This is a genomic window from Vibrio sp. 704, from assembly GCF_033339295.1.
Genome location: NZ_JAWOUH010000002.1, coordinates 57210 through 114880 on the forward strand (window position 1 = coordinate 57210; position 57671 = coordinate 114880).

53 protein-coding genes (2 of these 53 cut by a window edge) are annotated in these 57671 nt (G+C 45.0%); 15 read left to right on the plus strand and 38 right to left on the minus strand.

Annotated features, from left to right (window positions below):
- Both R7R24_RS04160 and R7R24_RS04165 read left to right on the plus strand, forming a co-directional pair.
- Window positions 1–1149, plus strand: the 3' portion of a protein-coding gene (locus tag R7R24_RS04160; protein WP_191116098.1) for an ABC transporter ATP-binding protein. 591 nt of this gene lie to the left of the window's left edge; the window shows 1149 of its 1740 coding nt (coding positions 592–1740); the start codon falls outside the window, past its left edge; the stop codon is at window positions 1147–1149.
- Entirely contained in the window at window positions 1146–1985 is an 840-nt protein-coding gene (locus R7R24_RS04165; RefSeq protein ID WP_064369635.1) for an energy-coupling factor transporter transmembrane component T family protein, read from the plus strand. Before R7R24_RS04160 ends, R7R24_RS04165 begins: the two co-directional genes overlap by 4 nt.
- A 122-nt stretch (window positions 1986–2107) precedes the next feature.
- Here the strand turns inward: R7R24_RS04165 and R7R24_RS04170 are convergent, their stop codons facing one another.
- From R7R24_RS04170 to napG, 4 genes are all read right to left on the minus strand, one after another.
- A complete protein-coding gene (locus tag R7R24_RS04170) occupies window positions 2108–2389 on the minus strand; it encodes a YrhK family protein (RefSeq protein ID WP_025768568.1) in 282 nt (93 codons plus the stop codon).
- 206 nt (window positions 2390–2595) lie between these two features.
- Window positions 2596–3777, minus strand: a complete 1182-nt coding sequence (locus R7R24_RS04175) for an MFS transporter (RefSeq protein ID WP_005375129.1) — start codon at window positions 3775–3777, stop codon at window positions 2596–2598.
- Between the two features lie 199 nt (window positions 3778–3976).
- Window positions 3977–4831, minus strand: a complete 855-nt coding sequence (napH, locus tag R7R24_RS04180; protein ID WP_191116099.1) for a quinol dehydrogenase ferredoxin subunit NapH — start codon at window positions 4829–4831, stop codon at window positions 3977–3979.
- Window positions 4831–5601 (minus strand): ferredoxin-type protein NapG, encoded by a 771-nt coding sequence (gene napG, locus R7R24_RS04185; RefSeq protein WP_005383947.1) that lies wholly within the window; start codon window positions 5599–5601, stop codon window positions 4831–4833. The genes napH and napG overlap by 1 nt, the downstream gene beginning before the upstream one ends.
- A gap of 395 nt (window positions 5602–5996) precedes the next feature.
- Between napG and R7R24_RS04190 the strand changes: the two genes are divergently transcribed.
- Window positions 5997–6497 carry a GNAT family N-acetyltransferase gene (locus R7R24_RS04190; RefSeq protein ID WP_017820512.1) on the plus strand — a complete coding sequence of 167 codons (501 nt, stop codon included), beginning with the start codon at window positions 5997–5999 and terminating at the stop codon, window positions 6495–6497.
- A gap of 45 nt (window positions 6498–6542) precedes the next feature.
- Here R7R24_RS04190 and R7R24_RS04195 read toward each other — a convergent pair whose 3' ends face one another.
- Both R7R24_RS04195 and R7R24_RS04200 read right to left on the minus strand, forming a co-directional pair.
- Window positions 6543–7520, minus strand: coding sequence for a phosphotransferase (locus R7R24_RS04195; RefSeq protein WP_191116103.1), 978 nt, complete (start codon window positions 7518–7520; stop codon window positions 6543–6545).
- Window positions 7517–7792: a GNAT family N-acetyltransferase gene (locus R7R24_RS04200; RefSeq protein WP_017635482.1), complete on the minus strand. Its 276-nt coding sequence runs from the start codon at window positions 7790–7792 to the stop codon at window positions 7517–7519. The genes R7R24_RS04195 and R7R24_RS04200 overlap by 4 nt, the downstream gene beginning before the upstream one ends.
- A 127-nt stretch (window positions 7793–7919) precedes the next feature.
- Here R7R24_RS04200 and R7R24_RS04205 point away from each other — a divergent pair, with 127 nt between their 5' ends.
- Complete coding sequence (locus tag R7R24_RS04205; RefSeq protein WP_411978821.1) at window positions 7920–8666, plus strand: flagellar brake protein; 747 nt, start codon at window positions 7920–7922, stop codon at window positions 8664–8666.
- Between the two features lie 123 nt (window positions 8667–8789).
- Here R7R24_RS04205 and R7R24_RS04210 read toward each other — a convergent pair whose 3' ends face one another.
- The 3 genes from R7R24_RS04210 to R7R24_RS04220 form a co-directional block, all read right to left on the minus strand.
- Window positions 8790–9770, minus strand: a complete 981-nt coding sequence (locus R7R24_RS04210; protein ID WP_005375122.1) for a porin — start codon at window positions 9768–9770, stop codon at window positions 8790–8792.
- 396 nt (window positions 9771–10166) lie between these two features.
- The gene (locus R7R24_RS04215; protein WP_005375120.1) at window positions 10167–11795 is read right to left on the minus strand and encodes a methyl-accepting chemotaxis protein; all 1629 of its coding nucleotides are present in this window, start codon (window positions 11793–11795) and stop codon (window positions 10167–10169) included.
- Between the two features lie 293 nt (window positions 11796–12088).
- Entirely contained in the window at window positions 12089–14449 is a 2361-nt protein-coding gene (locus R7R24_RS04220; RefSeq protein WP_054574916.1) for a Lon protease family protein, read from the minus strand.
- Window positions 14450–14636: 187 nt separating this feature from the next.
- Between R7R24_RS04220 and R7R24_RS04225 the strand changes: the two genes are divergently transcribed.
- Together R7R24_RS04225 and R7R24_RS04230 are read left to right on the plus strand one after the other, a co-directional pair.
- Window positions 14637–15134, plus strand: coding sequence for a hypothetical protein (locus R7R24_RS04225; RefSeq protein ID WP_017635485.1), 498 nt, complete (start codon window positions 14637–14639; stop codon window positions 15132–15134).
- An 85-nt stretch (window positions 15135–15219) separates the two neighbouring features.
- Window positions 15220–16851 (plus strand): ABC transporter ATP-binding protein, encoded by a 1632-nt coding sequence (locus tag R7R24_RS04230; RefSeq protein ID WP_017635486.1) that lies wholly within the window; start codon window positions 15220–15222, stop codon window positions 16849–16851.
- Between the two features lie 242 nt (window positions 16852–17093).
- Here R7R24_RS04230 and R7R24_RS04235 read toward each other — a convergent pair whose 3' ends face one another.
- Both R7R24_RS04235 and R7R24_RS04240 read right to left on the minus strand, forming a co-directional pair.
- Entirely contained in the window at window positions 17094–19127 is a 2034-nt protein-coding gene (locus R7R24_RS04235) for a prolyl oligopeptidase family serine peptidase (protein ID WP_017635487.1), read from the minus strand.
- A gap of 120 nt (window positions 19128–19247) precedes the next feature.
- The gene (locus R7R24_RS04240; protein ID WP_005375112.1) at window positions 19248–20147 is read right to left on the minus strand and encodes a LysR family transcriptional regulator; all 900 of its coding nucleotides are present in this window, start codon (window positions 20145–20147) and stop codon (window positions 19248–19250) included.
- 162 nt (window positions 20148–20309) lie between these two features.
- Between R7R24_RS04240 and R7R24_RS04245 the strand changes: the two genes are divergently transcribed.
- Both R7R24_RS04245 and lldD read left to right on the plus strand, forming a co-directional pair.
- Entirely contained in the window at window positions 20310–22001 is a 1692-nt protein-coding gene (locus tag R7R24_RS04245) for an L-lactate permease (RefSeq protein ID WP_005375111.1), read from the plus strand.
- 315 nt (window positions 22002–22316) lie between these two features.
- Entirely contained in the window at window positions 22317–23456 is a 1140-nt protein-coding gene (gene lldD, locus R7R24_RS04250; RefSeq protein ID WP_005383962.1) for an FMN-dependent L-lactate dehydrogenase LldD, read from the plus strand.
- Window positions 23457–23546: 90 nt separating this feature from the next.
- Here lldD and R7R24_RS04255 read toward each other — a convergent pair whose 3' ends face one another.
- Entirely contained in the window at window positions 23547–23894 is a 348-nt protein-coding gene (locus R7R24_RS04255) for a helix-turn-helix domain-containing protein (RefSeq protein ID WP_005375109.1), read from the minus strand.
- 301 nt (window positions 23895–24195) lie between these two features.
- Between R7R24_RS04255 and R7R24_RS04260 the strand changes: the two genes are divergently transcribed.
- Entirely contained in the window at window positions 24196–25299 is a 1104-nt protein-coding gene (locus tag R7R24_RS04260) for a mechanosensitive ion channel family protein (RefSeq protein ID WP_065275477.1), read from the plus strand.
- 72 nt (window positions 25300–25371) lie between these two features.
- Here the strand turns inward: R7R24_RS04260 and R7R24_RS04265 are convergent, their stop codons facing one another.
- From R7R24_RS04265 to R7R24_RS04315, 11 genes are all read right to left on the minus strand, one after another.
- A complete protein-coding gene (locus R7R24_RS04265) occupies window positions 25372–26091 on the minus strand; it encodes a carbonic anhydrase (RefSeq protein ID WP_017635489.1) in 720 nt (239 codons plus the stop codon).
- Window positions 26092–26232: 141 nt separating this feature from the next.
- Entirely contained in the window at window positions 26233–27201 is a 969-nt protein-coding gene (locus R7R24_RS04270) for a spore coat U domain-containing protein (RefSeq protein ID WP_191116102.1), read from the minus strand.
- Complete coding sequence (locus R7R24_RS04275; protein ID WP_372051726.1) at window positions 27198–29624, minus strand: fimbria/pilus outer membrane usher protein; 2427 nt, start codon at window positions 29622–29624, stop codon at window positions 27198–27200. The genes R7R24_RS04270 and R7R24_RS04275 overlap by 4 nt, the downstream gene beginning before the upstream one ends.
- Window positions 29624–30379: a molecular chaperone gene (locus R7R24_RS04280; protein ID WP_025768578.1), complete on the minus strand. Its 756-nt coding sequence runs from the start codon at window positions 30377–30379 to the stop codon at window positions 29624–29626. The genes R7R24_RS04275 and R7R24_RS04280 overlap by 1 nt, the downstream gene beginning before the upstream one ends.
- A 20-nt stretch (window positions 30380–30399) precedes the next feature.
- Window positions 30400–30897 (minus strand): spore coat U domain-containing protein, encoded by a 498-nt coding sequence (locus R7R24_RS04285; RefSeq protein WP_017820521.1) that lies wholly within the window; start codon window positions 30895–30897, stop codon window positions 30400–30402.
- A gap of 39 nt (window positions 30898–30936) precedes the next feature.
- Window positions 30937–31482 carry a spore coat U domain-containing protein gene (locus R7R24_RS04290; protein ID WP_005375099.1) on the minus strand — a complete coding sequence of 182 codons (546 nt, stop codon included), beginning with the start codon at window positions 31480–31482 and terminating at the stop codon, window positions 30937–30939.
- A 390-nt stretch (window positions 31483–31872) separates the two neighbouring features.
- A complete protein-coding gene (tdh, locus tag R7R24_RS04295) occupies window positions 31873–32904 on the minus strand; it encodes an L-threonine 3-dehydrogenase (RefSeq protein ID WP_005383983.1) in 1032 nt (343 codons plus the stop codon).
- A 44-nt stretch (window positions 32905–32948) separates the two neighbouring features.
- Entirely contained in the window at window positions 32949–34142 is a 1194-nt protein-coding gene (locus R7R24_RS04300; RefSeq protein WP_115386805.1) for a glycine C-acetyltransferase, read from the minus strand.
- A gap of 212 nt (window positions 34143–34354) precedes the next feature.
- Window positions 34355–36685: a putative bifunctional diguanylate cyclase/phosphodiesterase gene (locus tag R7R24_RS04305; protein WP_206946667.1), complete on the minus strand. Its 2331-nt coding sequence runs from the start codon at window positions 36683–36685 to the stop codon at window positions 34355–34357.
- Complete coding sequence (locus tag R7R24_RS04310) at window positions 36682–37614, minus strand: transporter substrate-binding domain-containing protein (protein ID WP_042521667.1); 933 nt, start codon at window positions 37612–37614, stop codon at window positions 36682–36684. The genes R7R24_RS04305 and R7R24_RS04310 overlap by 4 nt, the downstream gene beginning before the upstream one ends.
- A gap of 62 nt (window positions 37615–37676) precedes the next feature.
- Window positions 37677–39086, minus strand: a complete 1410-nt coding sequence (locus tag R7R24_RS04315) for an aminotransferase class V-fold PLP-dependent enzyme (RefSeq protein ID WP_005375092.1) — start codon at window positions 39084–39086, stop codon at window positions 37677–37679.
- Between the two features lie 541 nt (window positions 39087–39627).
- On the opposite strand from R7R24_RS04315, the gene R7R24_RS04320 reads away from it, so the two are divergent.
- On the plus strand, window positions 39628–40143 hold the full coding sequence (locus R7R24_RS04320; RefSeq protein ID WP_104976434.1) for a superoxide dismutase family protein: 516 nt from the start codon (window positions 39628–39630) through the stop codon (window positions 40141–40143).
- Between the two features lie 27 nt (window positions 40144–40170).
- Here the strand turns inward: R7R24_RS04320 and R7R24_RS04325 are convergent, their stop codons facing one another.
- The 4 genes from R7R24_RS04325 to R7R24_RS04340 all read right to left on the minus strand — a co-directional run bounded on the left by R7R24_RS04325 (window position 40171) and on the right by R7R24_RS04340 (window position 43927).
- Window positions 40171–41544: a sensor histidine kinase gene (locus tag R7R24_RS04325; protein WP_206946669.1), complete on the minus strand. Its 1374-nt coding sequence runs from the start codon at window positions 41542–41544 to the stop codon at window positions 40171–40173.
- Window positions 41545–41660: 116 nt separating this feature from the next.
- Window positions 41661–42392 (minus strand): response regulator transcription factor, encoded by a 732-nt coding sequence (locus tag R7R24_RS04330; RefSeq protein ID WP_041053947.1) that lies wholly within the window; start codon window positions 42390–42392, stop codon window positions 41661–41663.
- A 146-nt stretch (window positions 42393–42538) separates the two neighbouring features.
- On the minus strand, window positions 42539–43234 hold the full coding sequence (locus R7R24_RS04335; RefSeq protein WP_005383999.1) for a spondin domain-containing protein: 696 nt from the start codon (window positions 43232–43234) through the stop codon (window positions 42539–42541).
- Window positions 43235–43243: 9 nt separating this feature from the next.
- Window positions 43244–43927 (minus strand): spondin domain-containing protein, encoded by a 684-nt coding sequence (locus tag R7R24_RS04340; protein WP_005384002.1) that lies wholly within the window; start codon window positions 43925–43927, stop codon window positions 43244–43246.
- A 288-nt stretch (window positions 43928–44215) separates the two neighbouring features.
- On the opposite strand from R7R24_RS04340, the gene R7R24_RS04345 reads away from it, so the two are divergent.
- The 3 genes from R7R24_RS04345 (at window position 44216) to R7R24_RS04355 (ending at window position 46110) form a co-directional block, all read left to right on the plus strand.
- Complete coding sequence (locus R7R24_RS04345; protein WP_206946671.1) at window positions 44216–44689, plus strand: hypothetical protein; 474 nt, start codon at window positions 44216–44218, stop codon at window positions 44687–44689.
- A gap of 77 nt (window positions 44690–44766) precedes the next feature.
- On the plus strand, window positions 44767–45696 hold the full coding sequence (locus R7R24_RS04350; protein WP_206946673.1) for a LysR family transcriptional regulator: 930 nt from the start codon (window positions 44767–44769) through the stop codon (window positions 45694–45696).
- 30 nt (window positions 45697–45726) lie between these two features.
- On the plus strand, window positions 45727–46110 hold the full coding sequence (locus R7R24_RS04355; protein ID WP_009704980.1) for a VOC family protein: 384 nt from the start codon (window positions 45727–45729) through the stop codon (window positions 46108–46110).
- Window positions 46111–46161: 51 nt separating this feature from the next.
- Here R7R24_RS04355 and R7R24_RS04360 read toward each other — a convergent pair whose 3' ends face one another.
- The 6 genes from R7R24_RS04360 to R7R24_RS04385 form a co-directional block, all read right to left on the minus strand.
- Entirely contained in the window at window positions 46162–47601 is a 1440-nt protein-coding gene (locus R7R24_RS04360; RefSeq protein ID WP_206946675.1) for a PepSY-associated TM helix domain-containing protein, read from the minus strand.
- 151 nt (window positions 47602–47752) lie between these two features.
- Window positions 47753–48112, minus strand: coding sequence for a hypothetical protein (locus R7R24_RS04365; protein ID WP_206946677.1), 360 nt, complete (start codon window positions 48110–48112; stop codon window positions 47753–47755).
- Between the two features lie 173 nt (window positions 48113–48285).
- Window positions 48286–48675 (minus strand): cytochrome b562, encoded by a 390-nt coding sequence (locus R7R24_RS04370; protein ID WP_005436021.1) that lies wholly within the window; start codon window positions 48673–48675, stop codon window positions 48286–48288.
- A 100-nt stretch (window positions 48676–48775) separates the two neighbouring features.
- Window positions 48776–49528 carry a phosphatase gene (locus tag R7R24_RS04375; protein WP_039987536.1) on the minus strand — a complete coding sequence of 251 codons (753 nt, stop codon included), beginning with the start codon at window positions 49526–49528 and terminating at the stop codon, window positions 48776–48778.
- Between the two features lie 86 nt (window positions 49529–49614).
- The gene (locus R7R24_RS04380; RefSeq protein ID WP_054579357.1) at window positions 49615–50055 is read right to left on the minus strand and encodes an SRPBCC family protein; all 441 of its coding nucleotides are present in this window, start codon (window positions 50053–50055) and stop codon (window positions 49615–49617) included.
- Window positions 50056–50154: 99 nt separating this feature from the next.
- On the minus strand, window positions 50155–51078 hold the full coding sequence (locus R7R24_RS04385) for a DMT family transporter (protein WP_054579358.1): 924 nt from the start codon (window positions 51076–51078) through the stop codon (window positions 50155–50157).
- 128 nt (window positions 51079–51206) lie between these two features.
- Between R7R24_RS04385 and R7R24_RS04390 the strand changes: the two genes are divergently transcribed.
- Window positions 51207–52100, plus strand: coding sequence for a LysR substrate-binding domain-containing protein (locus R7R24_RS04390; RefSeq protein WP_053307935.1), 894 nt, complete (start codon window positions 51207–51209; stop codon window positions 52098–52100).
- Between the two features lie 73 nt (window positions 52101–52173).
- Entirely contained in the window at window positions 52174–53232 is a 1059-nt protein-coding gene (locus R7R24_RS04395) for a S1 family peptidase (protein WP_054579359.1), read from the plus strand.
- A gap of 16 nt (window positions 53233–53248) precedes the next feature.
- Here the strand turns inward: R7R24_RS04395 and fliJ are convergent, their stop codons facing one another.
- The 5 genes in view from fliJ to fliF are tightly spaced (at most 24 nt apart) and all read right to left on the minus strand, a layout consistent with a single transcriptional unit that may run on beyond the window.
- Window positions 53249–53689, minus strand: a complete 441-nt coding sequence (gene fliJ, locus R7R24_RS04400; RefSeq protein ID WP_017820533.1) for a flagellar export protein FliJ — start codon at window positions 53687–53689, stop codon at window positions 53249–53251.
- Between the two features lie 24 nt (window positions 53690–53713).
- Window positions 53714–55060, minus strand: a complete 1347-nt coding sequence (gene fliI / locus R7R24_RS04405) for a flagellar protein export ATPase FliI (RefSeq protein ID WP_005375057.1) — start codon at window positions 55058–55060, stop codon at window positions 53714–53716.
- Complete coding sequence (gene fliH / locus R7R24_RS04410; protein WP_005375050.1) at window positions 55053–55808, minus strand: flagellar assembly protein FliH; 756 nt, start codon at window positions 55806–55808, stop codon at window positions 55053–55055. Before fliH ends, fliI begins: the two co-directional genes overlap by 8 nt.
- Window positions 55809–55812: 4 nt before the next feature.
- The gene (locus R7R24_RS04415; protein ID WP_005375048.1) at window positions 55813–56826 is read right to left on the minus strand and encodes a flagellar motor switch protein FliG; all 1014 of its coding nucleotides are present in this window, start codon (window positions 56824–56826) and stop codon (window positions 55813–55815) included.
- A protein-coding gene (fliF, locus tag R7R24_RS04420) for a flagellar basal-body MS-ring/collar protein FliF (protein WP_005384024.1) crosses the window boundary here: on the minus strand, window positions 56795–57671 show its 3' portion. Its footprint extends 875 nt past the window's final position; only the last 877 of its 1752 coding nucleotides appear in the window; its start codon lies off the right edge, out of view; it ends in the stop codon at window positions 56795–56797. Before fliF ends, R7R24_RS04415 begins: the two co-directional genes overlap by 32 nt.

Below are 57671 nucleotides of genomic sequence, written 5' to 3' on the forward strand. Positions count from 1 at the left end.
ATCATTGAACATCGTCTTGAAGACGTTCTGCATTGCTCAGTTGACCGTATTATCTTGATGGAAAGCGGCAAAATCATTGCCGATACAACGCCAGATGAAATTTTAGCGTCGCCTTTGCTAGAAGATTACGGCATCCGCGAACCGCTTTATATTTCAGCACTGAAAGAAGCAGGCTGCGCGATTGAGGGCGATGCAAAACCTTCTAGCTTAACTACCTTACCGTTGGAGCAATATAAACCGGCAGTACAAGCATGGTTTGATGGTTCAACAGCACAACCGCCCAAAACGCCAGCCGAGACTTTGCTTGAAGTCCGTGGCCTCACCTATTCTTACGACGGTGAGAAAAACGCGTTAGAAGACGTGAGTTTTGACATCAAGCGTGGCGAGTTTGTCTCTGTACTTGGCAAAAATGGCTCGGGTAAATCGACCATCACCAAACTGATTATGGGCGTTATTGAAGCGGATAGCGGCTCAATGAGTATGAATGGTCAAGATCTTAACGAACTGACCATCTTCGAGCGCAGCCAGAAAGTGGGCGTGGTGATGCAAAACCCGAATCACATGATTTCCCATCACATGATTTTCGACGAAGTGGCCTTCGGCCTCCGTAATCGTGGCGTTGAAGAGAAACAAATCGAAGCTAAAGTACTTGAAGTCCTTGAGCTGTGCGGTTTGAGCAAATACCGCCACTGGCCAATCGAAGCATTGAGCTACGGCCAGAAAAAGCGCGTAACCATTGCGTCAATTTTGGTATTGGAACCAGAGCTTCTGATCCTTGATGAACCGACGGCAGGTCAGGACTATCGAAACTACACGTCTATGCTGAGTTTCATCGAAAAGCTCAATCGCGAGTTGGGCGTAACCGTGATGATCATCTCTCATGACATGCATTTAGTGCTGGAATACACCACGCGCTCTATCGTGATTGCAGACAGTAAATTAGTCGCGGATGCACCAATGACGCAGGTATTCAGCAGTCCAGAGCTACTAGACCAAGCAAACCTCACCACAACAAGTCTGTTTGAGTTGGCTACGAAAGTTGGCATCGAAGACACCAATGGCTTTATGCAGCATTTTATCAATGCAGAAAAAGCGCACCGCCAACAAAAAAGCGACGACGTAAACCAACTAGAGAAAGCGGTGGCATGAAAGACAATAAGATGAAGTTTGGTATCAACTACATCGATACCCAATCACCACTTCATAAGTTGAATGGCATTACTAAGTTCTTGCTTTTCATTGCTTGGGTAACGGTGGTATTGACCACATTTGACTTGCGAATCATCGCGCTGTTGATCGTGCTAGGTTTGGGCTTATTGAAAATGACCAAAGTGCCCTTTCATGTCTACAAACCGCTGTTATTCGGTACAGGCACGGTATTACTGATCAATGCCCTGTTTATGTTCGCGTTAGCGCCGCAACAAGGTACTGAGTTCATGGGCTCATCAACGGTTTTACTCTCGTTACCCGGTAATTACTCGCTCACTCAAGAGACATTGTTTTACCTAGTAACAGTGACGTTGAAGTACTTCAGCATGTTCCCAATCGCGTTGGTGTTTGTATTTACCACTCATCCGACAGAGTTTTCAGCCAGCTTGAACCGTTTAGGTGTGCCTTACAAAATCGCCTATGCCGTAAGCTTAACGCTGCGCTACTTGCCGGAAGTGAAAAAGGACTTTGTTAACATCATGCACGCGCAACAAGCACGCGGAGTAGAACTGAGCAAGAAGGCTCCGTTGTTCACTCGTTTGAAGAACGTCGCGAAGATTCTTGGACCTCTGATTTTCTCTAGTTTAGACCGAGCCGATCAAATCTCAAACGCGATGACGCTACGTGGTTTTGGCCGCCACTCCTCTCGCACTTGGTACAGCTTAAAACCACTGACCAAAGCCGATATGATCTGCATGGCTGGGATTGCGGTGATAGTGATTGCGGCGATCAGCAAGCGTGTTATCGACACACAACTGTTCTGGTATCCGTTCTAAATTCTTAAGCTTCAAACTGAACATAACGTGGTTAGTGTTGTGACCACGTTATCTTCCGTCTTTCCCCTCGATAACTTGCCTGCTGGCTTCTTGCTTGCAAGTATTCAAAAGAAGCGGTAATTTCAGCGGCTCGCTGATGTGCCAGAAAGTTGCTTATTCAAACGACCAACATGAACTAAACTCATCAGTTTTATCAGGGGCTTAATGATCAACTGCGCACTGCCCACGATGAAAAGCCAAGTACCACTTTCAATCAACGAATCATTCAAAAAGAAAAAACTACCAATTAAAAACCAAATAGCAATGAGTAGGTCGTTTGCAGCACCTAACGCCTCATAGCGGCGCTGAATAACGATGTGACGGCTTCCTAGATCTAAATCCAACTCTCTGCCATGTATCTGCACTGTATAGCTCCCCTCTTGTTATTTCGCGTCAGTTATGCCCAAGTTATTTCGAAATACTTAGTTCTAAACCCTAACGGACGTAGCATGCATTGACAACCATTGGGGGGATTATCTATTTGCGATCAAAAGAAAAGGGCGCATAAGCACCCTTTTCAGCGAGTCTAATTACAGGTATTCGCTTTAATGATTAGATAGTGAGTGCCAACTTAACTCCACTTCAACAAGCGAGTTTCGTTGCCTTCTTCCGGCTTCGCTGGAATATTGAGTGACAACAGCAAGCTCACTGCTGCCATGCCAGCGCCGATGTAAAATACGCTAGCAGGTGAAACCAGCCAAATCACACCAAACGTAACAGGTATTACAACCGCCGCAATATGGTTAATCGTAAACGCAACGCCCGCGGTCGACGCCATATCGGCTGGGTCGGCAATTTTCTGGAAGTAGGTTTTAATCGCAAGCGCTAACGCGAAAAATAGATGATCGACAACATACAATGCTGCCGCCCACTCAGCCGTTTGCACCAAACCGTACCCGACGAACACGAAGATCAAACCGACGTATTCAAACATCAACGCTTTGCGCTCACCTACAACGCCGATAAAACGGCCTATTCGCTTCGCAAACAAGAAGTTAAAGACATAGTTAATCAGGAACAGCAACGTAATATCTGCGGCGGAGTAACCAAACTTTTCTACCATCAAGAAACCAGCGAACACCGTAAAAATTTGACGGCGTGCTCCACTCATAAACGTAAGCGCATAGTATAACCAGTAACGTTTACGCAGGATGAGCTTCTTGTTCTGAGGCACTTTTGTCTTAAATTGTGGGAAGGCAAATGCCATCACCAAAATGAGCACAAAACCTAAACCACCAGCCATTAAATAGACCGTTTTAAAATCAAGTTTGAGCTGTTCGAGCGAAACCCAAATGGCGCCGTAGGTAAACAGAGAAGCCAAAGCTCCAACAGAAATAAACTTACCCAGCATTTCTGGCGCTTCTTCTTTAGATAGCCATTGTAAAGACAAAGACTGCTTGAGTGTTTCAAAGTAATGGAAGCCGGTGGACATTAACAAGGTTGTAAAAAGTAGACCGTACAAAGTGGGAAAATAACCTGTTAATGCCGTACCAAGCGTAAGCATCGCCAAAGAGACGAGCATAAAGCGTTGCTCTCGGATAAACAGCAATACAAACACGGCGGTAAAGGCCAAAAAACCCGGAATTTCACGCACACTTTGCAATAAGCCTATGTCGGCACCATCAAAGTTTGCTTTCTCGATAACAAAGTTGTTCAACAACGCCATCCAGGTAGAAAAAGCAATGGGCACGATAATGGAAATTAACAGGAGGAAATTTTGCGGCGTTCTCCAGCCGTGCGATGAGGTAGTCATGATGTTTCCTTTAAATATGAAGGCATCATCATAGCTTTAAATGTAACAAATTCGCAATATCATTATTATTTTCAGCCCAGAGCAAGCAGATATGGCTGAGGGATATTGTTATGAAGATAAACATCGCACTTAACTCCTCGGCTAAGCGCGATGTTCAAGTATCAAGAGAAATAAAGCATGAGTAAATGTGCTCAGTGGCTTAATCAATGACTTTTACTGATAGGCGATTTTTAAATTCAAACACATGTTCTGGACACACATCCAAACAACGGCCACAGCTAATGCAGTTTTGATCCATAACTCGACGATCTCCCCCTTTCAAAGGCTGCCGAAGCACTTCTGGTTCTGGGCAAACGTAAAAGCAATCCATGCATTTGGTGCAATCTTCGCGGCGAACAGCAGTAACGCGCAACAGGCTTTTTCGGCCTATCACGCCATAGGTAGCCCCCAGTGGACATAAGTGCCCACACCACCCATGCTCAACCAAGAGTAAATCCAACACGAACACCAGGGCGATCAACACCCAACCTGCGCCCATACCAAACACCAACCCGCGATGCAGTGCCGCCACTGGATCTAACCATGTCCAAAGAATTGCGCCAGACAGCGCACTGCCCAACATCAAAACAGGGATCAGCCAATAACGAATCACGGGAGACCAACGATAGCTCGCTTTAATGTTGAGCTTTCGACGCAACCACGCCGCCAAGTCTGTCACGATGTTCAGCGGGCACACCCAAGCACAAAATGCGCGCGGCGCCAAAATCGCGTAAAACACCACGACAATCACTACGCCTAACAACGCATTAAACTCCGGAACATGCCCTGTCGCCAAAGCTTGAAGCACAATTAACGGGTCACTTAACGGCACGGTATCGAGCAACATACTTGATGACAGATTACCAGTTAGAATTCCCAGCGTCGGCCCAGCCATAAATAGCGCAATGATGGTGAACTGACATAGCCGACGTAAAATCAAAAACCGATGCGCGCGCCACCAACCAAGCTTTTCAAGCGCTTCTTTGCCAGCATTTTGAGCTAAATTCTTTGCCATTACTTACCTCCTTTTAGCGATTCAAGCGCACCTTCCGGCACAGGCGTCTCACTAGGGAGGATATTTTCGAGTGGTTTGTCGATCTCTTTCCAACCAAAATTGTAGTGGCTGCCCACTTTGCCTTTCGCCAAATCCGTCGGGACAACTTTAATAGCAGCGACATCCAACACGCACGCTTGTTCACACTTACCACATCCGGTACACACTTCGGAATTCACTGTAGGGATAAGTTTGGCGTGATAGCCGGTTCGGTCGTTGTGAACCATCTCTAACGTGATGGCTTCATCAATCAGCGGACAAACGCGATAACAAACGTCGCATCGTAACCCTTGCCAGTTAAGGCAAGTTTCATGGTCAATAAGAACCGCTGTACCCATTCGAGCATCATCAATATCGGTTAGTTTCGGATCCAGCGCCCCACTCGGACAAGCGACAACACAAGGAATGTCTTCGCACATTTCGCAGGGAATATCGCGTGCAGTAAAGTAAGGTGAGCCAGTCGCGACGGGTGAAAGTAATGTCGCAAGTTTCAAGGTATCGTAAGGACATGCCTGAACACACAAGCCACATCGAATACAAGCTGATTCGAAATCGCCTTCCGGCAGTGCACCAGGCGGACGAATAGGCACACCTTTGGTTTCTCGAGCTTGGCTTTGTAGCGATTGTAAGCCCAATACACACGCAGCTGCGCCAACACCAGCCGCAGTTCGAGCTGTATCACGCAAAAATCGGCGCCGACTTTGCGATATTTTAGACTGAGAGGATTTCATGCTATTTCCTCAACAAAACTCCTTTATCAAGTTAAGCATAAATAGCCCTAAACGTGTCGTTTCCCTATACCTCATAGGAGGTAACCCCATCCTCTATTGATTCAAGTCAACTGACGCACAGTGCCGTCGTCACAGTTTGACTAAATGCGTTTATTTACTGCGACATGAAATTCACCACGATACTCTGCAGTACGCGCCATTCTCAGTACAATAATTCAACACCTTTGCAATCTACTCGCTCAATTCGATGATAAATCACTACTAAAAATTCAAAAAATGACATCATAACAAGCTAATTTAAAAGGCATTTATCCATTAAACATAAAAAAACACTATCCAAATAAGAAAACTGTGGTTAGATTAAAAATTAAAACTAAAAAGCGAAGGAGAGAGGCATGGAAATTATCGTACGTCCAACGACCGTCGAAGACGCAGCGGCACTCGTAGAAATCTATTCACAACCAAAAGCACAACGTGAAACCCTGCAACTCCCAAAGCCTTCGCTCGCGATGTGGGTGGAAAGATTGTCAAACATACCTGATGGTGTTTATAGCTATGTCGCTGAAATTGATGGTAAAGTCGTCGGAAATATTGGCTTTCACCACTCTCTACGTCCAAGAACGATGCACACGGCATCGTTTGGCATCGGAGTACATGATAGTTTCCATGGACTCGGTATTGGTAGCAAATTGATAGAAACAGTCACTGAACTAGCAGATAACTGGTTAAATGTGAGAAGAATTCAGATAGAGGTCAATGCCGATAACGACGCCGCCATTGGGCTTTATAAAAAGCATGGATTTCAAATTGAAGGTGAAGCGATTGACGGTTCCTTCCGTGATGGTGAATTCATCAATACCTATTACATGGCGCGCATCAGACCAGGCCAAAGATAAAACAAAGCCTCCTACTATTGGAGGCTTTTCTTTTTAAACTTCGACTCACTTTCGTAAGTAAGCCAACGCTCTGCGAGTCAATGCTTCTGTGTAGGGATTGATCTTCCAGTGGTCGGAACTCCAACCTTTCACAAAGCGCTGAAAGTCTGCCCAAGCCACAGCAAACAAAGGACGCCATTCACGCTCGACTTCATTAGGGTCAAGATTCGGTTGATAGACCATTAGCGCGTGTTGCAACTGAGCAAAATACGTATCCAAAACCCAAACTTCCATCTCTGCACAACGTTCTGGCTTAACGGCGCTACTCATAAACAGTGCCACATCTTTCATTGCACACCCACATCCAACGTATTGAAAGTCAACCGCAGCAACGCTTGATTCTTCTTCATCAAAACAGAAGTTCACCAATTTGGCATCACCATGTACTAGTGTTTTAAACTTAGCTTGCGAAAGCGTTTGATCAATCAATTGAGCCGCATTTTGTAGCTCAGTGTCTTGCAATGCTTCAAGCTCGTCGGGTCTGGTTGCTAAGTGCCAGTATGTTCCGGTATGCCACAACTTATCCGAACGAACATCGATGTATCGCGCATGAAAGTTCGCCAACCAAGTGAGGCAGGCTTGTAGATGCTCTAGCTGTGCATCTGTGATGACTTTTGGAAAGCCCACCTCGGCGAGATCTTCCATCACAATGAGCCATTCATTCTCCGATTGGAACGTTTTTAGACCTTGTGGTACTCGGCAGCGAGTATCCACCCCTCCGGAAAAATGCTCATACCAATTCACTTCCACCTGATAAGAGTGCAGCTTTCTTTGATGAGAACGGTCCGTATTCCAGCCTCTAGGATGCTCTGAAGGCTTAGGGAGTTTTACATGCTTAATGATCACCGAACGAGTTGAATAAGTAACTCGGACTAACTCCCCATAGCCTCCCCATAGCGATTGTATGACTTCTACAGAGCGGTAATTACCGAGATTGAGTTCCTGGCCAATATTTTGGTAGCATTGGTGGTTGTTACTCATCATGCGAGCAGATGTGACCACGTTTGGTTCTTCTCCATATAGTGAATAACATATGGGCAAACTGGTTTGATTTGATAACCGAGTGACTCAATTTCTGGCAACACCGCTTCCATCATCACTTTTCCGTACCCCTTACCTCGCAGTGCTTCAGGAACAACCGTTGATGTAATGTGCATGACATTACCCTTAAGCTGATAAATCACCTTGGCTTTATAACCCTGCTCTAAATCAACCCAGAATGTACTATTCGTGGTCTCATGAGTTACTTTATGCATATCTTGCTCTCTAATTTTTGTTACAGATTGATTGAATCAAACTATATCACTGAATAAAATCGATACCATGCGAGAGTGCTGCTTCGCCTCACGCGATTACCTTCTTACATCAGGTACGACAATTATAATGAGAAATATGAGCCCAATTGCCAGAGACGGCAAGCTACCTCTGCAAAGCAAGAAGGCACCAGAACGTCAGGCAAGTACATTAAATAGCACCGATGCAATGGCAATGGTCGAACACGGCAGTGAAGTGAGCTTAAACGTCACCACCCCCGTTGGTACAAAGTTTATTACAACCAGCACATTTGTTGGCTGTCACTCAAATAATACTGCATTGATAGAGGTTCCGAACATCTCTGATGAAGACTTGAAGTTCTATTTTCAGGAAGGCTTTTGGATCAATGTAAAAGCCTACTCTCATCGAGGTGAAGGGGCCGTTATCCCATTTCGGGCCCAATTACAGCATCGACTAGGCGATCCGTACCCAATTTTGGTGCTAGACCTACCCAACACTATGCAGGTCTTTCAGCTTCGCAAAGAAGTGCGTTACGAAGTAAATTTGAGAGCGCGTGTTTTTTTAGAAGCCTATCGAACTGAATGCGAAATAAGAGATTTATCTCGTAGTGGCTGTCGTTTTGTAACATCACCGATGAGCCGACCACTTCAGGTTGGTGACCACGTTTCATTGGATCTAACGATGCCCGGAGAAAGTCGTATGCTAGCGCCGTTGCGAGGTCGTATTTGTAATTTACAAAAATCAACGCACTATGCTCGCTACGGAATGGAGTTTGATGAGGTTGGTAAAAACAACGCTAAAAGCCTCCTCAGTCACCTCAAATTTGATGGGACTAAGCTCACACTAAAAAGATAGATTTGATAACCCCTATCGCTTATCAAGAAGCTTTGAAGTGCTAGAAAACAAGAAACCCCTTACTTTTCAGTAAGGGGTTTTATTTACTAAGAATAAGGCAGTATCTTAGATAAGAGTCATGACTTAGAAGTCGTAACGTAGACCTAGCGCTAGCTCATCTTTTTCAGCCGCGCCTTCGTTATCCATTAGATCGAAGTTGTATGATGCGTAGCCACGGAAGTTAGGCTTGAAGTAGTAAGTTACATCAACAGCTAGGTTTTCTACAGTATCTGCGTCTTCTAGTTCACCTTTGTTGAACGTAGAAGTGAATACAGTTTGACCCATAGTGTAAGCAGCGGCTAGTTCGTAGCCTTTGTAATCAAAAGTCTTACCTGCAACATCCATATCCGCGCCAGTGTAGTTACCAGCGAAGTAGAAGTCACCTACAGAGTATGCAGCTACCAGCATGAACTCATCGCTGTCGTTTTGATCTGCGTAACCAGCACCTAGTTCAAAACCAGTGTTAGCAAACGCGTAAACACCAGATAGAGAGAAGCCATCTTCCTCGTTGTCTGTAAAGCCTTGTGCATCTGTTGTGCGATCAGCAAAACGGTAGCTAGCGCGTACAGCTAGTTGCTCGAATTGGCCTTTGTAAGACAGCATGTTATCTGTACGGTCAGAAACAGGCAGTTTAAGTGCTGCTGTGTTACCGTGGTAAGCCATAATGTCAGTAAAGTCAGTAAGAACCACTAGTGCGCCGTCGTTTTTACCGTAAGTTACTTCACCGTATTTGCCACCCAGCCCCGCATAAGCGTAACGAGTTTCAAGACTGTCTGTCTCACCAACTTTGTTACCTTTAGAATCAAATACATCATAAGTTTCAGTTACAAACTCACCTTCCCAAAAACCAACGCCGTATAGGTTTTCATTGATTTCCTGTTTGCCTAGGAAGTTAAGACGGATGCGAGTACGGTCTTCTGCCTTACCATCCATCATAGAAAGACGCGCTTCAGCGCGGCCGCCCATCTCAAGAGAAGTGCCATCTTGGTTGTATAGTTCTGAAGCGACAACTTGAGATCCTGATGCCATTAGCGCCACTGCTACAGCTAAAGTTTTTAATTTCATTTTTATTTTCCATATCATTGTTTTATATGTGTTTTCTCACCAGAAAAACAGGACTTTTCTGTACCAACGAGAAAACTGGCGGCATAGTAGCAGCTGTTATTTTTCACGCAACGTGTTGAATAAACAGCGCTTATAGAAGAAAACACCACTTAAAATGGCGATATGAATACCTCTCAACCATCAAGTTATCGGTTGAGTTAAAAAAAATGTTCGCGTCAAAAAAAAATTGACGAAAAAAATGTAAAAACAATATCACAAAACGTGACATTGCCCGCAAAAAATCTTGTTAACTAACTGTTTTAGATAGACTTATTGATAATAAATCCGATTATTACAAACAAAAAAATCCCTGAGCATTCACTCAGGGATTTAGAGATTTGATAAGTAGATGATGAATTAAAGCTTAAAGAAACTTAATTGCTCTTTCTGCTTCTCTGCAAGTAATGAAAGCTCAGTACTCGCACTTGCACTCTGGCTGATGCCCGCTACATTTTGGTTTACAAGCTCCGACATGTTAACCACGTTGCGATTGATATCTTGAGTAACTTGAGACTGCTCTTCGGCTGCGGTTGCTACTTGCGTGTTTGAATCGTTGATGTTGGCGACCGACTCGGTAATTCCAACCAACGCTTCATTCGCTTGTTGCGTCAGCTCGTTGTTGCGGCTAAGCATATCAAGGCTGACTTGCATACTGTCATTCGCCAGCCCAGACTGCGCTTGAAGCTCTTCAATGATCGTTTGGATCTCTTGTGTCGAGTCTTGAGTACGCGCTGCTAGCATGCGTACTTCATCAGCTACTACCGCAAAACCACGACCAGACTCACCAGCTCGCGCCGCTTCAATCGCAGCATTCAATGCTAGCAAGTTGGTCTGCTCAGATACGCCGCGAATCACTTCAATAACATCGTTGATCTGTACAGATTGCTCTTTTAGACGCAAAACAACTTGCGCTGCATCGTTCAATGCTTGAGACATTTGCGCACTTGCTTCCGCACTTTCTTGGAAGATAGCCAAACCTGATTGAGCAAGTCCATCAGCTTCACGCGCTGTTGCGTCAGCAGAGGTCGCGTTATCACTCACATTATTCGCAGTACTTGCAAGCTCGTTAACCGCAGATGCAACTTGCTCGATCTCCGCCAACTCTTGTTGAGCGTTCGCTTCCGCTTGCGTCATTACCGCAGCTAATTCGGTCGATGCAGATGCAACTTCCTCACTAATACGGGTTAACTGGTCCACAGTGTTGTATAACTGCTCTGCGGTTTGGTTTACATCTTTGCTCAGCTTAGAGATCTCATTGTCCCCATCGACATCTGCACGTACTGATAGATTACCCATTGCTAACTGACGCATCACTTCTTGCAGCTTTTGGATTGGTGTAACAATCATGCCAGATAGGAACCAAGCGCCTATCAATGAGAAAGCAAATACCGCTAAAACCGTCAACATAGCGTTATTTTGCACACGTTCATTTTGCTGATGACTTCTGATAGTAGATTGTTCAGCTTGCTCGTTTACATGCTTTGATAGCGTGTTAATTTGTTGGACCATTTCTCGGCCAACATTGCGATACTCTTTGACAAATGCACGGTACTCGCTATCCGATTTCAAACCTTGATCGTATTGGTTGAAGAAAGCAACTGAGCGCTCTGAATATCGCACATAGGATTCAATTGCTTGGCGAACTTTAACGGCATCGTCACGGAATAGGTTTCGGGCTTCAATTGCGCTTAAATCGGCATCAACTTGCTTTAAGCCTTCTTTCAATTCGGTTAGAAAATTCTCACGACGAGAAGCATCGTAAATAGCGTAAACCGCGCTTATGCGCAGAGGGTAAATTTGGTCGTCAATACTCGCCAATGTGTCTTTGTGAAAAACCAAAGATTCTTGGTTGGAAGCAATAACATCTTGCTCTGCTTGAAGATTGTTTTTAGTAATCCAAAGAGCAATAAACAAAACAATCGCGGTAAATAATACCGGAACCAAAATTTGCGTTCGTACTGACAAATTTTTCAGTGATAACTGCATGACAGGGCCTCAGTTGTATGCGTGATGTCTATATCCAAACAAACTCGAGCAGTGCCTATAACAACGTTACTTTTCGGCAGTTTGAATATCTATGCTTCCTTGCGACGGGATAAATCCCAGACGAATAAACAAGTGGCGAATATTAGAGGTCGATCACACTTTTGTCTAGTACAAAAACTCTCCATTTTCAATCTGTTATTGACAATATCCCGACAGTGGCGTCGGGATATTGTCGTTATGATAAATTATGATCACTTATGATGAGATACATTCACATTTAGGACGGTTTCAGCCTATTTTCTCAACGAATTGAGCTTAGCTTGAGCAAGGCCAAAAATGGTATCGATTGGATAAGAGCCTTCATCGGTTGGCTCACCAGCAACTTTCCCCGTAAACAATTCGATAGCTTCAGTAACATGGTCAATCGCCCAAATATTAAACTCGCCTTTTTCGACTGCTTTCACGATGTCGGAACGAAGCATTAGATTGTGAACATTAGAGCGCGGAATAATGACCCCCTGCCCGTCATGACGACCTTTAATTACACACACATCATAAAAGCCTTCGATCTTTTCGTTTACGCCACCAATAGGCTGAGCTTGACCAAATTGATTCATCGACCCTGTTATCGCAATGTCTTGTCGGTTTGGTTGCTTTGAAAAAGCAGACACAACCGCACATAACTCAGCCATGCTGGCACTATCACCATCAACACCACCATAAGATTGCTCAAAGGTAATGGTTGTCGTTAATGGCACTCGTGCCGTTTTACCAAATACGGAAGATAAGTAGGCAGACAAAATCATCACACCCTTAGAGTGAATACTGCCCCCCAAATCCACGCTGCGCTCGATATCGATAACCTCCCCATCACCGTAACACGTCGTCGCTGTGATGCGATTCGGTGCACCAAACATGTAGTCACTAGTGCTCAATACCGAAAGTGCGTTCACTTGGCCTACGGCTTCTCCTTCGGTGCGAATCAGCGTTGTGCCGTTAATAAAGGTTTCCATTACGTTATCGCGTAATCGGCTTACTCGCATTTCTTGGTTATTGAGCGCCTCTTCAACATGACCAATACGGATCATGTTGGAGTTGGCTTGACGAGCCACGTAATTCGACTCTCGAAGCAAGTTGGCGATATTAGCCGAATGTAGAGATAGCTTGGATTGGTCGCCAGACAAACGTGAGCTGTATTCGATGATCCGAGCAATGGCTTTGCGATCGCAATGCAGCATATTGTTGTCATGCACCACGCTAGAGATAAAGCGCGCGTAATGCAGCTCAGACTCCGGCGTACGTTTCATTTCGTCTTCGAAATCTGCCGTCACACGGAACAACTCGCTGAACTCTGGATCGTAATGTTGGAGTAATTGGTAAGTTCGGTAATCACCAAATAAGATAATTTTGATATCAAGCGGAATCGGTTCAGGATCGAGTGATACCGCCCCCGTCAATGTGACTTCTTTTTCTAGAGACGTAAAACTCAATTGACGAGCACGCAATGCGCGCTTCAAACCATCCCAAACGTAAGGCTGTTCAAGTACTTTCTGAGCATCCATTAATAGAACGCCGCCATTCGCCTTATGCAAGCTCCCTGCGCGAATCAGCGAGAAGTCGGTAAACACCGTTCCCTTGAAAGTGGCAGTCTCAATCGACCCGAAGAGTGAATGATAGTTGGGATTTTCTTCAACAACGATAGGAAATTCGCTGCTTTTACGGCTTACCAAGACGTTCACTTTATAACGACGTGGCAATTTTTTATCCAAGGATGCCGTCGCAATTTCGCCTTGCTCGCCACTTTGGTCAAGGAAGATATCTGCGTTTTCAACAATATCTTTTTGCAGCTCAGTTAAGTAGGTTTTGATTTCGGAATATTGCGCGTAATCCACTTTGAGTTTTTTGATGAAGTGAGTAATCACATCAAGCGTCACTTCATCATTGAGCTTTTTGATTTTATCGCTGTATGTCTCTTCCCACTCCGTAAGCTCACGAACCATCGAGCGCAATCGCACTTCGAGTTCATCAATAGCATCGCTGAATTGCTCTTGTTCTTTTTTGCTTAGTACATCAAAAGACTCTTCCGTATGAAGCTCATCACCGTTCATGGCGACAAACTGATAATCCCCCTGTGTAGTCAGTGTTAGGCTGATGCCTTTTTCTTTTGCCTCTCGGCTAATACGATCCAGCTCGTTTTGTTGCTTAGCTGCCAATTGATTTTTTAATCGCTCAGCGCGGCTAAAGTACATTTCATTGTCGAATGCTAGGGGTAAAGCATTCAATAATTTGCCCATTAAAGCTTCAATATCAACACGTAGCTTATTTCCGATACCACAAGGCAGCTTTAATACCTTTGGTGTACGGGTATCCTCAAAGTTCGCAACGTAACACCAATCAAACAGGGCTGCTGCATCGTGCTGGTGACGATTCAGATAGCGCAAGATCATGGTGCGTTTACCTAGTCCATTCTGACCAATGGCGTAGATGTTATACCCTTTCTCTTTGATGGACATCGCAAACTCGACCGCTTTTTGCGCGCGCTCTTGGCCCACGATTTCATCAATTGGAGGTAACTCCTTGGTCGACTTACATGGCATATTCTCTAGATCTGCTACAGAATATAGCTGCTTAGCTTCCAATCTTAGTATTGCCATATCCACTTCCTTTTTTCTTATTTTCGTTATTTGAGTGTAGAGATTATTTGCTTAATTTTAAGTGATTTACCTTCCACCCTAGATTGATTGGACATTTTATGAACACATAAGTGATATTAACACGCACTTGCAATTGATAATCAATTTCATTTAATATCTAAACAAATCAAATGTTGTGGAGATGGATATGAATATTGAGCAATGCTGGATGCGCTACTTAAAAGCGGAGCAACTGATGGAACAAGGCCATTGGCCAGAAGCTCATCGTTTATATGACGACGTGCTCAACAATCTACCCAACCACATTCATTTAGCGCTAGAAAATGCACAAACTAAACCTTGCCAATTTGTATGTCTCATTACGGGACTTAGAGATGCTAGCGTGACGCAATCAGAGATTCTCAACAAACTCGGCTTACAGCATGATGCGTTCTCAATACTCAATCAAACTTACGCGCTATTTCAATTTTTGCAGCTAGAGAGCCATGAACTGATTGAGCGCGTAGGTCACCTACTTGGTCAACAGAGCGAAGACTTGTTAGCTCACATGGCGGCATTTTGCTCTGCCCAACGTAATGCTCAATGGATGATAGAACTCGAGCACGTAACGCGCGCGCATGAGCAGTTCTTACATTTGCAAGCAATGAGTTCGGCAAAAGCTTCGCCTTCTCACCTGTATAATTAATCTAAAGCTCAAGCATTGAGGCCAGCTAGGTTTGTACTGTCCATTGCTTGAGTATCATTTGCTTTATCAACCACAAGGATCTGTGATGTCTTCTAAAACCATTCTTTCGGTGAACAACCTATCAGTCAGCTTTACGACAAACGATGGGATCGTCGATGCAGTAAAGAATGTTAGCTTCGATTTAAAAGCAGGCGAGACGCTGTCCATCGTTGGCGAATCTGGCTCTGGCAAGTCAGTATCAACCAATGCACTGATGAAACTACTGCCAGACAACGCTATTTTGCATGAAAGCTCATCCATCATGTTTGAGGGTAGCTCCATCTTGGATAAAACAGAGCGTGAAATGCAAAGTATTCGCGGTGATCGCATTGGCATGATTTTTCAAGAGCCGATGACCTCACTAAACCCGTACATGCGGGTGGGTATCCAAGTCGCTGAGGCCATCATGTGTCACCGCCCGGTCGACAGACGAACAGCAAAAGCAAAGGTGTTAGAGCTGTTTGAATTGGTTCATATGCCAAACCCAGAAAAAGCGTACAACAAGTACCCACACGAATTTTCTGGTGGTCAATTGCAACGCATCATGATTGCGATGGCACTGATTAACGAGCCCGATATTTTGATCGCCGACGAACCTACAACAGCGTTGGATGTCACGGTTCAAGCAGAAGTGTTGCACCTGATTAAAGAAATTCAGGCTCAGATGGGCATGGCAATCCTATTTATTACTCATGACTTAGGCGTCGTAAAACACTTTGCAGATCGTGTCATTGTGATGTGTAAAGGAGAAGTCGTCGAGGAAGGCGAAACGCAAACACTCTTCGAGGACCCAAAGCACGAATACACACGTATGCTAATCAACTCGATTCCTAAAGGCAGTAAGGAGCCTATTAGCGAAAGTGCTACACAGCTTTTAAAGGCCGACGATATACGAGTCAAATTCTTGGTAAAGTCGCATTTTATTGCGAGCAAGAATGAGTACTTCGAAGCGGTAAAAGGCATTTCTCTTGAGCTTAAACAAGGAGAGACCCTCGGGATCGTTGGGGAGTCCGGTTCAGGTAAGTCTACACTCGGCCGAGCTTTGATAGGTCTTCTGCCCTCAACTGGCAAAATAGAATATAAAGGCCAAGATATGGCCTTGCTGACAAACAAAGAACGTTTTGAGCTGAAAAAAGACGTTCAGATGGTATTCCAAGACCCTTATGGTTCGCTTTCTCCTCGTATGACTATCGGCGAGATCATCACAGAAGGATTAACTGTCCACCAACCAATGTTGAGTAAAAAAGAACGTATGCAGAAAGCGCGCGACGTGCTCCGTGAGGTCCGCTTAGATCCCGCGTCCATCAACCGTTATCCGCACGAGTTTTCAGGAGGCCAGCGTCAGCGTATTGCTATCGCGCGAGCACTGATCCTTGAACCTTCGTTTATTCTGCTTGATGAGCCAACCTCTGCATTAGACCGCTCGGTGCAACTGACAGTGATTGACCTTCTGAAAGATTTGCAGAAAAAACACAATATTGGCTACTTGTTTATTAGCCACGATCTATCAGTAGTTAAAGCACTCTCTGATCGTGTTCTAGTCATGCAAAAGGGCGAGGTCATGGAACAAGGTACGGCCGAAAAGATTTTCCAAAACCCTAAAAATGACTACACGAAAAAACTGATAGATGCCTCATTTGATCTTGAAAACAGTGAAAATCAGCACAATGCGGCTTAGGTTCATCACAGTTTCATATTCATAAACTAGGATTAAGAAAAGGTGATAAATTCATCTTGTCTTAAGAATGGCGTAGCTGCCTTTCGGTTTGGCCGCCGAGACTGGTTGGTTCAAGAGTCAGACTTAGTCAACCTGGCTCAAATACTGGCAAACAGTATGAATTGAGTTCCCCCAACCATGAAAAATGCCGCGACACTGTCGCGGCATTTTTTTATTCTCAGAAGCTTCGAACAACTAGGGCATTAAATCGACTCAATACCCATATTATGTAACGTAAATGCATACATGTCTGTGGTGAGGTCAATTTGCTTACTCAGCGGCATTCCTGCACCATGACCTGCATTGACATCAATGCGTATTAATACTGGATTAGCGCCTTGCTGTTTGTCTTGCAGCTCCGCAATAAATTTGTACGAATGTGCTGGCACAACTCGGTCGTCGTGATCAGCAGTTGTCACCAAGGTAGCAGGATATTGCACGCCTTCTTTTACATTGTGAACAGGAGAGTAACCAAGCAAGTATTGGAACATCGCTTCACTTTGCTCCGACGTGCCATAGTCATACTTCCAGCCTTCTCCAGAAGTAAACGTGTGATAACGCAGCATATCAAGCACGCCAACCGCAGGCAGCGCGACTTTGAATAGTTCAGGGCGTTGCGTCATACACGCTCCAACTAACAAACCACCATTAGAACCACCGCGAATCGCTAGGCGATCCGAGCTAGTGTAGTCGTTTTCAATCAGGTATTCCGCCGCCGCAATAAAGTCATCAAACACGTTTTGCTTTTGCTGCTGAGTGCCTGCGTTGTGCCAGGCTTTACCGTATTCACCGCCGCCTCGCATGTTGGCGACAGCGTATATACCACCCAACTCTAGCCAGTTGGCTACATTGCCAGAAAACATTGGAGTAAGGCTGATGTTAAAACCGCCGTAACCATACAACATGGTTGGTGATCTACCATCAAGTGCAACGCCCTTCTTGTATGAAATGATCATCGGAACTTGCGTGCCGTCTTTTGAGGTGTAAAACACCTGTTTTGATTCATACTCATTACGATCGAACGGTGCCTTTGATTCCTGAAACAGTGTGGATTCACCAGATTCGACATCAAATGAGAAGATCGTCGGAGGCGTCACGTAGTTAGTGAATGTGTAATAAAGTGTGGTTTCTTCTTTTTTACCCGCCAGACCATAAGCCGTGCCTTCTCCCGGCAATTGTACATCTCGAATCCACTCACCTTGGTAGTTAAACTGCTGCACTTTAGAAAGCACATCTACCATATAAGTCGCAAACAGATAACCGCCACCTTTGCTGATTTCTAACGGCTGTTCTTGTTCAGCAATCACGTCAGCCCATTGTTCTGTCTGAGTGTTGTAGCTGACAACTTTGCCATTCGGCGCGTCTAGGTTGGTGTAAAGCAGCAAGGTTGCGTCTTGGCTATCAATTAAGTAGGTGTCGCCTTGCGTTGTATCGCGCAGCGTCACAATTGCTTGGGAGTCAGACTGTAAATCGATATAAAACAGACGATTACCCGATGTAGATTCTGCGCCAGAAATAATGAGGAAGCGATCATCTGTCGTCGTCGTACCAGACACATAACGATGAACTTGCGTATCCAACTCACCAAAAATCACTTTATCTTCAGATTGAGGGGTACCAAGTTCATGATAATAAAGCTTGTGATGCTCAGTTCGAGCAGACAACTCACTGCCTTGCGGCTTATCGTAGCTTGAGTAATAGAAGCCTTTGCTGCCCAGCCAAGAAATCGACGTAAACTTCGCATCAACAATCTCAGGCTCTAACTGTTCTTTGGTTTCCGTATCAATGACAAAGATCTTACGCCAATCACTGCCCCCTTCCGAGATGGAATACGCGACCAAACGGTAGTCTTTAGAGAAGCTGACTTCGCCAAGAGAGGTCGTGCCCTCTTCGGAGAAAGTATTTGGATCAAGGAAAACCTCGGCTTCTCCCTCGCCTTTACGTCGATACAATACGCTTTGATTTTGCAAACCGTCGTTTTTGTAGAAGTAGGTGTAGTCACCACGTACAAATGGCTGGGAATATTTTTCGTAGTTTTGACTGTTCGCCACTAAGTCACGGATTTGTTGGCGGTACGGTATCTGACCAAGGAAATCGAAGGTGACCGAATTTTGACCCGAAACCCATTGTGCGGTTTCTTCACTGCGATCATCTTCTAACCAGCGATAAGGGTCGGCAATGTCGTGACCAAAATAAGTGTCCACGACAGAATCTTTACGTGTTTTTGGGTAATGCATAACGTCCGTGTTACTCCGTTGTTTTTATTAAGTTGTTTATCTTCAATCGTTTTATTGCGGTGATTACCTTAGAGCACCCAATTTTGATTTCAACGACATTGTTTTAAATCTATGAAGAACCTAGAAATAATGAGATATCGTTAAGTACCGGTCACGAATGTGCTCAATAAGCAGCTTCACTTTGTTCGGTGGTTGACGAGTAAACGGATACACCGCGTAGATACCCAACTTTTTACCTACTAATTCAGGAAAAATATCCACCAGTTGACCATTACGAATATCGTGATACACCAAGCAGCGCGGGACGTAAGCAATACCATGGCCGCCCAGAGCGGCTTTACGTAATGCGGTCGCGTTATCAGTAGAAAAGCAGCCCGATACTTTGACGATGTAATTGCCATCTTCTCCTTTAAACTCCCAATCCGTTGCACCTGTGGTTTGGTAAGCGTATTGCAGACAATTGTGCGTGGTGAGATCAATCGGCTCGATCGGTTTCCCATTTTTCGCAATATAAGAAGGTGACGCGCATACCACCCATTGGGAATCGAGAATATGTCGTGCGATCAAACTAGAGTCGGCTAGGTAGCCAGTTCGAATGACTAAATCGTAACCATCAGCCACTAAATCGACAAAGCGATTATCCAATGACATGTCCACGGTCAGACCCGGATGAAGGTTACAAAACTCGGCAACAGCATCAGCAAGTATCAAATCTCCAGAGATACACGGCACGGACATTTTTATATGACCGCTCACATTCTCTCCAAAGCCTGCAACAGCATCCATAGCCTCCTGAGTGGCCTGCTTCACATTTTTAGCACTGTGGAGTAACACCTTACCTGCCTCGGTCAAGGTTAATTTGCGCGTTGTTCGATATAATAGCTGAGCCCCTATTTCTTCCTCCAACCTCGCCATTCTTTTGCTAACTACCGAATTTGTAAGGTTATTTGCCTCTGCAACCTTACTAAAGCTGCCAAGTTCGATTACTTGAGAAAATAGGATTAAGTCGTCTGCTCTCATACCATTATGTCACTTTTGGAATTAATTATTTTCATTATTTCCCTATATCAACAAAAAATAAAGGAGTAAATTCACGCCAAATTAACAAAACCATTACAACAAAAAGTCACCTCTACAGCGGATTGACACCGTTCGAGAAGTCAGCGTACGAAGGATGTACAAATGAGTGAAACCCTACTTGCCCTAGTGGCATTTTCGCCAATTGTTGTTGCCGCCATCTTATTGGTTGGTCTCAACTGGCCTGCTAAAAAAGCCATGCCTGTTGCGTTCGGTCTAACCGTCGCTATCGCACTAATGTTTTGGGATATGTCAGCCAATCGCGTACTGGCCTCCGTATTCCAAGGACTGGGCATTACTGTCTCTGTTCTATGGATCGTGTTTGGTGCCATCTTCTTGCTCAACACTTTAAAACACACTGGAGCGATCACCACAATCCGTAATGGATTTACCGATATTTCGGCTGACCGCCGTGTACAAGCCATCATCATTGCTTGGTGTTTTGGCTCGTTCATTGAAGGCGCCTCTGGGTTCGGTACCCCGGCAGCAATCGCTGCACCACTACTGGTTGCAATCGGCTTTCCTGCGCTAGCCGCTGTCCTAATGGGCATGATGATTCAGTCTACGCCTGTTTCATTCGGCGCGGTAGGCACGCCTATCATCGTAGGTGTAAACAAAGGTTTAGACACCCATAACATCAGTGAGTCGTTGGCCGCACAAGGTGCAACGTGGGAAATGTACCTGCAAGATATCACAGCGCACGTTGCTGTCATTCACGCAGTCGTAGGTACGATGATCCCAGTATTAATGGCTATGATGTTAACACGTTTCTTCGGCAAGAACAGAAGCTGGAGTGAAGGCCTGGATATTCTACCATTTGCGTTATTCGCTGGTGTCTCTTTCACCGTTCCATACGCGTTAACCGGCGTATTCTTGGGCGCAGAGTTCCCTTCACTTATCGGTGGTTTGGTTGGTCTGTCTATCGTTGTTACCGCAGCGAAAAAAGGCTTCTTAGTACCAAAGACTAAGTGGGATTTCGAAAGCGAAGACAAATGGCCTGCAGAGTGGTTAGGTTCGCTAAAAGTCGATCTAAACGACAATCCGGGCAAGCCAATGAGCATCGTAAAAGCTTGGGTTCCATATGTAATGCTGGCAGTTATTCTCGTCGCAAGCCGCGTAAGCCCTGAGCTGAAAGGCTTTGTACAAAGCGTAAGTTTGTCGTTCAGCAACATTCTTGGTGAGACTGGCGTTAGCGCTGCGATTCAGCCGTTATACCTTCCTGGTGGCATTCTGGTGTTTGTCGCACTACTTGCTGCAATGTTACAAAGCGGCAGCGTAAAGCCATTGCGTGAAGCATTTGGCGAGTCAAGCAAAACACTGATTGGGGCGGGTTTTGTCTTGGTATTTACCATTCCGATGGTTCGTATCTTTATCAACTCAGGCATCAACGGTGCTGACCTAGCAAGTATGCCCGTCACAACCGCAAACTTCGCCTCTGACCTTGTTGGTTCTGCGTTCCCAGCGCTGAGTGCCACCGTTGGTGCGCTGGGTGCGTTCATCGCTGGCTCAAACACGGTATCAAATATGATGTTCAGCCAGTTCCAATTCGAAGTGGCACAAACGTTGTCTATTTCGAGTGTGATTGTTGTATCACTCCAGGCCGTCGGTGCTGCCGCAGGTAACATGATTGCGATTCACAACGTTGTTGCCGCATCAGCCACGGTAGGTTTGCTTGGTCGTGAAGGCGCAACATTGCGTAAGACGATTATCCCTACGTTCTACTACATTGTAATGACGGGCATTATTGGATTGGTGCTGATTTATGGCTTCCAAATGACAGATGTCTTAATGAAGTAACGCGAAATGCAGGGTTTACAGCCCTGCCTAATTTGACACAGCTGTCTGCACTACTACCCCGACATGTTGATTTAGCTTGCTACATCAATTCCCCCGACAGCTGTTTCACCCTTTCCAGTTTGCATAACTGATTGAGTGATTTAACAAAATTTTTCAACCAATTATGTAAATGGGTTACCAACATCACCGATTCAAACGTAAGTGAACCATAGGTAACTATACTCATTTTGATGTCTTCACTGCTTTGCGATGAAGGCTCAACGAAAGAGCAAATTGCTCCACAACTTTGCTTAGAATAACCGCTAGGACACCATTATGATTATCTCAGCTTCTACTGACTACCGCGCTGCCGCGAAAGCCAAGCTTCCCCCGTTTCTATTCCATTATATTGATGGCGGCTCTTACGACGAACGCACGCTGAAGCGTAATACTGACGATTTAGGTGATGTCGCTCTTCGCCAACGCGTCCTACGCGATATGACAGATTTGAGCCTCGAAACCGAGATCTTCGGTGAGAAACTGGCAATGCCAATCGCGCTAGCTCCTGTTGGTCTAACTGGTATGTACGCGCGCCGAGGCGAAGTGCAAGCAGCAAAAGCAGCCGAGAAAAAAGGCATCCCGTTTACTATGTCGACTGTTTCGGTTTGTCCGATTGAAGAAGTCGCACCTGCAATTGAACGTCCAATGTGGTTCCAGCTTTACGTACTTAAAGACCGTGGCTTTATGAAGAACGTACTTGAGCGTGCAAAAGCAGCAGGCGTAACAACGCTGGTGTTTACCGTTGATATGCCAGTTCCTGGCGCACGTTACCGTGACATGCATTCAGGTATGAGTGGCCCTAACGCGGCCATGCGTCGTGTATTCCAGGCGATGCGCCACCCAAGCTGGGCGCTGGATGTGGGTCTACTTGGTAAACCGCACGACTTAGGTAACATCTCAACTTATCGTGGCGAACCAACAAAGCTAGAAGATTACATCGGCTGGTTAGGCGCAAACTTCGACCCTTCTATCTCCTGGAAAGATCTTGAGTGGATTCGTGATTTTTGGGATGGTCCAATGGTTATCAAAGGCATTCTAGATGAAGAAGACGCGAAAGATGCGGTACGTTTCGGCGCGGACGGCATTGTGGTATCTAACCATGGTGGCCGTCAGTTAGATGGCGTACTTTCAAGCGCTAAAGCACTACCAAGCATTGCGGATGCGGTAAAAGGTGATCTTAAGATCTTCGTAGACTCTGGTATTCGTACTGGTCTTGATGTCGTTCGTATGCTCGCACTTGGTGCAGACTGTACGCTTCTTGGCCGTTCATTTGTGTACGCATTGGCAGCACAAGGCGGAGCAGGCGTTGAAAATCTACTGGATCTGTACGATAAAGAAATGCGTGTAGCAATGACGCTGACTGGCGCTAAGTCTATCGCGGATCTTTCACGCGATTCGCTAGTGAAAATCCCATAATCTTTGCAATCGAGCAAAACAGAAACGAAAAAACGAGCCAACAGTGGCTCGTTTTTTATTGCTCTTCAACCCGATAATTTGACGAGCAAGCTAGCTAACTTGGTGAACGTACTCGATCACGACTTGGTTTCCGTCGATAAACACGTTACTGATATCGCCATCCACCGTCACACGATTTTGTAAATAAACGGTACCAGATGCAGATAGGTCACGCTCCGTCAAAGACGGAATCACCTGACCAGGACGTACATGTAGCTGCTCGCATAGCTGTTTTACAAAACCTAGCGTCAGTGGAGAATTACCACGTAACAAGCCAGAAAACTCGTGTAGACTCAAACCAAGGCGCTTCGCCATTTCCATTTGAGTGATGTGCATTTTGGCTTTTTGTGACATCCAGATGTCGTAGAGCGCGTTTCGATCCAGCTCTGTAAATTCCATATCTGCCTCCGCTAATTCAAGAGCCAATACACTCTCACACTTACTTAAGATAAATGTTAGCGATAAGTCAGAGAAGTTATAATTGATCGTCCAAATATCAACCCTCAATCATTGGTAGCGTACCTCTGAACATGCATGAGGCGGTCGCTCAACAGAACATTGAGGTGACTCTCTTGTCATCGGAAGGAAAAGTCCATCTCGGACGGTTTAGACATAAGTAAATGATTTAAAGGAAATCACTGGGGTGAAGGAGTAATATCTGCTACCTTTCCTTCCATGGTTCACTAGAAATAAGTTACATATGCCACAGTGGTTTACCGAATTACAAAGCTACATTGAAACATCTCATCAAAATTGGAGTGGGAGCGTCCTTTTCATTACGCTCGCTAGCTTTATAGCTTGGATAGCTTGGCGGCTGATCCGCTCTCGCCTCGCTGCGCTCGTAGAGAAAACGCCCTTCCACTGGGATGATATGTTGCTTGATGCGCTAAAAGCGCCAGTCAGTACACTCATTTGGTGTTGGCCAGCAACCGTCTCTATCGGCATCATATTGGAGAGCGAGCTCAACGATAAAATAAACTGGTTAAGTACGCTGAAACTGATTTTAATCATCAGCATCTTCGTATGGACCGTTATGCGGCTCATTACCAATGTTGAAGAGCATGTTCTCGAACAAAAGAACCGAGATGAAACAACAGTACAAGCGATAGCTAAGGTCGCGCGCCTGTTCTTTATTACCGTCGGAATTCTAACCGTAATGCAGGCATTTGGTCTGTCACTATCGGGCCTCCTTACCTTCGGTGGTGTTGGTGGTTTGATCGTCGGTTTAGCGGCGAAGGATTTGCTGTCTAACTTTTTTGGAGGTCTTATGATCTACTTCGATCGTCCATTTAAAGTTGGCGATTGGATCCGTTCTCCAGACCGACAAATAGAGGGGACAGTAGAACGCATTGGCTGGCGCATGACCATTATCCGAACTTTCGATAAGCGTCCACTGTATGTACCAAACTCAGTGTTTAGCAGCATTGTCGTAGAAAACCCATCTCGCATGCTGAACCGACGTATCTACGAAAAAATTGGACTTCGTTACGACGATGCAGAAAAAATGCCGCAAATTATCACCGCGGTAAAAGAAATGCTGAAAAATCACAAAGACATTGATGCACGCCAAACACTTATCGTCAACTTCGATACATTCGGTCCATCATCATTGCACTTCTTTATCTATACCTTTACTAAAACCGTGAATTGGGTGAGATACCATGAGGTTAAGCAGGACATACTGCTTAAGGTAATCAACATCATTAAAGAACACGATGCAGATATCGCGTTCCCTACTCAGACGCTTAAGCTCGACCCTATACAAATGGTAAAATCGGAAGAGCAAGAAGATCACGGCTTCTAGTTTTCACCAATACCCAAATAATCAAGCCCGCTATGTTTAAGCGGGCTTTTTATTTTTCTTCGCATGAAGTGGTTATTGTTGCGTTAACACCATACGTGCATTCAGCGGTTGGATTGGGCGATTGTTTTTCCCCATTACTTCCGAAAAAGATTTTATCTGCTCAGGAGAAATAGTTTGTGCTTCTTTCATCACCAACCAACGCACACCTTCAGAGCATGGTGGTGTCGTTAGTGAGCCGTTAAAGCGGTAGTAGTCTTTATCACTTGGGATAAGGGCATCCGCATCAAATGGAACCTTGATGGTAACATCTTGATCTTTAGTTGGAATGTTAGCTAGCATCTTAGCTAAATCTGGGTTCGTGTCACCCAGTTTAAAGAACACCGCGACAACAGCTAGATGACCTACTTTGTCGGCATGCACAAAGTGTACTTCTAGTGGGTATTCTTTACCATCCACATGGTTTTCAGATGGCGTATGGAAGTGGAACTGTTTCAACGTAAACTCTTTACCATCAATGGTGAGTGTGTTTTTACCTTCTAAACCAGTCTGTAAAGTGTGACCGTTGTTCAGCAGTGAAATTGCCTTACCTTCGTAGTCGAAATTCAATTTTTCTAGCTTCGCTTCGGTCGCCGATTCAATGTTGATTGGGCTCTGATTTTGACCTTTTGCGCACTCAGATGCAAACTCACCCCAATGAGCAGGTCCATGGTTTCCCTCGTAGCCCCAGCTTGCTGCATAAGCTGTTCCTGTAAATACCAGTGCCAAACCTAATGTTGTTAGTGACTTCTTCATCATTTTCCTTATTTCTGAAAGTTAAATTCCGTGAGAATAAAGCCATACTAATCTCACAAAATTAAGCAGTGACAGAGTGAAAACTATGATTACAAAAGATTTTTGGAATAGAAGCCTCTAATGATGTAATTGACATGATGCTCAAAATTGAACGTCAACGATTATTGAATCGGTGTAAGTACCTGCAGGAGGGGTCGTTTGGCTGGTTAGTATCTGCGCGCGATAATTATAATTCTGTGGAGTGACACCATCCGGAATGGAGCCGCCAGTATCGACGTCACTGTGTTCACGACGTTCAGAACTGGTGCCTCCCCAGCGCTCCATCGTTGATGACTTATAGATTTCATACTCCAAATAGTGACCACTAGAAATCATTCGCCGCTGACCGCCGGACGCATTTAGGCCGTCATTCAAGCCAATGGAGAAGGAACTATTCTTGGTACAAGTTAACGATATAACCTGACTGACCGGTTCAAAACCAGCCACTAATGGGGACGAACCAAAATCAATATCTGGCGCTGTGATCATACAATCAGGGGTCACTTCTAACTCAACCGTAATCACGCTTTGAGCGCTGCCATTGGTGCGGCCAATGCATACCCCTAGAACCCCGATACCCTTACAGTAATCCCAAATCCAGGATACGGTGATTTGGTCTTTATAAGTCCCAGCGGAAAGATTACTACCCACTCCCGTCCGAGCATAGAGCGGAAACTCGGCTTGAGTGCCAAACAACCCGAGTAAATCGAGTAACCCGATTTCAAAAAAATTGTAAGTTTGGCCGAATACATACTCTTGTGAAAGACCTGGATCGCCAAAAATCTGATAGCTGAGCTCCGAACTCGGATCATCCTCATTTAATAGCAAACCATTATTTATACTGTTAAACCTTGCTGATACGTAGTCGCCACTTAACAAAGACACAAGTGTAGAAAAGTCACACGTAATCCCCGCATGAGGCTGAGCTGAGCTTTGCTGCTGAGAGCTTGAAACAGTAAACGAAGAAACATTGCCAAACAAGATTAAAGGTGCTGCCGCCGTGAGCTGACAAGCCATTGTCGAGCACGAGAAAAAGAGAAGTAGGCTAGCAAACCAGCTGCGCAAAATCATAGTGCGGTCTCTTCTTCGGCTTTGATACAAACCTGCTCAGGCAATGTTTGTATTTTTTGACTGTCACGCTGATACAACCCCTCAATAAACACTTTACATGGCGACTGTCCTTGAGGATAAAACTGAATATAGCGGCCTGGGTCAACGCCTTCAAAGTACGTAAAACCATCCCAACCAATTTGGCTTGTTAAGCCCGTTTCTGAGCGGCCATATGTACCAATCGGAAGGAACAAATGATTTTCGTCTACCACCGTCATGCTCAGTGCAATTTGTAGCTCTATTGGGAACTCTAACAGGTAGCCGTAGCCCGAATGTATCGAAGCAAACTGCTCTGTTGCAGAAAACGCAGCATTGGCAGGTAAATTAAGTGGATCGATTTCATATTTGGCGGTGTAATACGCCGTAGCCCAAGGAACAAGTAAGTAACCTTCATCATCTGTCACTCCGACAATTTGATTTTCATATTTAACCGGAATACCTTCAAAACCACTGGTGCTCACCACAGCGAAGCTGTCATACACTTCATTCGCTGGGAATATTTCTCCATCCAACGTAGAGACCGAACCTGCCATTTCCGCAAAATAATCATAGTCGCCACTGGTGCCATTTAACCCCGCTCTGAACTGCGCCCATGACGCACGGTAGGTCAAATCAGCCTGTTTACGGTTTTCTGGGTGTTCGTTAATATCATGCGCTAAATTGACGCCCCATCCACCTCGTATTGGCGCAAGGCGGCTGTAACCCACTCGCCCTCGCACATCGCCATCATCCTCTCTTTTCAGCGTTAGCCCCGAACTTCCCCCCAAAGAACTGAAAGGTAGAGAGAATTGCGCCAACGTAACACTCTGACCACCAATACTATGGTTGTAAGACAGGGACATATTGATATTAAAAGGCAGAGCGTAGCTATAAGTAAGATTTAGGGTACGTGAATCTGAGTCGGATTGTTGAATATCAAAGTACCCACCAGAAAGTGAGCCCCAATCTCCCAAACGGACTCCCATATTGATTTGTGATAGATGGCGCGACGCGAGTGAAGCGTCCTTGCCGTCATCGAGCATTTCGTAATTTGGTAAATGAGATAAGGTATAAAAGTCGGCTTGTTCTACTTGAGTTCGAGCAGCGAAGCTAAACCGCCGAGACTGATAACTATAACCTAGCGCATATGAGGTAGATTGATCCTGAAAATTACTCACACGAAACGAGGCATCCACCGTACCTAAATTGACAGCATTGGTGACAAAGCCCAGCCCCGCAACGATCAGGTCATCTTTTGCTTCGGCTTGAGCTTCTAATGTTAACCAATCAGTCATGCCATGACGCAGAGCGGTAACCACGCCACCGTCTCCATAGTCGTTAGATGCATTACCGAAATTTTCTCTGATCGCACCAATACTCGCACTGTAAGATGTAAATCCGGTCTTGAGTAGATCGGAAGAGAGAAAAAATGGGCTGGTCATGACCGTTTGCTTACCTTGAGCATCCGTTGCAATTACCGTTGCTTCCCCAGCACCAGAGAGCATTGGAATATCGTTAATAATGAAAGGACCGGGCCCAACATTCATTGAGTCAGTTTTAAAGCCATTGATAAACAAATCTAACGTAGTGGGCGCTGTGACCTCACCGTAAAATGCAGGTAACGGCGTCGTCACGACATCCGGACGCATAGAGAAATCATGCGACAACTGAATACCCGCCAGTCTTACTGGTTGGCTCCAAGATAAAGGGCGAACAATATAGTCCCCTACCTCTATACGAATTCGCTTCTCTTGATTGACGTACTCGTAACTCGTATCAAAACGAGTGTACTGGCTGCTTTGCTGGGACTGAACATCGCGATGAAAGTTAGATTTAAATATCCCGGTAGTAGAAAAAACGCCAAACTCAGAAAAGGCTCTGACTTCATGATTGATAGAAACCTCCTTTTGTCGGCTTTCGTTCTCGTACACACCAAATACGTTGTAGTTAAGCAGGCCACCACGCCCAAACTGAGCCGGGGAAAATCGCCCCATATCCTGCGCTGATAAGTTCTGCATCGGTAACCAATTAGGCGGTACGTCAATTGCAAGTTGCAATGACGATTGCAAGTAACGCACGTTAACACCTGGGATAGACGTAACCTCAAGTCTCTCTTCGGTTCCAGGCAACGACTTGGCGGTAACCCCAACTGAAATGAGGTCCTCCCGGAGCAAAAAGAACTGATCGCCAACTCGCTCAACTTTCGCAACAAGCCCTGTTGCTCTTTGATTGATCACCAACTCCAGATTGAGGCTGATATTCTCAAACTTTTCTAAAGAGAAATTTTCAGGACTCGGTAGCTCAGAGAAGTGGTTTGCTGAATTTGCACAAAGACCAATACTGCTCCACGTTACGCTAAGTAATACCAACCAAAAGAAAGCATTCATTGTATTAAATCTATTCATTATTGCTTCAATGGTATTTGGTAACGTTTACCTCCAATATTCGCGCTCAAACTCAAGGGTCTGACATTACTATGGGGAATAGACCAAACCTTATACTGTTCAGGAAGAATATAGCCAGCTAGTCCATCGGAAATAACGACAGGATCTTTATTTGGTAGATTCAACTGTAAATTCACTAAGCGAACATGGTGTTTTCCTGAATTTTTAATGTGAACAAAACGCTGATTATTTTTCTTAATAAACTGTGCCTGTAAATCACCCCATAATTCACTGTCACGGTTTGGTTTTTGAGTATCAGTCAGCCCTTTCCCGTAAATAAACAAAGGTATCGAGTAACGCATTCGGACTTTGACAGCGAGTTCATTTTCCGTCAATTCTGTTTGAGGGTTTTGAGTTGGCGGTAATTCATCTATGATCACTCGGTATGCATACTCCTTACCCGCAGAGGCCTCATCTTGGTTGATGATGCGGATTAACTGCTTTTCACCTGGTTCAATTTTGACAAACGGAGGGGTTGCAATTAACTGGCTTTGACTTGAATAACTATCTTCTCCTTCGTTTTGTTCCCACTTAAAAATTCTCACCTGTAAATAAGAATCAACACTGCCTTTATTTACCATCCAAAGTGATGTTGCATTACTCTCCTCTGATATTTTGGGGTAAATCGGCCAAATTAATAATGAGTTAGCATTGGCATTTGAGAAAAAAACAAAAAGGAAGGTTATTAATAATAGTTTTTTGAGTATGAATTCCATTTCACCCCTCCAAAGTTCACTTACCACTCTAATGTCAGCGTAAGCGTATCCATATAAATTCCAGCCATTTCATTCCCATTTATTGTCGCCTTTGCCCAGATAGGAAACTGAATATTATCTGGGTCTTGGTCGGTATCGACGGAATATTGCGTGTCAATATCAAGCACCTGCGTATAATTTAGATCCTGAAACAAAAAGTAATCTACCGTTGTCGCTTCTTCACTGTGCTTTAGCTTACGTACACCGTCCGATGCATTCATCCCGCCATTTACGGAAACATTCATCGTAATACCCGGAGTACAACTTAATGTGAGTGATGAACTGTAAGTGATGCTGCCTTGTACTTCCGTCGCGTAAACTGAAGAATGCTCACCAAAATCTAACGTGCCTATTTGCCCAGCTTGGGTTGCGCTTTCTTCTTGTACTGCGCCGTTAATCAAACAACCTGTATCTACGGTGGCAGACACCTGAAAAGTTTGTGTCGCATCAGCCAGCACAGTTAAAGAGCACAAACTCATCGCGACAAGTGAAAAGCCCCTAACAACCAGCGTCACGTTTTACCAGCTTAGCGTCACACTGATGGTATCGGAGTATGTGCCGGCAATGCTGCTCGTACCGTAAGCTTTCGCAAAAAGCTCAATAGTTTGCGATGTTGCACTAGTAAATTCAGACAGAGCTACCGTCCCGCCTTGTATAATTTGTGTGCTTCGGTCTGAGTCGGTAAACAACGTATAATCAATAAATTGCGCGCCATTTGACATCGCGTAGGTACCAACGGTCGCACTTGCATCATACAATCCGGTGCCCAATGTAAACGTCGGTGTCACACCGTTACTACAAAGCACTTCAATACCCGTCGCACTACCACCATTTACCACACCATCTTGTTCACTGAAGATTGCAGGCACGTCTCCAAAGGCGAGTGAGCCAAAGCCAACGCCAGAAGCTGCATCTACCGCATTATTTCCATTAATCACACAACCTTGTACAAGGTTAATTGAAACATCAATCGTACCGCTCACTGACGCTCCACTCGCTTGCCAACTAAATGAGGTTAAGAGCAGAGGCATCATCAGATAAAATCTTTTCATATAAAGCTCCATTTTTTACATTCCACTGTATATCGGTAACCTTTTTATTAGTTATAGCTCAATTATGACAAACCAAATGCATATAAAATGTAAAACAATAAAAAGAAGCAGGATAAGGATAAAGACGAACAGCAAATAAAAACATTAAACTTAAAAATGACGATTTTTAAGCATATGATGCTAAAAAATAACCACCAAAAACAAATGGTTATTATCTTATTCCAAATACAGAATCGACAATTAGTTAGAAGGTAGGGTGAAGTTGAGTGGAAAAAATCTAAAAAAAGTAGCAGAACGATACGAGAAGTTTAGAAAAGATTGGCGACCATTTCTTCCCGAAACAAAAATCTTCATGAAACAAAAATGCGCCCCAAAAAGGAGCGCATTTCTTACTTGAATAAGTTATTCCCAATCAAGAATAACTTTGCCTGACATACCGCTGCGCATTACGTCGAAGCCTTCTTGGAAATCGTCAATCTTGTAGTGGTGCGTGATGATTGGCGATAGATCCAGACCAGATTGGATCAGTGAAGCCATCTTGTACCAAGTTTCGAACATTTCACGGCCGTAGATACCTTTGATCACCAAGCCTTTGAAGATAACTTGGTTCCAGTCGATACCCATGTCTGATGGTGGAATACCTAGTAGTGCAATACGACCACCGTGGTTCATTGTGGTTAGCATTGAGTTGAATGCTGCTGGGTTACCAGACATTTCTAGACCTACATCGAAGCCTTCTGTCATGCCTAGCTCAGCCATTACGTCTTCTAGCTTCTCTTCTGCAACGTTTACTGCGCGTGTTACGCCCATCTTACGAGCAAGTTCTAGACGGTATTCGTTCACGTCTGTGATCACTACGTGGCGAGCACCAACGTGTTTTGCTACTGCAGCTGCCATGATACCGATTGGGCCAGCACCTGTGATAAGCACGTCTTCGCCTACTAGGTCGAAAGAAAGCGCGGTGTGTACTGCGTTACCAAACGGGTCAAAGATAGACGCTAGATCGTCAGAGATGCCTTCAGGGATCTTGAACGCGTTGAACGCTGGGATCACTAGGTATTCTGCGAATGCACCTTCGCGGTTAACGCCCACACCAATCGTGTTACGACATAGGTGAGTACGGCCGCCACGACAGTTACGACAATGACCACACGTGATGTGACCTTCGCCAGATACGCGGTCACCGATTTCAAAGCCACGGACTTCCTGACCAATCGCAACCACTTCACCCACGTATTCGTGACCGACAACCATAGGCACTGGAATGGTTTTTTGTGACCATTCGTCCCAGTTATAGATGTGTACGTCTGTACCACAGATAGCGGTTTTCTTAATTTTGATCAGAATATCGTTATGGCCGACTTCAGGTTTATCAACCTCAGTCATCCAGATGCCTTCTTCAGGCTTTAGCTTTGATAATGCTTTAATTTTCATAATGTAACCTTAATTAAAGGCCCTATTGTCTAAGGCCTAGAATCTTAAATAAGACCCATGTCCTTACCAACTTGGATGAACGCGTCGATTGCACGGTCTAGTTGCTCGCGAGAGTGCGCCGCAGACATTTGAGTACGGATACGTGCTTGACCTTTTGGTACTACAGGGAATGAGAAGCCGATTACGTAGATGCCTTTCTCCAGCGCACGCTCTGCAAATTCTGCTGCTACTTTTGCGTCGCCAAGCATGATTGGGATGATTGCGTGGTCAGCACCACCCATTGTGAAACCAGCGTCCTCCATACGAGTACGGAAGTGTGCTGCGTTTTCCCATAGACGATCACGTAGGTCACCGCTCTCTTCTAGTAGATCTAGAACGCGGATAGAAGCGCTTACGATTGCTGGTGCAACAGAGTTAGAGAATAGGTATGGACGAGAACGCTGACGTAGCCAGTCAATCACTTCCGCTTTACCAGATGTGTAACCGCCTGAAGCGCCGCCCATTGCTTTGCCTAGCGTACCAGTGATGATGTCGATACGGTCAACCACGTTGTGGTGCTCGTGCGTACCTGCACCTGTTTTGCCCATGAAGCCAACAGCGTGAGAGTCATCAACCATAGTCAATGCGCCGTACTTCTCTGCTAGGTCACAGATAACCGGAAGGTTTGCTACTACGCCGTCCATTGAGAACACACCGTCCGTTACGATAAGAATGTGGCGAGCACCTGCTTCTTTCGCAGCGATCAGTTGTTGCTCTAGCTCTTCCATGTTGTTGTTTGAGTAGCGGAAACGCATCGCTTTACATAGACGAACACCATCGATGATTGACGCGTGGTTTAAAGCGTCAGAGATGATTGCGTCTTCTTTGCCTAGAATAGTTTCAAATAGGCCCGCGTTTGCGTCGAAACATGATGTGTAAAGAATCGTATCTTCTTTACCTAGGAACTTAGAAAGCTTCTGCTCAAGCTCTTTGTGGATGTCTTGCGTACCACAGATAAAACGTACTGAAGCCATACCAAAGCCGTGCTCGTCCATGCCTGCTTTACCCGCTTCGATAAGTGCCGGGTGGTTAGCAAGACCAAGGTAGTTGTTCGCACAGAAGTTTAGTACTTCTTCACCAGTAGAGATTTTAACAGCCGCTTGCTGTTGAGACGTAATGACACGCTCTGATTTGTAAAGGCCTTCCGCCTTTACTTCTTCGATTTGCTGCTGAATCTGTTGGTAGAATGCAGAAGACATTTGAAATTCCTTCCTAGTTATTTTGGCGAGTATTTACTCGTTTAGAATTAGGCTTAGCCTTTATGTGACGGGCGTCACGGGCTATCACTCATCAATTAATTGTAGTGTAATTCAAGGAAGGAGGAAGGATTATACCTTAAGGTGGAAAAGCATTAATGAATCCTAGGCATAAACTCAATTAATGCTTTTCTATGAGGTTGTTATAAAAGGAATTATAGCCAGGTAGGCTTAGCCAAAAGTGCTTCAAAGTCCTTAGCAGGTAATGGTCGGCTATAGTGGAAACCTTGTCCGAACTCACAGTTTAGGTTTTTCAGGTAATCCACATGACGCTGTTCTTCGATGCCTTCTGCGACGATCTTAAGATCCAGCGCTTTCGCCATTGCTATGATTACGTTCACAAGCTCGCGGTCTGAGTCGTTCTCGAACATATTTTGCATAAAGCTACGATCAATCTTTAAGCGGTCGAACGGAAACTTCTGCAAGTAACTCAGCGCAGAATAACCAGTACCAAAATCATCAATAGTAAGTTTGGTGCCTAACGCTCGTAAGTTATTAAGCATGTCTAATAGCTCAGAATCGTGATTGAAGAGGAGACTTTCTGTCACTTCAATATCGAACTTATCTGACGGAAGACCAGACTCCTCAAGGCTGTGTTTAATAAACGTAAGTAAGCGCTCGCAATACCTAAATTGAACACTAGAAAAGTTTACAGAAACAAACAACGGAGTCAGACTTTGCCATTGTGCCGCTTGTCGACACGCTTGTTGAATAGCAAACTCACCAATTTGATGAATTAAACCATTTTTCTCTGCAATAGAGATAAACTCTTCAGGGTTTACGAATCCGTACTTGTCATCATTCCAACGCATTAGCGCTTCTGCCCCTACGATTTTACCACTACTCAGCTCAATAATTGGCTGATAATACAGTTCTAACAACTGATTGGAGATCGCACTTCTCAGACGATTTTCCAGATCCAAATAGCGTTGCAAATCTTGGTTCATATTATGGTTATAAAAACAAAAGCCATCACGCCCATCTTGTTTCGCCCGATACATTGCCATATCTGCACATGCAAGAAGCTGCTCAGCGTTGTCTCCGTCATCCGGGAACACAGACATTCCGACGCTACTACTCAAGAAGAATTCATGGTTGTTCCAAACAAACGGATCGTTAAACGCCGAAAGTACACTTGAAGCAACTCGCTTTGCAGTATCATTATCAGGCAAATCAGGGATGACGAGTAAAAACTCATCCCCACCAATTCTCGCCAATAAGTCTGTTTTTCTCGCGACTTGATACAGTCGCTGAGCACTTAGTTTAAGGATTTCATCCCCAACAAAGTGTCCCATTGAATCGTTAATCTGCTTGAAGTGGTCTAAGTCGATGAACATCACCAAAACTTTAGACCCACTACGCGATGCCCTAATTAACTCCAAAGCCAATCGCTCGGAACCATAACTACGATTAGGCAAATTAGTTAATGTGTCATATTTAGCTTGGAAGGCGAGTTCTTTTTCAGACGCTTTTCGACGTTCAATTTCGTTCGTTAATTTTTTATTCTGTTGAGAAAGAATATCTTTACGCTTTTTTTCTTCCTCAAGCTTAATTTTCAATTCAATCCTATTATTGTTCGTGATGAATGCATAACATAAAGCAATGACGATCATAACGGCCAGAATACTCAAACCAATAATAAAGAGCCGTGATGTAAATATATCTCGTTCACTCAAAGGCTCGAACCACGCCATCAATTTAAAGTGATGTTTATCCACAGGCACTTCAAAGTAAATTTTTCCGTCTACAGCCTCAAAAACGAAATAGTTCTCATCCTTATTGTGAGAAGGTATTTTATTTATGGTATCCCATACAACCATTTCCACGTCTTTTATTTTTAGCACCATTCGGCTATAACTATCTTCGTGTTCTTGGTTAGTAAGTTGGTCAATAACAATATTCTTATTAAGATCGGCAATTAAAAAAGCAACAGGCTTTCCGGAGAACTTAACTTGCTTAATGACTTGAATGCGAACGTCATCATTGTATCGCGTCGCACAAACCTCTTCGGGATGCCCGTGTTGAGTCATTAAGGTTTGTATGTCCATTTTGTGCTCGGCAAGGTTTTCAGATCCAGTGGTGACAATGGTGACTCCATCACTGCCTACCAGCGTGAGCTTTTTATAGATTTGGCTGCTATTAATTAGCTTACTGTCTATCTTCTCATCGAAGCGACGCTTTAAATTAATTAAACTGGCACCTAACCCATACTCCATTGACATTCCAGAAGCTAAATTACCAAAGAATGTTTGTATTGTTTTATCTGTAGCTAGATTATCAACATCTTCACTCGCTATGGTAAATAAATTATCGAGTGTGCTTGCATAACTTTTAACTTTTAAATCTAGTTCTCTGTATTGAGATTCTTTTAATTTATTTTGACCTACGCTAGTCACAGTAATAAGCATAGCTAGGTAAATTGAAACTAATATTGCGCTTATTGTAATAAATCTTTTACTGGAAAATTTTTTAACGGCCTTATTCATCGGACTTTCTTTTTATCTTCTATAAAGTAATCGTTATAAAAGTAGTAAATAGATGGATAGTATTTTTTTACTAATTTTTCGTATGAACCGTCTTTTTTTATCGAGTTTAAATAACGATCAAATGCTTTGCGTAATTCAGGGGAATTTTTACGGAATGCAACAGCCATTTTTTGATTTTCAGATATAGGGCCAATGACTTTTATTTCGCCCGGCCATTTTTCGAGGGCAATTAGCGTATCCGCAACATCTAATAATGTGCTTTCCGCATCATTTTTCATTATCGCTGGAACCATCTCATTAAGGAGACGCGCCCCATCAGGTAATATAACTTTTGCACCTGTGTCATATAAGTCATAAAGGTTAGGATCCAAGCAAGAATGTTCTAAAGCTAACACTTCGCGACCATCGATCAGCTGCTTGACGTTTTTAACATCTTCATTGACCGACCCACTTGGTTTAATCGGGCTCAGACTAGAGTCGGATCTGGAAACCAACCATACACCTGAAGGAAAATAATCTTGTGAAAAATCGACAACCTCAGAGCGCCAATCAAGAATAGTAACGCCATTTGCGATCAAGTCGCCTTCAATTGGAACACTTTCTCCGACAACAGCCTGCTTGTTGTGATATTGCACATTTTGCCCTGTCAACTTACCAACCACGTCGCTCCACTGTGCTGGAACATACTGGTACTGAACACCTAACGACTTGGCAAAACCTTTTATTATCTCTACATCCAAGCCAGTCAAAGTTTCCACTTCACCTTGTTCAATATAGGAGACAAAGTTAGCGTACGGGACACCAATGTGACGCAGTACACCGCGTTCACGGATTTGTTGTAAATCGTCTGACCAAGCGGCAGATGACGCAACAGAGGTAACCATGAGCGCCACCGTCGCTAAAGTTCTTTTGAATGTTATGACTGACATAATAATATCCTTACCTTTCACAAAGCGCCCAATAATGGGCGCTTGAGTGATAAACAACGATGTTAGAACGACGAGTAATACAAATTCGTCATCGCCACTACGAGCCCTTCCACATCTTGTTCGTCATGGAACAAATGCGTAGAGATACGCAGCGCGTAAGTATCAAAGTCATCATCCTTATGCAGCTTAAAGCTAGTCGTACGGATGATGTAACCATACTCTTCACGTAAACGATCTCGGAATTCCGTCAGTATCTCTTCATTAGTTACATCGGAGAACGGATTAACCGTCGTTAAGCCACTGGTTAAGCCTTCCACGTTTGGTGAATACATTTTGGCTTGTGGTAAGTACTCTTGAAGCAAGGTTTTACATAAACTACCAAGGCTTACAACTCGCTCTTCGATACGGTCTCGACCAATCTCATCCCACATTTTGCAACTATCAACTAGTGCTTGTTTCGCAGGATAGTTATCGTTACCAATGTATTGCATTTGCAGCTGTTTACCCAGGTAATCAGCATGAGAAAGTGAGGAGTTGATCAACCATAACGGGTTCTCTCGGTCACTCCAATACTCATTCAAACGGTTACCATTATCACGAACATACAGAATACCTGTCGCGCCCGGACCACACTGCCACTTATGACCAGATCCTGCATAGAAATCACAATCCATATCGTGGAAATCAAGGTCAAACATACCGACCGTATGCGCGCCATCAACAAGAGTAGGCACACCATACTCTTTTGCTAAAGCACAAATGGCTTTTGCTGGTAGCGCGGTTCCTGTTTTGTATGTGATATGAGAGAAAACAATTAGGCGAACGTTTTGATTCGCATCAAGCGCGTCTCGGAACGCTTGAATGTAATCTTGCTCAGAAACGTTTTCAGTACCAGTAAATACTGGTAGTTGAATTTCTACCACATCCACACCAAAACGATGTTTCGCTACGTTCATAGGTGATGTTGCAGCAATATGTTCATGGTGTGTCGTTAGAATCACATCACCTGGTTCAAAGTGTAAGCCATTAATGATCGAGCATAAGCCATCAGTAGTGTTGCGGCTGAGAATGATCTCTTCTGGGTTAGCACCAAAACCTGGTGCGACGTCTTTAACCATCTCTGAAACATAAGGCCAAGAGCCAAATTTGCCTTTCATGTCCCAAGGATATTTAGCCACCAGCTTGTTGTTATGCTCGTAATCTTCAAGAACATGTTTTGGCATTGAACCTGTTGTACCAATGTTCATGTAAGTGGTTCGTTTGTCCAAAACGAACTGTCTTCGCACTTTACGCCAGAAGCGCTTATCGTGTTTTCTACCTAGCCCGCGGCTGCTCCAATCAATTTTCTGTTCTCGTGCTTGAGCTACGCCTGAGAAAGCGGAAGCACTCACACCAGCAACAACAGCTCCTGTTGCGCCTTTCAGAAAATTACGGCGGCTGCTATTAGTCTGAATAGATTCCTTGTCTTTCATCTTTTTCAATCCTTGTCGGAAATTAGCCATATTATTAATTTTAAGTGCGTAACTATCTGTTACTAAAACATTATTACCCATTACAATCAGAGTTTAATTTTTTCCTCTGCCATTAAGTGACTTTAGTTCCAATTTTTTATCTTATTTGATGATATAAGCAACAGTTTGACCACAAATCTATAAACAACAATGTTCACATTAATATATTCGTTAATTTGATTATTCTTTATTGCGGACAATTCCACCAAATTCTTTATAAAACAATTATGAGCTTTGTTATAAAGTCATTAAAAATTTAACTTTGCGTTAATTTAAAAATATTCAGGCTATTTTAAGATTGGCGTCTATTCTTTTTATATCTTAACGATCTCAACATGTTAAGACTAAATAAAAGAAAGCTGATTTCGGATCGAGATATCAGTTTAAGACCATAAAGTGATACACATCACTCTATGACATAAACTCACCGCTCAACATACATAAGTAAAACAGGTTTTCACTAATATGTGCTTGAGCGTACACCCTAAAAGAAGGAGGTCCCATGTTAAAAGGATTGCTATGCATTTCAGTTGCATCCGCTCTTGTCGCCGCCCCTAACGTGCTAGCAAAAACGGTAGAAATGACTGCTCTCAACACCAATGAGAGTGCGGGTACCATTGAGATTTCACAAAGTGATTATGGCGTTGTTTTTACGCCTCAATTATCAGGTTTGTCAGCAGGTGTGCACGGTTTCCATGTTCACACTAATCCATCTTGCGATAGCATAGAAAAGGATGACAAAACCGTATTAGGCGGCGCAGCAGGTGGCCATTATGATCCTAACAACACAGGGAAGCATGGCTATCCTTGGACCGATGACAATCATTTAGGCGACTTGCCTCCACTCTATGTGGACATGGACGGCAATGCCAATCAGCCCGTTGTCGCGCCTCGCCTAAAATTATCGGATTTAAAAGGTCGAGCGTTAATGATCCATGCAGGTGGTGACAATCACTCCGATCACCCAAGTAAGCTAGGTGGTGGCGGCGCTCGCGTCGTATGTGGTGTTATTGAATAAACATTAACTTATGTCTCACACTTCTCTTTAGATTGCGAGAAGTGTGAACTTCTGTTGATACTGAGAGGATGTTGCATTGGTCTCAAGGTAGCTGTGGTGAAGCATTAAGATCGATTGGACAATCTTCGTCCCGATCCCCAAAGAACCGCCCTCCGCTTCTTCCTCGATGTGATTGACGAAGGTAAAGTGGATACGCGACTTATCTTCACTCAAATGCGCTTGGCAATGCACTTCCGAGCCGATTGGGCTGTGGCGCAATGCATTTTCAAGCAGGTTCAACACCAACCGCTCTAAGAGTCCTTTATCACCCACGGTTTGGATCTTGCTGTCGATATCCACTTTCAACACCACTTCTTTACGAGAAAACTGGCTCTGCATCGTTTCTGCACATTCTGCCATCAACGCGCCAAGATCTACGGGGCGGTACTCGTAGTTTGGCATTGGGGCTTCTTTTCGTGCGGCGTCTAATAGAGAATGCAATTGAGTTGAGAGCTTCTCACAATTTCGGAAAGCGACGTCAATCAAAGGATCGGATTCCGGATGTTGCAAACGCCACGTTTCCAAATAGCCAAGCACACTCGATAACGGCGTTTTTAAATCATGACTAAGCTGCAACAAGCTTTGACGACGATGAGACGATTGATACTCCAACTGTAAAAACTGCTGCTGAATGTGCTTCGCCATCATCTGATAAGAGTGCGCAATCGGCACAAGCTCTGGCACTTGGTGAGTAAAATCAGGTTGCAGGCGGAAATCATGTTCAGCTTGCTGTTGAAGTTGCTTGGTCACACGCTCAATCGGATTCAATAGGCTACGTTTGACCAGCACATAAGCCCCAAGGGCAAAGCCTAAAATGGACACTAAGACCAATCCTGCCAGCGCGATGTAAGGGGTATCGACTTGAGCATTGGCAATGGCGTCATGTCGGGTACTGCCAATCACCACGTAGAGATAACCGACCGTAGAGCCTAATTCCTCTATCGCCGCGACAGAAAAGACTTTGTGCTCACCACGATTACGTGGGTCTTCACCCAAAATAGGAAAAGGCTGGTCATTTAAGAATTGCTTAATGGGATTGAGATCCACCTTCCCCATGATCTCCGCCCCTTCCGGCGCTGCGTGAGTGGTAATGTTGCCTTGGCTATCGAGGAAGTAGATTTCAAAATCAGGGCCGATCAGCATGAGCGTATGAAAGATCGACTTAAGCGCTTTGGGGTTGTAATCCGTCCCGATCATCAGCGGATTATCATCACGCATGTGGCTAGCTAGCTCTTTATGCAGGCTTTGCTTAGTGCGTAACTCAATGGTTTCTTTTTGCCAATTGTAAGTCAGTGCAATCACCACCGCCGCGAGGCAGAACCACAAGCTAGTAAATACTACCAAGCGAGATTTGAAGCTCATCCTATCGCCTCCTTAAACAGCGGTGTTTTTGCAACACCCGTGATGATTGAAAAATGACGGTGAAAACAACTGCCGACTTACTGTCTTGGCTTGATGTTTTGACTTACTTTCTTGCATTAGTGTCTTGGTTGAAACTTATATCCAACACCCCACACGGTTTGAATGAAGTGATGATCAGAATCAGACAACGACAGCTTGCTGCGTAAACGGTTAATGGTGCTACACACCGTATGGTGATAACCAGAATGACTGGTGTTCCAAACGTGATCGAGCAATTCATCTTTACTGTAGACTCTGCCCGGACGAGTCGCGAGAAACTGCAGCAAAGTAAACTCTGTCGCGGTAAGAGTAACATCCTTGTCGTTTAGGGATACTTGGTGTAACTCCGGAATGATTCTCAGCGGGCCAAAATCCATCGCATCGTCGAGGACCTCATTTGCCACCTTTGCTTCTGCGGTTTGGCTGACTCTGCGTAGCACGTTTCGCACTCGTGCTTGGAATTCTAATACGCTAAATGGCTTAGTGATGTAGTCATCAACGCCCGCTTCTAAACCGTCAACCTTGTCCATTTCACCGTCTCTGGCTGTCAGCATGAGCACTGGACTCCAATCTTGTTGCTGACGCAAATAATGACAGATGTCTAGACCATCACCATCTGGTAAACCTCGGTCAAGGATCAATAAATCAAAGGGTTGTTGCTGGTATTGCGTTTTAGCATCGGCGACATTTGTGGCCCGCGACACTTGGTGTCCTTGAAACTTGAGATGCATCTGAACCAGTTCTGCCAAATCATCGTCATCTTCCACCAACAAGATATTCGCGACTAAATTGATTGCCTGTTGTTCCATGGTCCTTTCCTTGCCTTCGAGTATCCTCACTTTGCACATGACCGGAACAAATTAGAAATTCTTTCAAAAAAGGTTCCGATGACGCCATGAGGGATAAAGCGCTCGGTTACAAGCGCTTTGGAAAGGAGACGTCATCGGAGCCTGTGTTACTCGACTCGAGTGATGGTGACTTTCGCACCTGGGTTAAGGAAACGATGGTTCGCAGAAAGTGCTGAGTTTGCTAATCCGTCATCTTGGCTAACAACACCCGCATGGAATGCAACAACGTCATTGCTGTCATTACGAGCGGCATTGAAGCCCTCACCGCCACCTGCTGGGCCCGGAATGGTTGCGGCAAGTTCATCGTTTAGCTCTGTACCGGAATCCCAAACGTTCATGCTCATTTCATAGCTTTCACCCACTGCGAGCGATTTGAGCGATAACCCCGTTTCGCCAACAAAGGCATCATTGGTATTCACAAACATAGACGCCACAGACAAATAACCGTAACGACTAGGGTCAACCGTGATAGTGACTTCGTCCGATGCCCCCGGCAACACCAATCCATTGCCCGAAATACCTTGGTAAACACTGTCATTGCTGTTCATCAACTCAATCAGCTCAGCGTTACTACCGCCTTCGGCAAGGTGCTCAAGTTCAACAGATGCCGCTTGTCCAATTTCAAACAGTTGGTAGTCACCATTGTGAGTGAGTACCGCGAGCGGAGACATAGGTTGATTCGCAGTCAAGTTCGCCACGTTGACGGTGTAGCGGTACGATTTCACTACGTCATTATCATCATCGCTTGGACAACCGGCGAGCAAGCCGACTGAAGCTGCTACTAGTAAGATTCTGTATTTCATACATCCCCCTTACTTCACAACGATTGTGATGGTTGCGACTGGGTTTAACCAACGATGGCTGCTGCTGTCTAGGTCACTGATGCCGCCGGTTGGATCGCTATCACCAAGGTTACCCGGATGCACGTGAACTTTGTCGTTAGTTACCGTTGCTTCAACGCCTGTGCCGCCAGTACCAAAGGTAATGAAAGGTGGGTTTGGCATGCTAGACGCAAGTTCATCGTTCGCTTCTGTACCGGCATCGTAACTTCTTAGCGTTGCTCGGTATGTACCCGCTTCCGTTGGAATCTTCCAGCTATCTAGACCGACAAAACCGTCATTGGTTGGCAGCAGCATCGCACTCAAAGAAAGATAACCGTGGTCGCCACTGTCCAAGGTGAAGGTGGTTGCAACACCCGGATTCAAAATGCCACCAGCAGGGTTCTCAACCACCGCACCACCAGCGTTACCAATCACACTAGCAAGCCCAGAGATATCACCGCCTTCTGCCATTGCTTCTAGTTCTGGCGTTGCTGCTTGACCCGTTCTAAACATTTGAAGATCAGAGCCATGTGCAGCAACAATAAGTGGCGTAAAGTAGATGCCTTTGGTTGCGTTTGTCACGGTGATTTCCAATTCCGCCGCATTCACTGATGCAGAGCCTAGTGCCATAGCGACTGAAGTCATGACGAGTCCGAGTTGGGTACGTTTTTTCATTGTGATTCCATCCTTTAATGAGGGTTGAACTACCCAAGCCCATGTATACGGCTTTACTTCTTTGTTCGTGACTTGAGTAGGTTAAGCATTACGTTTCGAACGTTTTGCGTTCTTGCCTCTAAGAATGACGAGCAAATCTATCAGCAACTTCATCGAATTCTCATAAAATTCTCACAAGTTCTGTTCGAATTCTGTCAGCGGCACTTTTTTACTCTTAATCAGGTATTTACACTTCGCGCTTTCCCCTCCTACAATGCGGTATTCTCTGTTTAAATCACGATTCTCACCATGATTCATAACGTTCTGTCTGCCTACTATGGCGAAATCTACGGCATCGCTTTTTTCAACCACTACTTGAGCCATTACGCCCAAAGTGAACAACAAACACTGTGGCAAACCTTGATTGAAGTGGAAGAACTCACCGCAGAAAAGCTCAAACCTGTACTGCTTACAAATGGGATGGATATAGAGAGTCGATACCAAGAGATGCTGGACAAAGGCTTGGCAGATGCAACCAAGTGGATTGGTTTACCATGGCAAGAGTTGGTGGCGACTCTTCTGAAGTGGGTAGAACCTTATGAGGTTAAGTATCGAGAGTGGCATGAAGAAGTGAACGCTTCACAACAGTATTCAACCGCTGAGCGAGAAGCTATCGAGTTAATTGCAGACCATGAAACGGCCATTTATCACTGTTGGCAGCAATACCATACTGGTGAATCTGGCTTGCCTGCACTCAATGCATTTTTGGCAAAATATCGTTAAAGCGAGACGGTGACACTTGAACCTCGTGAAACCGTACCAGACAATATCGTTATTCCGCTGCGCAGAACTGAACAATTATGGTTAATCCAAAACTCATTGCCCTACTTCCTGATCTTGCTTCGTTTATCTTGGTGGTAAACGAAGGCAGTTTTACCGCTGCTGCTAAACAACTCGGCGTAACGCCATCGGCTTTAAGTAAGTTAATCACACGGTTGGAACAAGCCCTTTCGGTCAAACTGTTTGAGCGCACGACTCGTAAGTTGATCATCACTCAAGCTGGGCAAAAGGTTTACGACCAAAGCATCGCAATGGTGAATGCAGCGCAGCAAGCCGTTGAGCTATCTGCGGAAGATCATGCTGAGCCAACAGGCGCACTCACAGTGGCAGCCCCTGAAGCATTTCTTAATTCGGTGCTTCAACCGTTTGTATTGCCATTCCTAGAACGTTATCCAAATATTCAGCTTAAGCTGCGTGCAGCAGATGGTGAGATCGATCTTTTCCGCCAAGGTATTGATGTCGCCTTTAAGCTCACCGACAAACCCGATGAGAATCTGGTACTCAAAGAGATCAGCAAGACCAATCTTGTTTTGTGCGCCTCTCCAGATTACCTCCGCAAACACGGTATGCCTGAGCATCCCACTGAACTTGAGCAGCACGACTGTATTTACCTTGCCGAGAACGACAAAGACAACACCTGGTCGTTCTTTAAAGAGGAAGCGTTCCATTCGATTGCAGTAAGTGGACGCTACGCCGTCAACCACTCTCAAATGCGCTTGAACGGGGTTAAGTCTGGCTTGGGAATTGGGATCTTCCATGACTTCGTGATCAAAGACGCGTTAGAGCAAGGAGAAGTGGTGGAGGTATTGCCGGATTGGATGATCAAGAGTAACTACCACGGCGCTATCGCGATGCAGTATGCGCAAACCAAATACATGCCTGCTCGTCTGCGCGTGTTTATCGACTTCGTTAAGGAGCATTTAGTCTCCGAGGATACTAACCATGCTTGAGGATACGAGCCATGTTTGAAGAGGCTAACCATGTTTAATGCCATCCATCACGTCGCGATCATTTGCAGCGACTACCCAAGGTCAAAACGCTTTTACACTGAAGTGTTGGGATTGAAAGTCATTGCTGAAAACTATCGTGAAGCCAGAGACTCATACAAGCTTGACCTCGCTTTACCTGACGGCAGCCAAGTTGAACTGTTTAGCTTTCCGGGCGCACCAGAGAGACCGAGCTTCCCTGAAGCACAAGGGCTACGGCATCTCGCTTTTTTGGTTGATGATGTTGAACAGGTGAAAGCCTACCTAGAATCGAATGACGTTGAAGTTGAGCCAATTCGTATTGATGAATTCACAGGCAAAGCCTTTACCTTCTTCCAAGACCCAGATGGCTTGCCGCTGGAGATCTACCAGAAATAAAAAGAGCCAGCACGTCGCTGGCTCTTTTACTATTCCACTCTTTGTCTGTTACTAATTCAACGCCGTTTTCAGCTTCTCGACGCGGTTGAACAACAGCCAATCCAGTGCGAGAACCGTAACAATTGCCAAACCGCCCATCGGGAACGCCAAGCACAGTACGACTAACGTTGCCAAACCAAGCTTCCAAATGCCATCTTGCTGAAACTTAGGTGGTGCCCCTAATGCAGCACTGCGACTTGGTCTACGAATCCACCACATCACCACACCTGTGATTGAGATTAAGATGAACGCCAAACAGAACACCACGTTGAGCACTTTGTTAAACACACTGACATCGCCTTGATGCAATGACACACCTGCCGCCATGAACTTGGCAAACAAACTGTAATCTTGCCACGTGACGTCCACCAACAAGCGACCGGAATATTGGTCAAAGTGGCTGGTGCGATCTTGTCTTGGGTCGGAGATATCGCCACCCATGGAGTTAGCTGCAACGGTGTAAACGCCCGTCTCAGAGCGTGGCAAAAACAGCTTATAGCCAGTGAAGCCCATCATTTCAGCCTTGAGGATGATATCATCAATAGAGAGCGCATCATGGTTGCCTGCGTATGCCATATCTTCCTTCATATTGGCATGATCATGAGCGGGTTTGTCTTTCGATTCAGGCACAGCAGCAAGCTCTAAGTTCCATGGCATCTCTTCTGAAGCGCCATGGTTAAGATCTTTGTGTGTCAGTGTCGACTCTGGTTTCTCACCCCATGTGTAATAGGTTGGGAAGGTATTCCAAGCTTGCACCATTTTCGCGCCCCATATCCCAGCCCAAGACAGACCTGAAATCAAAAAGAACAACAGAACAACTGATAGCACACCGCCTAAATTCGCATGCAGATCTCGCATCAAAATACGAGTTCCACTGCCAAAACGAATTTTCAAAAAGCCAGCACGGCTGGCGTTGTCTCTCGGTAACCAAAGGTACAAACCAGACACCAACAGCAAAATCCCCAGACTTGCGGCGATTTCAATTAAACGGTCGCCTAGGTCGCCGATGAGCAACGTGCCGTGAATGCTGTTCATCAGTTCATAGATGCTATCACCACGATTAATGGTGCCCTGTATGTCTCCTGTGTAAGGATTTACTGCAACAATCAGCGAGCTGCCTTCTTGGTTTTGAATCGAGAATCGGTTGGCAATATCGGCCGTTTTAGCAGGTACAAATTGAGTGACATTAAAATCGGGATACGCCTGCTTTACGGTTTCTAATTGTGCAGAGACAGGAACCATTTGCTCTTGTGGTGAAACTTGCAATGTCGCTTCGTATCGAGCCAGTTCGATCTCATCATCAAACAACATCACCAACCCCGTGAGGGAAAGCATGAGCATAAATGGAATGACGAACAAACCTGCGTAGAAGTGCCATCGCCACGTCATAAAGTAGATGGATTTTGCGCGTGAGGCTTCCTTGAGTTGAGGCTTTGCCGAGTTTCTCAACATGTGTATTTTCCTTTTTTCATTGTTGAACACCCAAATTCAGCCAAACGCATCCTGCACATACGCATTCGTATGCGGCGCTATTTGACTTAGATTTGGGAGTACCACTGCTCGAAGTGGCAGTGTTATGTGACTTTACTTGTAATGGTTTTTGTTATGAGAAAAGGGAAGCGGGTGGCGCTCGAGGAACTGGTGTTTCAAATCGCACACTTAGAGCCAAATAAGCGTAGCTGTCAGAAATCACCAAGCTCAGTCTTGAGAGTATTGGTGTCGTTGGAAGTGTATCGTGATGAAAAGTCGAGAAGTGGCTAAAAGGACATGGCTTACCTTTGTGGCTGACAGAATTGTCGCCCTCTTCTATTTGAACCAACTCAAAACCGTTAAGCGTACATAACGTCGCCCACACGCCCATGCTGTTACCATGAGCATTGATAACAGGCATCAGCGTCACTAGCACCCAACTGAGAGCACTAGCAAATAACATCGAGCGGTAAAAAGGAATTAATCTACGCATAACGGTGACTTAACAAATTTCACACAGCGTAACCAATTCTGAGTGGTAGCTCAAAAACAGGATCAATAAGTGGCTGCTACCTCACAGGTTTTCTTGAATACCTCGATTGACAGGCACAAAAAAGCCCGCCGAAGTGGCAGGCTGATGGTCATTTCTTCAAGTTGGATAAACGGTTAACTAAACAGTTTGCTCCAGATACTTGGGTTGCGTTTGTCGTGGTACTCTTCACGAAGGCTATCGATTTCACGCAGTTGGTCTTTCGCTTCTTCTAACTTGCCTGCATCAAGATCCGCTTCAATCTTATCTAGCGTTACCGTCAGCTTGTTAAAGCCTTCTAGGTAGATATCGAACTTCTCTGGTGGGTAATTACCACGCTTAGATTGTTCAACGATCGCTTGCAAGCTATCAATCGCAGATTTCATGGTTTCAACATCAGACGCTTCTGCCGCCTGTTTGAATTCCATCTTCATCTGCTTCATGTTTTGTTTCAAGTCGACGGCTTCTGCCATTGCGTACGTTGAGCCTAACGCAATTACACACCCCAACACTAAAGGACGTAACATCTTCACTTCTCCATTGAATGCCGAATTCTGAGTCGGCTTTTTAATGCGAGCAGTGTAAAGCAATCCCTTAACACTTGCATAACCAAAAATGTAATCAAGTTTATGCGTTGCGAATCTCGTCATACTCTGCAATTGGCATACGGCCACGCAGCTCTAAGAAGGCTAAGAATTGTTGTGCTGAGTGAGTAATAACCTTGCTGCTGTCGATACCGACTCTATCCATTAACTCACCCACCAAGCTCAGGTTACCCACATCATGGCAGAAGTGCGCATCACTGCCTGTGGTGAAGAAGACACCGAGCTCTTTACCGATTTGGGCAATCTCATGGCAACGGTCTACACTGCCGACACGGCTGTTGCCTTTCAATGTGGTGTTATTGATTTCAATCGCGACATTGTGCTCTTTAGCGCACTTCAGTACAGCTTCAAAATCGAAGTCAAAGTTGGGGTTACCCAAATGGCCTAGCGCGTCAACACGACCATTTTTGATGATGTTCAACAGCGCTTCAGTGTGCGTAGCACTGTCCGCTGGGCGGAACACTGGCTCATGAAAGCTAGCAATCACCCAATCCAAGTTGCGATCAACGCTATCTGGAATATCGATCTCACCCTTGGTGTTCATGATGTTAGATTCAACGCCGCGAATAATGGCAACGCCTTCAAGAAAGCGAGGCAGAATTTTCTGGTTAGAGAAGAACCAGTAATGAGGCGCACCCGGCATTGATTCAGCGTGGTCGGTCGTGCAGAACATATCCAGCCCGTTCTCTTTTGCCGATTTCGCGTTTTCAATCAACGTACTGTATGCGTGACCGCTGGCGTACGTATGCGTGTGGGTATCAACCTTAAATTCCATCATCAACTCTCTTGGTGCGCAAATTGGCGGCTATTGTATACCCACAAGCAACCTGTCGTCAGCCCAAATTGACCCGCAATCTAACCTTACTCTTCGCTGATGAGCTTGATCAACGGCAGTGCCTTTTCCCAACCATGATTGAACATCGACACAAAATCGCTGTGAGTATGAATGGTGATACTCAGCAACAAGCGATCTTCTATCGTCTCGATCTGATAGATCTCACGAGATCCGATCCACTTAGATGCCAAATCCCCATCCAACTGCTGCCGATTATCCGGGTTAAAAATGGCAACATGATGAAACTCGAGTTTTTGTAGCGGCAGCACCGTATCGATGATCGCCCTTGTCCCGCCCATATCTGGATCAAAGAAAGTAATGTCACTTCCCTCTTCCCATGCACCATCAAATTGAGACTGAGGTGAAAAGGCTTGCGCCCAACGTTTATACAACTCAACATCGGTTAGCACTTCCCACACTCGTTGCGGTGTCGCCGAAATTTCGACGTAATAATTTAGCGTAAGCATGATTTCTCTCCTTGAACCTTTCTTGACGCTAGCCCATACTCAGGAAAAATCAAACCACACGACCAATTTATCTACCTGCCCCCTTCATTTTCCGACAGACTAAGAAGTTCTCGCTTGTAAACCGCCACTGCGATGCGCCGTAAAGCGAACCCAACATGTGTTCAGTATGATTGCGAGCACTATTAAACTCATCCCAACAATTTGACTTTGACTCATTCGGTCTTCAAAAAACAGGCTCTGCCAAACCGCAGTGAACAATAAGTTAGTAAAAATGAGTGGTGCAAGTTGAGAGCCACTGCTTGCCAGTTTATATGCTTTGGAGCGAAAAACTTGGGTGTTAATGATCATCAGAGACATCATACCGATCCACAGCGTATTTGAAGAAATCTCAGGCGCCATAACACTCATATTAAGTAACGCGTCGAAGTCATTAAACAAAGTTAGCGGCAACAGAAATACGGCAGCAAAACCAAACGCCCAAAAGTTGATTTCTAGCGGCGACATATTTGTTTTACTCACTTTATATAACGTAAGCTGAGAACCAGAATTGAAGAGTCCACCAGCCAAGCCGAGCAATAAATCCGCTCGCCAAGTAATCTCTCTTCCACCGCCCGCCAACATAACCACACCAGTGAACGCCATTGCTAAAGCCGCCAATGTTGAAACACGAATGCGCCCCCTCATGAACAGCTTTTCAACCAAGGGAATAAATAATGGGCCAGTAGCAAACAACACAACCCCTTCAACGAGCGTTAACGTTTGTAATGACGCGATAAAGCAAAGTTGTGACAAACCGATACAAAGAGCACGCAATAAAATAGGCTTTAGCGTACCCGCTTTAGGAAAGGTAAGGTTTTTCACACGAAGTAAGATAAGCAAGATAAGCGCAGGCACCAAAAAACGTAAGAAGCTAAATAGTGTGACGGAAAGTTCGCCTGACAACTGCTTTGCTAACAGTCCAGTAACAGATAAGCTTAACGTAGACATCAACATGAAAAGGATAGATTTATTTACAGCATTCATTCAATACTCCTTAATATATGGAGCATTTTAAAAGACATCACTTATCGTAAATAGCGAGTAATATTAACCATTGATGTAAGAAAAACTTACAGTTTAACTTATCTATCACCAGCTACGGTTTTTAAATTATGCGGAAACTAGTCCCCTTAAAGTCCATCTACGCATTTGTTGCAGTAGCTGAGTCTGGCAGCATGACAGAAGCAGCACAGATATTAAGTGTGAGCCACTCAGCCGTAAGTCAGGCAATTAAATCGCTGGAGAGTCAAGTCAACAAGCCTCTATTTGATCGCATAGGCAGACAAGTTCAACTCAACGCGGACGGTAAAAAGTATTACAGGAAGGTGGCACCCGCTTTAGAGCAAATTGTCGATGCAACGGAAGCACTCATCCAAGATCAGAACTTGCAACGTGTTACGCTCAATATGGTGAATTCGTTGGCTCTTCACTGGTGGATTCCTCGAATGTCAGATTTACAAGGGTTTGCTCCTCAATTAGACGTTCGTTTATCAAACCTGTCTGGCAGATTCAATTTAGAACAAGAAGGTATCGACGCGGCCTTGGTGCATGGAAATCCCGAAGAATGGCAGGATTACTACTGCGAAAAGCTCAGTGAAGATGAACTGGTTTTGGTGTGCAGTCCTGAATTGATAGCGAAGACAAAGGACTCAAACATCACTCAACTCTTAAAGCAATATCCCATCATTGAAGTTACTAACGAGCGAAGAAAAAATGACTGGAACGTGTGGCAGGACGCGACGGGTATCCAGCGACCTAAAAATAAAAAACCAATCACTTTTAACATGTCGATACAAGCCGTCCAGGCCACAACTCGTCGTTTGGGGTTATTGGTCACTCATCGCTTGTTTGTGAAGGATGACATCAAATATGGTCAGCTAATCGAGCTGGGTGAACCCGTCATTAATCCTCATCAACAGCTTTACTTTGTATGCCCGCCACACAAGCTAAAGCTTGAATCGTTTCATCTGTTGCGATCTTGGCTACAACAATCATTCAACTATTAGAAACTTTTGTTAAGCACATTCACTGAAAAACTAGTATAAAGTTAGAAGAGCACTTTTCATCCAAGGATGGTTTATGAAGCAGTATCAAATATGGCTAAGCGCACTCTGTTTTGCAGTATCTTTGAGTACGACCGCTGAAGTAGAAAATGATAACCGCCTTTCAGAACAAGGGATCTCCACGGCAATTATTGGGGGTCAGCAGGCTACCCAAAACCAACTTCCTTTTTTTGCACGTCTTATTCTACATAAAACTGGCGCTAATCAGTTTGCCAATATTTGTGGGGGAACCATTGTAAACGACCGCTTCATTTTAACTGCGGCTCACTGCGTAGAACCAAGCGTTTTTACTGACGGCTGGACAGTCAACGACCTACGAGTGTTAGTCAAAAACCCTACGATGAATGACGTGTTTGTTGAAGAATTCAAAGATGTTCGCTCTATCACGATTCATCCTGATTATGTGCCTAGCGATTTATGGATTAATGACATCGCTGTCCTTGAATTGACTAGACCTATCACCGATAACGTCCAATCCATCACTTTACCGCAAGACTTTGGAGACTACAGCAGCAAGTCAGTTTATCAGATATTCGGTTTAGGTCAGACCTCAACCAATGATGAAAGCCCCCCTAACTATTTACGCTGGGCAGAAGTAAAACCCCTTACCGACACCCAATGCGCTTCGTTGGTAACAGGGTTTAACGCTCAGGAAAGTTTATGTGCGAATGGATTTCCTGAACGAAGCTACACTGGTATCTGTCGTGGTGACTCAGGCGGTCCTCTCACCTATCAAGACAATAATGGCATGTATCAGCAAATTGGCATTGTGAGCTACGGTTCTTCAGTTTGCGAATCCGCTGCGATTCCAAGTGTGTTTACCGAGATTTTGAACTATGCAACATGGATTGAGACCCAAACCAGCTCAGGTGTAAAAACCAGTTATAACGCCCTCTTAGCAAGTTCGGAAGATTATCATAGCGAAGGGGACTCTGGCTTTGAGCCTGTCGATACCAACACATCTGGCTTTGGTAACAACGGCAGCAGTGGCGGCGGTGCTCTCGGATCAGGGTTGATCATGCTTGGAGGCTGGTTTGGTTGGCTAAGACACCGCAGAAATTATTCGCGCTCCTAGTAGCGTCAACAAGACATCATAATATCTTACGCTTAACGCGAGAGTTAATGATGTCTTCAATCATCTTTTGCTCTTTTTTCGCTTTTTCATAGTTCTGCTTAGTACGCCAACGATCAAGCACTTTTTCTAACCCTTGAACGCGTGCGTGCTTGTGTTCTAGCGTTTTCTGTACAGATGCACATTCCGCTTGCATAACGGCTTGCTCTTGCTCGTGGTGACGAAGCATTCTTTGTAGCATTTGGTCAACACGATTAAAGTTCATCAAAGCCGCGCTCGTCAGCGTCGGGCCGGTTCGGGTTGATTGTCCAGCGTGGCCTTTCAACGCCGACAACTGTTCCAATTGCATTGAAAGATGGGAGTGACGCTGACGCATGGCATCAAGTTGTTGACCCACACGGTCACGCTGTTTTTCTTCCATTTGCTGTAACTTGCCTACGGCTTTTAACTTGGATTTCATTTCAGCCTTGTCACTCCCATTTGATTAAGCACTTTGAAAAAGCTGCGCGAGCTCGGTCAAACTGGTTGGGTAATCTACAGACTCGTTGGCAGCTTGTTGTAGATATGCACGCAAATTTGGATACATAGCAACAGATTGATCTAACTCAGGATCTTGTCCTGGTTGATAACCCCCTAATGGCAGTAACTCTTTAACCTGAAGGTAGTTGGAGTACATTTGACGGAAGTTATTCGCAATCGTGCTGTGTGCGTCCTGCGTACAAGTATTCATACAACGGCTAATAGACGCGTTGATATCTATCGCGGGATAATGCCCTTGCTCAGCCAGTTGACGCGATAAAACGACATGCCCATCTAAGATGGCGCGCGCGGAATCCACGACAGGATCTTGTTGGTCGTCCCCTTCTGCCAATACGGTGTAAATTGCCGTTAAGCTACCATGTTGATTTTCACTGTTACCCGCTCGCTCTAAGAGTTGAGGTAACACGCTGAAGACTGAGGGCGGATAACCACGAGAAGCTGGAGGCTCACCGAGCGAAAGAGCGATTTCGCGCTGTGCCATGGCGTATCGGGTTAGAGAGTCCATCAGAAGTAGAACGTCTTTGCCTTGGTCTCGGAAATACTCTGAAACGCGATGACAAAGTAATGTCGCTCTTAACCTCATTAGCGGGGATTCATCAGCAGGAGCCGCGATAATGATCGCTTTCTTGCGCGCTTCTGGGGTTAAGTTTCTCTCGATGAACTCACGTACTTCTCTGCCTCGCTCACCGATAAGCCCGACCACAATTACATCGGCCTCCGTGTTTTTGGTGATCATCCCCATTAACACACTTTTACCGACGCCACTGCCAGCCATCAAACCAATACGTTGGCCTTTGCCTACCGTCAATAGTCCATTAATCGCTCGCACGCCTACGTTGAGTGGTGTATCAACTGGGCGTCGCTTCAGTGGGTTAATCGGTTTTGGTTCAAGTGAAACTCGATCTCCCCCCTTAAGCGGTGCCCCATCATCTAACGGCTCACCTAAACCATTCAGTACGCGTCCTAACCACTGAGAGCTTAGCTGCACGGTACTGTCACCATCAAGAGGGATGACTTTTGCACCTGCAAACAAACCGCCTAAACGGCGGATAGGCATGAGGTAAGCAATGGTGTGTTCAAAGCCCACAACTTGCGCTTCGATCATATCGCCTTCCGCGGTTTCTACGAGACAACGCTGCTCAAGCTTAAACCGACACCCTACGGCTTGTAACATTAAGCCGTTTACTTTTATCAATCGCCCTGTTACGCGAGCAACAGGGATTGAATCGAGCGAAGCCAAGGCTTCGCTCAAACGCTCACTTAATAGTTCATGGCTTAGGGTATTACTCATGCTCAGACTCTACCTGTGGAATACTGACTTCATCCAAAAGGTGTTGCTTTACATTGTCCATACAGGCTTCCAAGCGAGAGTCGCAGCTCGCATCCGCTTCTGCGTCATCAGTCACTAACTGACAGCCACCAATAGGAAGCTCCGTATTAGGGACCAGTTTCCAAGATTGCGGCAAATCAGCATTGATGTGAGTAATGCGCTCTAAATCTTGCGGATTTAAATGCACAGTTACTGTTTCCGCTTTACCAGGCATGGCAGACAATGTCTCGTCCACCAAAGCTAGGATCTGCTGAGGCATTAGAGTGAGCTCGGCACGAATCACTTGCTGAGCAACCTTTTGTACCAGTTCACAAATCATATGGCGTTGTTGCTGTTCTTTTTCATCTTGCCAACGAGAAAGGGCGTGAAAAAGTTCATTGACAGGCTTCGCCGCCTCCAAAAAGCCTTGCTTTCCAGACTGCTCACCGGAAACAAAGCCTTTTTGGAAACCTTCTTTTTGGCCTTCCAACAGACCTTGTTGCTTGCCCTGTTCGATACCTTGGCGTAAGCCTTCCTCATGTCCTTGTTGCAAACCTTGTTGAAAACCTTCTTCAAGTTGCTGTTGGATATCTATTTGAGGTTCTTGCCAGCCTTGGTTATCTAGCCCGAATTCGTCTTCGATAGTCTTAGGTTGCGCTAAAGGCGGAAAACGGTGTAAACGATACCCGCTCGGAGGCAATCGCATAGTACTTGATTTTGTCTCTAGCATGACCTTACTCCACCGTTGGCTCTTCATAGAGAAGCAGCTGAACTTCACCAGATTCATCCAACTCACGTACCATTTGCATGATGTCTTGACGTGCTTTTTGAACTCGACTTAACGCAACAGCGCCGCGTGCGTCCATGTCATCTTCTAGCGCTTTCACCATACGTTGCGGCATTGAACGCTTAATAGCTTGTTGTAAGGTAATATCGGAACCTTTTAGCGCAACAGCCCACAACTCTAGCGGGATTTGCTGCACCAACATGTCCATAGTTTCTTCGCGTTGTCGGCCAAGAACCATAAAGTCGAACATGTTTTCTTCAATTGCATTAACAACATCTTCATCATGCAACTTCAGCATTTCCATCAATGAACCACGGTCACCTTCAAAGCGGTTAATGATATCTGCTGCTTGCTTAACACCTGATAACGGCGTGCTTTGACTTGCGGATACTTTTTCGATGCAACGCTCAACGAGTTCATGCAAATCAACGGCAACTTGATGATCGATATCTTGCAATTGAGCAATACGGAACAATATTTCGTCATGGTAATCTTGTGGCAAGTGCTTCAATACCGCTGAAGAGCTGTCCGCTGGCAAATACGCTAGAAAAATTGCTTGCATTTGTGGGTGCTCATTCACAATGAAACGAGCGAGAGTTTCTGCTTCCACCCACTGTAAGCGCTGCATATTGTTGCGAATTTCATCGCCATATAAGGTATTTAATAACCCTTTTGCCAAATCGTTACCCAACGCTTTGCGCAATGTATTAGATAGGTATTCCTTAGAGGCTCCTCGAATACCGCTGTGCTCACGGAAATCTTCAAAGAAAGTTTGAATAACACCACGAGCAGAATCGCTCTTAATGCCATTTAACTTCGCCATTGCACGAGTCACACGCTGGGTTTCATCACGGCTAAAGTGTTGCAAAACCTTCGCTGCGGCATCCTCGCCCATGCCTAATAGCACGAGCGCGGTTTGTTCAACATAACTAAGCGTCTGCTTTGATAGAACTGTGTTCATTGATGTTTACCCATTGTTTCAGTATTTCGGCTACGCGCTCTGGCTCTTCATTAGCAATAAGCTGTAGGTGTTTCAATTGAATTTCTAATGGCGAACCTGCTGGTGGTAGCATGTCGCTGTTTACATCTAAACCTGAAGAGGCTGAGATGCCTTTTTCAGATAGGCGGCGATCAAGTACTTCTTCATGCTCGCGCTCTTCACGCGTTTGCAAGTTTTCGTAGTCAGGTTCTTCCTGAGGCTCAGCAAAATTTAGCTCAGGCACAGGTTTATCAACGCCAGTTAGGTGCATGATTAATGGACGCAGTACGAAGAAGATCATCGCCAAGCCTAACAAGCCACCAATAACGTAGCGTATTGGCTGCTGTACTGTAGGGTCTTGCCACCACGGCAGTGCAGGAGGAGCATCAATTTCAATTGGGGTGAAGTTGAAACTCATTAAACTTAAGCTGTCACCACGTGTGGCAGAGATACCAACAGCATCCATGATCATGTTTGAGATTTGCTCTTTATCGGCTTCACTCCACGCCACACCATCTGGCGAAGCTTTGGAGTTCAACAGAACCGATACACTAAGCTTTTCTATTTGGCCTTGTTGGTATTGAGTACGACGAACACTGCTCCCTACAGCATATTGACGATTCACTTCAGATCGCGCATTCGTGTTTTGGCTATCGTTCGTTTCCACTTCACCAGATCCTGTCACTGGCGGTTGGTTACTTAGAGAACCAGGAACACCCAACGCAATTTGATCAACCGAGTTGTTATGAATGGTGTGCTCATTACGCACAACCGGTGCGTTATCCAAAATTTCTTGTGTTTCTTCAACTTGGCTAAAGTCCAGATCG

Coding starts and splice junctions, on each gene's coding strand:
- R7R24_RS04165 (WP_064369635.1), top strand. CDS start 1,146: ATGAAAGACAATAAGATGAAGTTTGGTATCAACTACATCGATACCCAA.
- R7R24_RS04175 (WP_005375129.1), bottom strand. CDS start 3,777: ATGACTACCTCATCGCACGGCTGGAGAACGCCGCAAAATTTCCTCCTG.
- napH (WP_191116099.1), bottom strand. CDS start 4,831: ATGGCAAAGAATTTAGCTCAAAATGCTGGCAAAGAAGCGCTTGAAAAG.
- napG (WP_005383947.1), bottom strand. CDS start 5,601: ATGAAATCCTCTCAGTCTAAAATATCGCAAAGTCGGCGCCGATTTTTG.
- R7R24_RS04190 (WP_017820512.1), top strand. CDS start 5,997: ATGGAAATTATCGTACGTCCAACGACCGTCGAAGACGCAGCGGCACTC.
- R7R24_RS04195 (WP_191116103.1), bottom strand. CDS start 7,520: ATGATGAGTAACAACCACCAATGCTACCAAAATATTGGCCAGGAACTC.
- R7R24_RS04200 (WP_017635482.1), bottom strand. CDS start 7,792: ATGCATAAAGTAACTCATGAGACCACGAATAGTACATTCTGGGTTGAT.
- R7R24_RS04205 (WP_411978821.1), top strand. CDS start 7,920: ATGAGAAATATGAGCCCAATTGCCAGAGACGGCAAGCTACCTCTGCAA.
- R7R24_RS04210 (WP_005375122.1), bottom strand. CDS start 9,770: ATGAAATTAAAAACTTTAGCTGTAGCAGTGGCGCTAATGGCATCAGGA.
- R7R24_RS04215 (WP_005375120.1), bottom strand. CDS start 11,795: ATGCAGTTATCACTGAAAAATTTGTCAGTACGAACGCAAATTTTGGTT.
- R7R24_RS04220 (WP_054574916.1), bottom strand. CDS start 14,449: ATGGCAATACTAAGATTGGAAGCTAAGCAGCTATATTCTGTAGCAGAT.
- R7R24_RS04225 (WP_017635485.1), top strand. CDS start 14,637: ATGAATATTGAGCAATGCTGGATGCGCTACTTAAAAGCGGAGCAACTG.
- R7R24_RS04230 (WP_017635486.1), top strand. CDS start 15,220: ATGTCTTCTAAAACCATTCTTTCGGTGAACAACCTATCAGTCAGCTTT.
- R7R24_RS04235 (WP_017635487.1), bottom strand. CDS start 19,127: ATGCATTACCCAAAAACACGTAAAGATTCTGTCGTGGACACTTATTTT.
- R7R24_RS04240 (WP_005375112.1), bottom strand. CDS start 20,147: ATGAGAGCAGACGACTTAATCCTATTTTCTCAAGTAATCGAACTTGGC.
- R7R24_RS04245 (WP_005375111.1), top strand. CDS start 20,310: ATGAGTGAAACCCTACTTGCCCTAGTGGCATTTTCGCCAATTGTTGTT.
- lldD (WP_005383962.1), top strand. CDS start 22,317: ATGATTATCTCAGCTTCTACTGACTACCGCGCTGCCGCGAAAGCCAAG.
- R7R24_RS04255 (WP_005375109.1), bottom strand. CDS start 23,894: ATGGAATTTACAGAGCTGGATCGAAACGCGCTCTACGACATCTGGATG.
- R7R24_RS04260 (WP_065275477.1), top strand. CDS start 24,196: ATGCCACAGTGGTTTACCGAATTACAAAGCTACATTGAAACATCTCAT.
- R7R24_RS04265 (WP_017635489.1), bottom strand. CDS start 26,091: ATGAAGAAGTCACTAACAACATTAGGTTTGGCACTGGTATTTACAGGA.
- R7R24_RS04270 (WP_191116102.1), bottom strand. CDS start 27,201: ATGATTTTGCGCAGCTGGTTTGCTAGCCTACTTCTCTTTTTCTCGTGC.
- R7R24_RS04275 (WP_372051726.1), bottom strand. CDS start 29,624: ATGAATAGATTTAATACAATGAATGCTTTCTTTTGGTTGGTATTACTT.
- R7R24_RS04280 (WP_025768578.1), bottom strand. CDS start 30,379: ATGGAATTCATACTCAAAAAACTATTATTAATAACCTTCCTTTTTGTT.
- R7R24_RS04285 (WP_017820521.1), bottom strand. CDS start 30,897: ATGAGTTTGTGCTCTTTAACTGTGCTGGCTGATGCGACACAAACTTTT.
- R7R24_RS04290 (WP_005375099.1), bottom strand. CDS start 31,482: ATGGAGCTTTATATGAAAAGATTTTATCTGATGATGCCTCTGCTCTTA.
- tdh (WP_005383983.1), bottom strand. CDS start 32,904: ATGAAAATTAAAGCATTATCAAAGCTAAAGCCTGAAGAAGGCATCTGG.
- R7R24_RS04300 (WP_115386805.1), bottom strand. CDS start 34,142: ATGTCTTCTGCATTCTACCAACAGATTCAGCAGCAAATCGAAGAAGTA.
- R7R24_RS04305 (WP_206946667.1), bottom strand. CDS start 36,685: ATGAATAAGGCCGTTAAAAAATTTTCCAGTAAAAGATTTATTACAATA.
- R7R24_RS04310 (WP_042521667.1), bottom strand. CDS start 37,614: ATGTCAGTCATAACATTCAAAAGAACTTTAGCGACGGTGGCGCTCATG.
- R7R24_RS04315 (WP_005375092.1), bottom strand. CDS start 39,086: ATGAAAGACAAGGAATCTATTCAGACTAATAGCAGCCGCCGTAATTTT.
- R7R24_RS04320 (WP_104976434.1), top strand. CDS start 39,628: ATGTTAAAAGGATTGCTATGCATTTCAGTTGCATCCGCTCTTGTCGCC.
- R7R24_RS04325 (WP_206946669.1), bottom strand. CDS start 41,544: ATGAGCTTCAAATCTCGCTTGGTAGTATTTACTAGCTTGTGGTTCTGC.
- R7R24_RS04330 (WP_041053947.1), bottom strand. CDS start 42,392: ATGGAACAACAGGCAATCAATTTAGTCGCGAATATCTTGTTGGTGGAA.
- R7R24_RS04335 (WP_005383999.1), bottom strand. CDS start 43,234: ATGAAATACAGAATCTTACTAGTAGCAGCTTCAGTCGGCTTGCTCGCC.
- R7R24_RS04340 (WP_005384002.1), bottom strand. CDS start 43,927: ATGAAAAAACGTACCCAACTCGGACTCGTCATGACTTCAGTCGCTATG.
- R7R24_RS04345 (WP_206946671.1), top strand. CDS start 44,216: ATGATTCATAACGTTCTGTCTGCCTACTATGGCGAAATCTACGGCATC.
- R7R24_RS04350 (WP_206946673.1), top strand. CDS start 44,767: ATGGTTAATCCAAAACTCATTGCCCTACTTCCTGATCTTGCTTCGTTT.
- R7R24_RS04355 (WP_009704980.1), top strand. CDS start 45,727: ATGTTTAATGCCATCCATCACGTCGCGATCATTTGCAGCGACTACCCA.
- R7R24_RS04360 (WP_206946675.1), bottom strand. CDS start 47,601: ATGTTGAGAAACTCGGCAAAGCCTCAACTCAAGGAAGCCTCACGCGCA.
- R7R24_RS04365 (WP_206946677.1), bottom strand. CDS start 48,112: ATGCGTAGATTAATTCCTTTTTACCGCTCGATGTTATTTGCTAGTGCT.
- R7R24_RS04370 (WP_005436021.1), bottom strand. CDS start 48,675: ATGTTACGTCCTTTAGTGTTGGGGTGTGTAATTGCGTTAGGCTCAACG.
- R7R24_RS04375 (WP_039987536.1), bottom strand. CDS start 49,528: ATGGAATTTAAGGTTGATACCCACACGCATACGTACGCCAGCGGTCAC.
- R7R24_RS04380 (WP_054579357.1), bottom strand. CDS start 50,055: ATGCTTACGCTAAATTATTACGTCGAAATTTCGGCGACACCGCAACGA.
- R7R24_RS04385 (WP_054579358.1), bottom strand. CDS start 51,078: ATGAATGCTGTAAATAAATCTATCCTTTTCATGTTGATGTCTACGTTA.
- R7R24_RS04390 (WP_053307935.1), top strand. CDS start 51,207: ATGCGGAAACTAGTCCCCTTAAAGTCCATCTACGCATTTGTTGCAGTA.
- R7R24_RS04395 (WP_054579359.1), top strand. CDS start 52,174: ATGAAGCAGTATCAAATATGGCTAAGCGCACTCTGTTTTGCAGTATCT.
- fliJ (WP_017820533.1), bottom strand. CDS start 53,689: ATGAAATCCAAGTTAAAAGCCGTAGGCAAGTTACAGCAAATGGAAGAA.
- fliI (WP_005375057.1), bottom strand. CDS start 55,060: ATGAGTAATACCCTAAGCCATGAACTATTAAGTGAGCGTTTGAGCGAA.
- fliH (WP_005375050.1), bottom strand. CDS start 55,808: ATGCTAGAGACAAAATCAAGTACTATGCGATTGCCTCCGAGCGGGTAT.
- R7R24_RS04415 (WP_005375048.1), bottom strand. CDS start 56,826: ATGAACACAGTTCTATCAAAGCAGACGCTTAGTTATGTTGAACAAACC.